The organism is Pseudomonas sp. NFACC56-3, assembly GCF_900100025.1.
Lineage (GTDB): Bacteria > Pseudomonadota > Gammaproteobacteria > Pseudomonadales > Pseudomonadaceae > Aquipseudomonas > Aquipseudomonas fluorescens_AA.
Genome location: NZ_FMTK01000031.1, coordinates 1 through 54,349, shown reverse-complemented (window position 1 = coordinate 54,349; position 54,349 = coordinate 1). Strand labels below are relative to the sequence as shown.

The window sequence follows — 54,349 nt, the reverse complement described above, 5'->3', positions numbered from 1 at the left end:
CGCTTTTCTGGGGCTAGACCTGCGTATATCGGACTCAGGGAAAAAGAAGGGACGCCGCTGCCTGTCTAAGCGAGGTGACCCAGAGGCCCGTCGATTGATGCATAACGCCGCGATGTCGGCGAGGCGCACAGCGGCATGGAAGGGTTTTTATGAGGCACTAAGGGCCCGGGGACTCAGCACAACCGAAGCATTAGTAGCACTGGCCCGCAAGCTTGCCCGAGTGGTATTCGCCCTGCTGAAGAATCAGAGCGAATATTTACCGAAAGGCATTTAGGGGGTAGCCCTGCACCATAGAATCTCCCACAGTTGACCGCGTTCGAAGTCATCAATGTGGGAGCGAGCCTGCTCGCGATAGCGGCGTCAGCTACACCGCAAAAATCAGAACCTGGACCCAGGCCTGTTCAAAAATTCAATTTCCTCAGCCGTGGACTCGCGCCCCAACACCGCGTTGCGATGGGGAAACCGTCCAAACCGCGCAATGATCTTCTGATGCCGCTCGGCATAATCCAGGTTGTCTTCAAACACCGCCCGTTCCGCCTCCGGTTGCTCTCGGACCAAGTCGATGAACCGCGACACGGCTTCGTTCTGCACCGCCAGGTTTTCGCAGTGTTCGAGTACCAGGTAGATGAAGACGCGCTGGATCGGCTTGAGCTGCCGGTCGAAACCCGCCGCCATGCCCTGGGCCACCAGCGCTTGGGCACGCAGGTCGCCGGAAAAAGCCTTGGGGGTGTCGCGAAAGATCATCCGCGGGAGTTGATCGAGCAGTAGCACCAGGGCCAGCCAACCTTCCGGGCGTTGCGCCCAGTCGGTCAACCCGCCGGCCAGTGCCTGCTCGACCCGATCGCCGAAGCGCTCTTGCGCCTGGCGATCATGGCCTTTGCCGAACCACAGCTTGCCCTTGTCGGCCGCTATTTCGTCCGGTGTCTGGGCTGCACCAAACCACCAATCGAGCAACGGCTGCCAGGGCTCGGCCATGATTTATTCCTTGTGGTAAGCCGTGGCGCGGGCCACTTCTTCCTTCGAACCAAGGAACACGGCCACGCGCTGGTGCAGACCTTCAGGCTTGATATCGAGGATGCGCTGGTGACCGTCGGTGGAAGCGCCGCCCGCCTGCTCCACCAGGAACGACATCGGGTTGGCTTCGTACATCAGGCGCAGCTTGCCCGGCTTGGACGGCTCGCGGCTGTCGCGCGGGTACATGAACAAGCCGCCACGGGTCAGGATCCGGTGCACATCGGCAACCATCGCGGCGACCCAGCGCATGTTGTAGTTCTTCTTCAGCGGGCCTTCTTCGCCTGCCAGCAGCTCTTCGACGTAGCGTTTTACCGGGGCTTCCCAGTGACGCTGGTTGGACATGTTGATGGCGAATTCCTGGGTGGATTCAGGAATGGTGATGTCTTCATGGGTCAGGACGAAGCTGCCCATCTCGCGGTCCAGGGTGAAACCCTTGACGCCGTCGCCCAGGGTCAGCACCAGCATGGTCTGGGGGCCGTAGATGGCATAACCGGCGGCGACCTGCTCGGTGCCCGGCTGCAGGAAGGCCTTTTCATTCAGGGCTTCGTTCTGGCTCAGGTATTCGTTCGGGCAGCGCAGTACCGAGAAGATGGTGCCGACCGGCGCGTTGATGTCGATGTTCGACGAACCGTCCAGTGGGTCGAACACCAGCAGGTAGGCACCCTTGGGGTATTTGCCCGGAATCTGGTAGGCATTGTCCATTTCCTCGGACGCCATGCCGGCCAGGTGACCGCCCCATTCGTTGGCTTCGAGCAGGATTTCGTTGGACAGCACGTCGAGCTTCTTCTGCACTTCACCCTGCACGTTTTCGGTGCCCATGCTGCCCAGGACACCACCCAACGCGCCTTTGGAGACGGCGTGGCTGATTTCCTTGCACGCACGCGCCACCACTTCGATCAAAAAGCGCAGATCGGCAGGGGTATTGTTGCTGCGGGTCTGCTCAATCAAATAGCGACTCAAGGTAACGCGGGACATGGACGGCTCCGAAGAATAGGGGGCGGAAAAACCAGCGCAGTTTAGCGCGAGTCGGGACTTAATTCCTCCTATGAGACGGGGAATGGAGGATTGAGTTCACGGGGTGGCGGCTCGCTTGTGGTTTTTTGGTTGCCGCAGGATCGCTTTCGCGAGCAAGCCCGCTCCCACACCGAACCGTGTCACCTTGCGAGCGCATTCAAATGTGGGAGCGGGCTTGCTCGCGAAACAGGCGACTCGGTTTGTCGGTGATCCTCTGCTTTCAGCTCTTGACCGGCGGCTTGCGAAGCAGGCTGAACGCCATCGCCGCGAGGAACAGCACGCTCAGCAGCAACACCGCCCACAGGCCGATTTTCTTCCAGTTGGTATCGACCGTCGCAGGCGCGCTTGCGGTTGCAGGGGTCGCCGCCGGCGTCGACGTGGCCGCGCCGTTCACGGTCGCCGTCCCCAGCGTCGCCAGGCGCGACGGTTTGTAATCAGGCACCAGCGTGCTCAATGGCAAGTTGGCCGCTTTGACTGTCGCGCTGCCCAACGCCAGGCTGTAGGGCCCTTCGCCCCGCGCCAGGAACACCACCTGGGTCGGGCGCACGGCAAAGCGCAGGGCCGGGGCTTCGGTTCCCAGGCCGCCGCCACGCTCGTCCACGGTCAGTTTCAATTGCTGCACGGTCTGGCCGGACAGTTGCAATTGGTTTTGCAGCACATCCTGGCCGTTCTGGGTCAGGCGATAGAGCAAGCCACTGCCCAGCGGCTGCCACGGATGGCTGCTTTCACGGCGACCGGCCAGGGTCACCGGCGCCAGGCTGTTGGCCTGGCTCAGTTCGACCTGCACTTGCTCGATGTTCAGCCCCATGGGCAGCTGCCAGGTGTACTCACCGGCCTTCGTCGTGCTGCCGGCCAACGGTTGCGACCAGACCAGCGGCAACGGCAGGCTTTCGCGGCTGGCGCTGTGCAGCTGGGCCGAGGTCAGCACCGGCGCGGAGGACGGCGAATCCCACAGCAACCGCAGATAGCGCGCCGGTTGCCCCGGCAGGTTCACTTCATGCTGCTCGACCCGCTCATCGGCAAAGGTCAAGCGCGCCACCTGGCCTTCACCCCAGGATTGCCAGTGCTGCAAGTCGTCACTGGCTTCGATGGTGAACCGCTGGAAGCCGTCGCGCTCGCTGGTCCAGTCGAGGATCAACTGCTGCAACGGTGCCTTGATCGCGCTGGCATCCAGCAACCAACCGCGCAGTTCCTCTTCCCCCGCTTCGAGCCGACTCGATGGCTGAACTTCCACCAGCGTGCCATTGGCGTTCGACTGCACACGTACGCTGGGCGCGCGCTCGTGGTCATCAGCGGCGTTGTACAGCGGGAACCACTTCACGTCGGTGAGGGTGCGGTTTTCCCGGCTCTGGGCCGACTCGCGCACCAAGGCGTAGGCCTGGGCCTGCCCGGCGGCGTTGAAGACCCGCAGGTCGCTCAGGTCGGTCTGCCGCGCCTGCAACTGCACGTCCAGTGGCAACGGCAGGCGATACCACGGCCCCTCGCCGCTCAAGGACAATGGCACCTGATGGGTGAAGTCCGCCGGTTGCTCCTGGGCCGTGGCCGACAACGCCACCCACAACCCGACCACTCCCAGCCCGATCCGACTCAACGTGCGACTCAAGATGACACTCCCTCACTGACAGGCATAGGCGGCTCATCCTGGGCGACCGTCTCCGGGCGCTTGGGCGGCAGCGGCGCGAAGTAGCCCACCACCAATAGCAATACACCCACGCCGATGAACGACACGATCCGCGCCAGACCGCCACGGTTACTCAATTCGACAAAGAACAGCTTGGCCACGACCACGGCGATCAACGCCGCACCGATCAGCCACACTTCACGGCGATGGCGCAGATGCCCACCGATCATCAGGCCCAGGGCGATCAAGGTCCAGACAATGGACAACCCGGCCTGCACGAACATCGACTCGAGCAGCGCGTCCAGCTCGTAGGGCACCCCCATCCACTGGTGGGCAGTGCGCATCACCAGGGCGGTGAAGAACGCGAACAGCGACACACCGGCGATCAACTGGGCGATGTGCCCGACGCGACTCCAGCCGTTCGTCGATTGCTCCACGGCGTTGCGAGCCCACACATAGATACCGAACAAGGCAAACAGCAGGCCCAGTTCCAAGGGATTGAGCAACGGCACATAAGGCAGGGGCTCTGAGTTGCCATCACTGAAGGTGTTGGTCAGCCAGAACCAACCGAGCATCAACAGCGCCATGGGCGCCGCCGCATAGACACGATATTCCCGGGGTTGTGCCGAAACCGGCCATGGCAAGGTACGCGGAGTGGCCATCAGCACCAGATAAAGCCCTGGCAGGATCGCCCAGGCCAGCCAGCGCCAAGCGTTGTACTGCTCGGACAGCAACAGCAGGCCGTAACGCAACTCCAGCATCAACACTGCCATCAGCAACCAGCAACCAAGTACGTGGGCCGTACTGCGCGCCCGGGCCGGCAGCATCGGCGCCAGGCGCTTGAGCGAGAGGAAATGCACGGCAAATACCGCCAGCCAGGCCAGCCAGCCGAAATTCGCGGCCGGGTGATAGTGACTGTGCCCCGTCGCCACCAGTACGCAGCCCGCCGCCGGGATCAACAGGGTGCACAGCAGCCCCAGCGCCGGCCATTTCAACCGCAGCGACAAAACGCTCCACACCGCCACGCTGATGGCCGCAACCAACAACAGCAAGCTGCCTTGCAGGTTCGCCGGAGCAAAACGCAGCACTTCGCTGACCCACGCCAGCGCCCACCAACCCGCGCCCCAGATCAGCAACAGCTCGGACAGGCGCTGCAAGCTCAAGGCGTCCAGCTCCTGCGCCGCGTGCGCCCGTTGCAGGCGCCACGCACCCACCAGCGCCGCCAGCCCCAGGACCAGCGGCGTCCAGAAGCCGCTATGGGCCAGGGGCCGCAGATCCTCGGTATTGAGCGGCCCCAGCAGCGCCGGCCCCGCCATCAGGAACGACGCGCCGCCCAGCAGTTGCAACAGCAGGCCGAAGACAAAGCTCACGCGTTGTTTCAGGTACAGGCTCAGCCAGATGATCAACAGGCCACTGGCCGCCCACACCCCGCTCGCCGTTTGCCAGGGCAGGACGAACAGCACCGCGAGATTGATCAGCACCAATCCCGCCAGCAGCACCACCGACAAGCCGCGCAGCAACCGGACATCGTTGCGCACCATGTCGTCGCGCGCAGCCAGCAACATGCCACCGATCAACGCCAGACCGATCAGAGAAGCACTGAGCAAACCGCTCCAGCCCGCGCTGAACACCGCCGCCGAATCGCCCTCGGCGCCTTGCAGGCGCAACAGGAACAGTGCGCCGCCGAGCAATTGCACCGCGAACGCCGTGAACAGGAAGCTGCGCGATTGCAGGCGCAGGCCGACCCACAACGTCGCCAATCCGGCCAGGGCCCAGGCGATGGCCGTGCCGTGGGTAAAGAAGAACAACGGTGCCAGCAGATAGAGGAAACCCAAGCCCAGCACCGCCAGCACCGGCAGGCCTTGGCGCTCCCAAGCCGCAGTGTGTTCAGGGGCTGCCTTGCGCAGTTGGTAGAACGTGAACAGTAAAGCGCCGCCGAGCATCAGCGCCCCCAACGGTGAGCCGTCGAGCAGGCTGCCTTCGCCAGATCGCAATTCGCTGAGGAAGGCCAGCGCCGAACCCAATTGCAGCAACAAAGCAAAGGCTCGTGCGAAAGGTCGTTGCTGGCGCAGGCCCAGCCAGAAGATCCCCGCGCCTTCCACGGCCCAGGCCGCCGCGGTCCAACGGGCGTCGAGCCCCAAGGGGATTGCCAGGCTGGCAAAAATCACCCCCAGGGCCAGACAGGTTTCCGCCAACAGCAGGGCGCGGCCGCCCATCAATAACCGCGCCAGACCCATGTAGATCATGCCCAGGGCCAGGGCGCTGAAGGCAGCGGCGAACTCCAGGTGCTGCACCAACGCGAACTGCAAGCCGAAGCCCACCAACGGCGGGCCGAACAGCATGCTGCCGTCGACGTAATCGCCCTTGCGCGCCGACCAGCGCAACAACGCGTCGCGGCTACCATCTTCAGGCACATCGCTCATTTCCAGCAGCTTGCGGCGGGTGAACAGCAAGCCAATCGCCAGGTAGATGAGGAAGAACAGGATCAGGAACGGCTCGGTGCTCCAGAGCAGCTCTGGCGTGTAGGAACGCAGGCCCCAGGCGAAACCGATGCCGAAGGTGCCGACAAAACCGATCAGGTTGAGCAGGCGCCAGGCCTTGAACCAGGCTATCGCGAGAATGCCGGCATTGAGCAGGATGAAATAGCTGAACAGCGCGACGTGGTTGCCGCTGCCGGTAGAGGTCAGGATCGGTGCGGCAAACCCGCCCAGTGCCGCCGCCGCGGCCAGGCCCAGGGCATTCTGGGTCACCGCCAGGATCGCCGAGAACACCGTCACCGCCACCAGCAAGCCCAGGGCCGCCTTGGAATCGAGCAACGGATGCAGGCGCATGGCGGCGAACACCGTCAGGTACAACACGGCGATCCCGGTGCCCTGGAGCATCAGTGCATAACTGTTGTTACGCTGGCGCAACCACCAACCCAGGCCCAACAGGCCCAGCGCACTGGCCGCGACGCCGGCGTAACGCAACTCGATCGGCACCACCATGCCTTCGGTGGCATAGCGCAGTAGGAACGCCAGGCCGAGGAACAACAGCACCACACCGACCCGCAGCACGGTATTGCCGCCGAACAGCCAGTTGCGCGCCCCGGTGAGGGCGCGGTCGAACAGATTCGGACCACGCGGGGCCGCCGGCTCCGCCACCATCGGCTCCAGGGGCAGAGGGGCAAAATCGCGCTCGGCACGCCGGCTGGACGGCTCTGGCGCGGGCTTCCAAATATCATCGGGCAACGGCTGGCTGGCCTGGGTGGCCATCGCGGGAGCGGGTTCGAGGTCTGGCGGCAATTCCCAGACGAGCTCCGGTTCGGTGCGCGTTGCGGGCTTCGCGGCCTGGGACACGACAACCTCGGGCGCGGGGGCCGGATCACTCGGTTCGGCCACCTTACCGCGTTCGAGTACCGCCAGGCGGGCCTCCAACGTGAGCAAGCTCTGCTGGGCCTCTTGCAACAAGATCTGTTGCTTGGCCGCCTGGACACCCAGGCGCCCCAATCGAAACGCCTGGGCGATGCCAAGCCCCACCAGTGCGCCTATCAGCGCATCGGCGAACGACTCGTCCACCACCCAGCCGAGTGCCAGGCCCAACAACGTCAAGATCCATTGCATGGTTGATATCCCTAAGCGGCCCGTTGCGGGCGTAACCAGGGTGATGCGATGCCTGGATCAGTCTAGTAGCCCCCCAAACCCTGTGGGAGCGAGCTTGCTCGCGATAGCGGCATGACAGACACCTTAAGGTTGACTGATACACCGCTATCGCGAGCAAGCTCGCTCCCACATTGGAATGTTGGCGCTGCCAATAACTGAGTCCGGCCGCACAGCCCGGCGAAACTGGCGCTTAGTATATCGACGAAGCCCAACCGCCGTTGGGCTTCGCTCACATTTCTTGCAGCAAATGCTACTCCAGGGCTTTCCAGATGTCGGTGGCGTATTCACGGATGGTCCGGTCCGAGGAGAACCAGCCCATGCGCGCGGTGTTGAGCACCGCCGAACGCCACCACTGCTTGTCGTCGTGCCAACGCTCTTCGACCTTGGCCTGGGCGTTCCAGTACGAGTCGAAGTCGGCACAGACCAGGAAGCGGTCATAGTCCACCAGCGAGTCGACAAGCCCGGCGTAGCGCATCGGATCATCCGGCGAGAACACCCCGCCCCGTATCGCCTGCAATACATCGTTCAGGCGATGGGAGGCGGCGATGTCCGGCGCAGCGCTGAACTCACCGTTTTGCTTGCGCGCTTCCACTTGTTCAGCCGTCAGGCCGAAAATGAACATGTGCTCGCCACCGACGCGCTCATGCATCTCCACGTTGGCGCCGTCCATGGTACCGATGGTCAGGGCGCCATTGAGGCCGAACTTCATGTTGCTGGTGCCCGACGCTTCGAAGCCGGCCGTGGAAATCTGCTCAGACAGGTCCGCCGCCGGAATGATGCTTTCGGCCAGGCTGACGTTGTAGTTGGGCAGGAACACCACTTTGAGCAGACCACGCACGGTCGGGTCGTTGTTCACCACTCGGGCGATGTCGTTGGTCAACTTGATGATCAGCTTGGCCTGGTGGTAACTGGCGGCGGCCTTGCCGGCAAAGATCTTCACCCGTGGCACCCAATCCACTTCCGGCTCGGCGCGAATCGCCTGGTACAGCGCCACGGTGTGCATCAGGTTGAGCAACTGGCGCTTGTATTCGTGGATCCGCTTGACCTGCACGTCGAACATCGCCGCCGGGTTCACGGCAATGCCCAGTCGTTCGTGGATCAGGTAAGCCAGGGCTTTCTTGCTGTGCAGGCGCTGCTCGGCGAACTGTTTGCGGAACGCCGGTTTATCGGCGAACGGCTCCAGCTCGATCAAGCGTTCCTCGGGGTTGTCGAGCACGCTCGGGCCGAGGGCGTCGACCATCATCGAGGTCAATTCGGCGTTGGCCTGGAACAACCAGCGGCGGAAGGTGATGCCGTTGGTCTTGTTGTTGATCCGATCTGGATAGAGTTTGTGCAACTCGGAGAACACCGTGCTGCGCATCAGTTGGGTGTGCAACCCAGACACACCGTTGACGCTGTGGGAACCGAGAAACGCCAGGTTACCCATGCGCACCCGGCGGCCGTTGTCCTCTTCGATCAGCGAAACCGAGCGCAGCACATCGAAATCGTGCACGCCTTTGGCCCGCAGCGAATCGATGTGCTGGGCGTTGATCAGGTAGATGATCTGCATGTGCCGGGGCAACATGCGCTCCATCAGCCCCACCGACCAGGTCTCCAGGGCTTCGGGCAGCAGCGTGTGGTTGGTGTAGGACAGCGTGTCCTGGGTGATCTGCCAGGCCGCATCCCAGGCCACGTCATAGACGTCCACCAATTGCCGCATCAGCTCGGCCACGGCGATGGATGGGTGCGTGTCGTTGAGCTGGATCGCCGCGTGATCGCCCAGGGTCAGCACCGAGGTGTGCATGTTGCGATGGCGGCGCAGCAAGTCCTGCAACGAGGCGGCGACAAAGAAATATTCCTGGCGCAGGCGCAGTTCCTGGCCGGCTTCGGTGCTGTCGGCCGGGTACAGCACGCGGGAAATACTTTCGGCCCGGGCCACTTCCGCCACCGCGCCCAAGTGGTCGCCGGCGTTGAAGCGTTCCAGGTGCAGGTCTTCCACCGCCCGGGCGCGCCACAGGCGCAGGGTGTTGACGCTGGCACCGCGCCAGCCCACCACCGGGGTGTCATAGGCAATGGCCCGCACAGTTTCGGCCGGGGACCAGACTTGCCGGGTCTTGCCGGTGTCGTCGGTGACGGTCTCGACGCTGCCGCCAAACCCGATCGGGTAGACCACCTCTGGCCGCTCGAACTCCCACGGGTTGCCGAAATCCAGCCAATGCTCGGTCTGCTCCTGCTGCCAGCCGTCGACGATGGCCTGGCGAAACAGGCCGTGCTCATAACGAATCCCGTAGCCATGGCCGGCGATGCCCAGGGTGGACATGCTTTCCATGAAACACGCCGCCAAGCGGCCAAGGCCACCGTTGCCCAGCGCCGCATCGGGTTCGAGCAGGCGGATGCGCTCCAGGTCCACGCCCAGTTCGGTCAGGGCCTCGCGCGCGGTGTCCAGCAGGCCGAGATTGCTCAGGCTGTCGTAGAGCAAGCGCCCGATGAGGAATTCCAAGGAGAGGTAATAGACGCGCTTCTGGCCCTTGCGGTAGATCTGCCGCGTGTGGTCCATCCAGTGTTCGACCATGTGGTCGCGGGCGGCCAGGGCAATGGCTTCGAACCAATCGTGATCAAACGCATGATCCGGGTCCTTGCCGACGGCGTAAGTGAGTTTGGTCAACACGGCATCGCGAAAAGCAGCGACTTCGGCTTCGCGAACAAGTGGTTCTTGAGTCATTGATGAGACCTCGAACGAGCATGGAATTGTCTGAGCCTAGTCGGTCTGACAGACGGCACAGGCTCTGGTTCGGTGGTTTTTCCCTGTGGCGGAGAATCGTCGTCAGAGAATTGCCGGATAAGCGAATGAATGCAGGGGCCGTGCCGATCCGGGCGGGTTTGGCCGGGATGAAAAAAAACTGGCGGATGGTCGTTCAAAATTTCACCAGTCCCGGTATGATCGCGCGCCCTGATGCATGCTGGTAAACCGTGATGATGAAGCCCAACCTGATCGCCGCCGCGGAGATCGACCGACTCGATACCTGGGCCAAGTACTCCGCCCCGATGTGCGGTTCCTGCGTATCGAGCTGCTGCACACTGCCGGTGGAAGCCAAGATCAAGGACCTGATCCGCATCGGCATCGTCGATGAGTTCGAACTGGGCGACCCGCCGAAGAACATCGCCAAGCGCCTGCAAAAGGAAGGGATCGTCGAGCGCTACAACCAGAAGTCGGAAATTTTCACGCTCCAGCGCATGAGCAACAACGATTGCCTTTATCTGGACCGCAAGAGCCGGTTGTGCACCATTTACGAGAAGCGCCCGGACACCTGCCGCAACCATCCGCGGATTGGGCCGCGACCCGGGTATTGTGCCTACAAGCCCAAGGAAGTGGAGCGCGAGCGCAATCCGCGGACGCTGGACAAATTCTGATCGGCTGCTAGTTTCTGCGGCGTTTGGCCGATCGCCTTCGCGAGCAAGCCCGCTCCCACAGTGGAACTATGTCGGACACAAAGTCTGTGTCCACTGAAAATCCATTGTGGGAGCGGGCTTGCTCGCGAAGGGGCCCTGACAAGCACCGCACAAATCCCAGGCATAAAAAAACGCCCCTGATCTCACAATCAGGGGCGTTTTTTCAGCTACTAACTAAGTCGAAACTCAGTTGCCGCTTTTCTTGGCAGCGCGGGTACGCTCGCTTTCGCCAAGGATTTTCTTACGCAGGCGAATCGACTTAGGCGTCACTTCACACAGTTCGTCTTCCTGCACGAACTCCAGCGCTTGCTCCAGGGTGAACTTGACCGGCGGAACCAGGGCGATGGTTTCGTCCTTGCCCGAAGCACGCATGTTGTCGAGCTTCTTGCCTTTGGTCGGGTTCACGCCCAGGTCGTTGTCGCGGCTGTTCAGGCCGACGATTTGACCTTCGTAGATATCCTGGCCGTGCTCGACGAACAGCTTGCCGCGCGCTTGCAGGGTTTCCAGCGAGTAGGTCAGGGCCTTGCCGGTCGCAACCGATACCAGCACGCCGTTCTGACGGCCGGACATGTCGCCGGACTTCATCACGTCGTAACGATCGAAGATCGAGGTCAGGATGCCGCCACCGGAGGTCAGGGTCAGGAACTCGTTACGGAAACCGATCAGGCCACGGGCCGGGATGTTGTACTCAAGGCGCACACGGCCCTTGCCATCCGGAACCATGTTGGTCAGGTCGCCTTTACGCAGGCCCATCTGCTCCATGATCGCGCCCTGGGATTCTTCCGGCAGGTCGATGGTCACGTTTTCGTACGGTTCGTGCTTGACGCCGTCAACCATGCGGATGATCACTTCAGGACGACCCACGCCCATTTCGAAGCCTTCGCGACGCATGGTTTCGATCAGTACCGAGAGGTGCAGCTCACCACGGCCGGACACCTTGAACTTGTCGGCCGAGTCGCCTTCTTCAACGCGCAGGGCAACGTTGTAGAGCAGCTCTTTGTCCAGGCGTTCCTTGATGTTACGGCTGGTCACGAACTTGCCTTCTTTACCGCAGAATGGCGAGTCGTTGACCTGGAAGGTCATGGAAACGGTTGGCTCGTCGACGGTCAACGGCTTCATCGCTTCGACGTTCAGTGGGTCGCACAGGGTGTCGGAGATGAACAGTTGCTCGAAGCCGCTGACGCAGACGATGTCGCCGGCCGCTGCTTCTTCAACGTCGATGCGGTGCAAGCCGTGGTGACCCATCAGCTTGAGGATACGACCGTTGCGCTTCTTGCCGTCGGCGTCGATGGCAACCACCGGGGTGTTCGGCTTGATGCGACCACGGGCGATACGGCCAACGCCGATCACACCCAGGAAGCTGTTGTAGTCCAGTGCCGAGATCTGCATCTGGAACGGACCGTCACGGTCGACTTTCGGCGCCGGTACGTCGTCGACGATCGACTGGTACAGCGGGGTCATGTCTTCAGCCATGGCGGTGTGGTCCAGACCGGCAATGCCGTTCAGGGCCGAGGCGTAGACGACTTTGAAGTCCAGCTGTTCTTCGGTAGCACCCAGGTTGTCGAACAGGTCGAAGATCTGGTCCAGAACCCAGTCCGGACGCGCGCCTGGACGGTCGACCTTGTTGATGACCACGATCGGACGCAGGCCGGCTTCGAACGCCTTCTTGGTCACGAAACGGGTTTGCGGCATAGGGCCGTCTTGAGCGTCAACCAGCAGCAGCACGGAGTCGACCATCGACATCACGCGCTCTACTTCACCACCGAAGTCGGCGTGGCCCGGGGTGTCCACGATGTTGATGTGGTAGCCGTTCCAGTTGATGGCGGTGTTTTTCGCCAGGATGGTAATACCGCGCTCTTTTTCCTGGTCGTTGGAGTCCATCACGCGCTCGTCGTTGAGCTCGTTGCGCTCCAGGGTGCCGGATTGACGCAAGAGTTTGTCTACCAGGGTGGTCTTACCATGGTCAACGTGAGCAATGATGGCGATGTTGCGTAGATTTTCGATCACTTGTGTATCTCGATCAGAGGATTCGGTGTGCTGACAGGTCGTGGCAGCGATTTACGTTGAGTCCGACAAAGCCGTTACAGCCTGTCGGCGGCGTCGGGGGGCCGGTGACGCAGGCCACAGGCAAACAGCCCCGGGCACTTAGCTCGGTCGATAAACGCGCACATTGGCATGCCCCTCACTGAGCAAATGGTGGGCATGCAGGCGACTCATCACGCCTTTGTCGCAATACAGCAGGTACTGGCGAGTAGGGTCCAGTTCCTTGAAACGCGCGTTCACGGCATAGAACGGCATCGTTTTTACCTCGATGCCGGCGACACTCAGCGGGTCGTCTTCAGCGTCATCCGGGTGGCGGATGTCGATGATGATCTGACCGGCCAGCGCTTCGCCGACTTCTTCAATCTTGATGTCCTGGCCCAATTCGTCGATGACGCGATCGATCGGCACCAGCCTGGCGTTTTCGAGCGCTCGCTCGAGCACCGCCATGTCGAATTCTTTCTCTTCGTGCTCCACCCGCCCGCGCTTGGCCGCCGTCTTCGGATTGACCGAGATGACGCCACAGTATTCCGGCATGTGCCGGGCAAACTCGGCGGTGCCGATTGCGTTGGCCTGGTCGATGATGTCCTGCTTGTGGCTGGCGATCAGTGGACGCAAGACCAGCTTCTCGGTCACGCAGTCGATCACCGACAGGTTCGGCAACGTCTGGCTCGACACCTGGGAGATCGCCTCGCCGGTCACCAGCGCATCGATTTGCAGGCGGTCGGCAATTCGTGAAGCGGCGCGCAACATCATACGCTTCAAAATGACGCCCATATGACTGTTATCGACTTTGCCGAGAATCTCGCCCAGGACTTCCTCGAACGGCACACTCACAAATAACACGCGTTGGGAGCTGCCGTACTTCTTCCAGATGAAGTGCGCCACTTCCATCACGCCCAGTTCATGGGCACGCCCGCCGAGGTTGAAGAAGCAGAAATGGCTCATCAACCCGCGACGCATGATCTGGTAGGCGGCCACCGTGGAGTCGAAGCCACCGGACATCAGCACCAGGGTCTGCTCCAGCGAACCCAGCGGATACCCGCCGATGCTGTTGTGCTGGCTGTGGATCACGAACAGCCGCTGGTCGCGAATTTCGATGCGCACTTCGATTTCCGGGTCTTTCAACGAAATACCGGCCGCGCCGCATTGCCGGCGCAACTGGCTGCCGACGAACTTCTCCACATCCATCGAGCTGAACGCGTGCTTGCCGGCGCGCTTGCAACGCACCGAAAAGATCTTGCCGGCCAGTGCATCACCATAATGAAGCATGCACTTGGCGAGGATGTCGTCGAAATCCCCCAGCGGGTATTCATCGACTTGCAAAAAATGCGCGATGCCCGGCATGCAACTCAGGCGCTCGGTCATTTCCTTCAGGAGCTTGGGTTCGCTGACACGGGTTTCCAGTTCGAGGTTGTCCCACACGCCATTCACCACCACGGCCGGATCCAGGTCTCGGAGCACGGCACGGATGTTCTTGGCCAACTGGCGGATGAAACGCATCCGTACCGGGCGGCTCTTGATGGTGATCTCGGGGAAGACTTTTACGATTAGTTTCATGAAAACAGCGCGCGAACGGCCAGCCGAAAAAGGGGGGCGCGGATTATAGCGGAAATTGCTCAAGGTTTAACCAGTTAATGTGCAGATGGTTTTGCACGCACCAAAACAGGTCATTATCGATTGGCGACGCCACATTGCAGTGCGTTATTGTCTGACAATCTTTGATTTACGCCTTTAAAAGCGTGGATTTGGTGCAAAAAACCCATGCTGGGGCACTGGCATGCAAATTGCTCCCTTGTGAGGCAGGTTGCCATGGCAGAGTATTCGCGCCGGCATCACCCATATCTAAGGGCACTCCACTACCCGCCCGAAGCCACCCGGAGGACATATGTCGAAGTCGGTTCAACTCATCAAAGATCATGACGTCAAGTGGATTGATCTGCGCTTCACTGACACCAAAGGTACTCAACATCACGTGACCATGCCGGCCCGTGATGCGATGGACGACGAATTCTTTGAAATCGGGAAAATGTTCGACGGCTCCTCCATTTCTGGCTGGAAAGGCATCGAAGCCTCCGACATGATCCTGATGCCGGACGACGAAACCGCCGTCCTGGACCCGTTCACCGAAGAGCCGACCCTGATCCTGGTCTGCGACATCATCGAACCTTCGACCATGCAAGGCTATGACCGCGACCCACGCGCCATCGCCCACCGCGCCGAGGAATACCTGAAGTCCACCGGTATCGGCGACACCGCTTTCTTCGGTCCTGAGCCTGAGTTCTTCATCTTCGACTCGGTCAAGTTCAAGTCCGACATCTCCGGTTCCATGTTCAAGATCTTCTCCGAGCAAGGCTCGTGGATGTCCGACCAGGACGTGGAAGGCGGCAACAAAGGCCACCGTCCAGGCATCAAAGGCGGCTACTTCCCGGTTCCACCGTTCGACCACGACCACGAAATCCGTACCTCCATGTGCAACGCACTGGAAGAGATGGGCCAGACCGTCGAAGTTCACCACCACGAAGTGGCGACTGCCGGCCAGAACGAAATCGGCGTGAAATTCAACACGCTGGTCAAGAAGGCTGACGAAGTCCAGACCCTGAAGTACTGCGTACACAACGTTGCTGACGCTTACGGCCGCACCGCGACCTTCATGCCGAAGCCTCTGTACGGCGACAACGGTTCGGGCATGCACGTTCACATGTCGATCTCCAAGGACGGCAAGAACACCTTCGCAGGCGAAGGCTATGCCGGTCTGTCGGACACCGCCCTGTACTTCATCGGCGGCATCATCAAGCACGGTAAGGCCCTGAACGGCTTCACCAACCCGTCGACCAACTCCTACAAGCGTCTGGTACCTGGCTTCGAAGCACCGGTCATGCTGGCCTACTCGGCTCGCAACCGTTCCGCCTCGATCCGTATTCCTTACGTGAACAGCCCTAAAGCCCGCCGTATCGAAGCACGCTTCCCGGATCCGGCTGCCAACCCGTACCTGGCCTTCGCCGCACTGATGATGGCCGGCCTGGACGGTATCCAGAACAAGATCCACCCTGGCGATGCCGCTGACAAAAACCTGTATGACCTGCCGCCTGAAGAGGCCAAGGAAATCCCACAGGTATGTGGCAGCCTGAAAGAAGCCCTGGAAGAGCTGGACAAAGGCCGTGCGTTCCTGACCAAAGGCGGCGTATTCAGCGATGACTTCATCGACGCTTACATCGCGCTGAAAAGCGAAGAAGAAATCAAGGTTCGCACCTTCGTACACCCACTGGAATATGAGCTGTACTACAGCTGCTGATCCGGTAGCGCCGTCACGTACGGCGTGAAACAAAGAGAGGCCTCCTTCGGGAGGCCTTTTTTATGGGCGCCGGTTACGTGCATGATGCCCCGTCCCTCCCCTAGAAGACGAGACTGCCCATGACTTTGCGCTTCAAGCTCTGCCTTGCCCTGTCTGCCGCGCTGCTGGCCTCCAACGCCGGAGCCGCCTCGACTCCCGCCCCCGAGGCCCTGACCCCGCTGCTTAACGCCATTGGCGAACGCCTGGCCATCGCCGATCAAGTGGCGCTGAGTAAATGGGACAGTGGCAAACCCGTAGAGGACCGTCAGCGCGAGCGTGAAGTCATCGCCGCCGCCGTCGCCCAGGCACCGGCCTACAAACTGAGCGGCGAAACCGTGGAAGCGTTTTTTGCCGCCCAGATAGAAGCCAACAAAATGGTGCAGTACATCAACTTGTCCGACTGGGCCCTGGACGGCAAGGCTCCGGACCTCCCGCGCCCGGACTTGGTGGGGCAGATCCGCCCGCAGCTCGACCGCCTGCAAAAACGCCTGCTGCAACAACTGGCCGACTTCGCCCCCTACCGCACCGATCCGCAGTGCCCGCAATGGCTGGCCCGTGCCACCCACCACAACAAGCAGCACCCGGTGCACCGGCTCGCCCTGATCCGCGCGACGGCAGAGCTGTGTATCTCCCCAAAAGCCTGAGGCAAACGACACCGCTCCAATGTGGGAGCGGGCTTGCTCGCGAAGAGGCCAGTACACCAACATCCAAGTGACTGACACACCGCTTTCGCGAGCAAGCCCGCTCCCACAGGCATTGCGCGCAACAACTTGGGCCAATGCCCCTCCCTGACCTATGCTGCAACTCAACACTTTCAGTTTTCGGTCGATTTTATGGGGCGCGGTTTTTCAATCATCCTGTTGTCGCTGCTGGCACTGCCCGCCGCCGCGCAGATCTACAAGTACACCGACGCCGAGGGCAATACCGCCTACAGCAACCAGCCGCCCCAAGGCGTCCCGGCCCAGACGGTGGATTTGCCACCGCTCAACAGCATCGAACGCCAGTCTCCGGCCAGCCCGGGCACACCGACGCCTCCTGCCAACAGCGAAAAGCCGCGCGATGCCTACGAAACCCTGGAACTGACCGACCTCCCCACCGACGAGGCCCTGCGCGCCAACAACGGCACCTTCACCGTTGGCGTGCACGCTCAACCGCGCCTGCGCAGCCCGCATCTGTTCCAGCTGCTGCTGGACGGCCAGCCCTACGGCCAGCCGAGCAACGTGCCGCGCCTGCAATTGGTGAATATCGACCGGGGCGAGCACAGCCTGGCGGTTCAAGTCATCGACGGCGACAACCTCGTGCAGCAGAGCGAAACCGTCACCTTCACCGTCCAACGGGTACACCAGCCATGATCCGCTGGCTGCTCGCGTTGGGCCTGGCGCTGACGGCGATGCCCGGCGTGGCGCAGATCTACACCTACATCGATGCCCAGGGCAATCGCGTGTTCACCGATCAGCCGCGCCCCGGCAACGCAAAGAAAGTCCCACTGCCGCCCGGCAACCGGATGCCGGCACCGCCCACGGGTACAGCCTCGACGCCCGCGACCCAAGCCCGGCCCGAACCGTTGTTTCATTACGAAATGCTCAGGCTGTTGATTCCCGAGCCGGACGCGACGATACGCAGCACCGCAGGCGAATTGATCGTCAGTGTCACCAGCGAACCGGGCCTGAAAAAAGGCCATCGCTACCGCCTGTTGCTCGACGGCAAACCAACGGGCGCGCCGGGGCCGAGCCCGGTGTTCGCCTTGAGCGACATCGATCGAGGCACTCATCATCTGGCGGTCGAAATCCTCGACGAGCAGGACCGTATCGTCGAACGCACCGCCAACCAGCCCTTCCACATGCAGCGCATGTCCCTGGCGCAGAAGCGCCGCATCAAGCCCTGTGCCACGGCCGATTACGGCCAACGCCCCGAGTGCCCTCTCGCCGAAAAGCCTGAAGAAGAAAAAAGCAGCATCTTGCCGTTCTTCTAACGCCGCCCAGGCTGTCGCACTATATTGGTGCAATAGCTTGCACGCTACCCAACCCCAACACCCATTTTGGTTCGAAAGTACCCGAAAAAGCTGGCAGAACGCCACGCAAGCGAGAGAAAAACACCCTTTTGAGGCTCTAAACGCTTCTTTTCGGAGCCTTGGTTTGGTTTTTGCATTTTCCTTGTGACAGCGCATTAATCGCGCGCGCAATTTGGGACCGGTCCCGAGTTGCTACGCTCCAAAAGAGGTCCTGATGACCATTAGCGACGCACTACACCGCTTGCTGCTCGACAACCTCACCACCGCGACCATCCTGCTGGACGCCGAACTGCGTCTGGAGTACATGAACCCGGCGGCGGAGATGCTCCTGGCCGTCAGCGGCCAGCGCAGCCACGGGCAGTTCATCAGCGAGTTGTTCACCGAATCCGCCGAAGCGCTCAATTCCCTGCGCCAAGCGGTGGAGCAGGCGCACCCGTTCACCAAGCGCGAGGCGATGCTCACCGCCCTGACCGGCCAGACCCTGACCGTGGATTATGCGGTCACGCCGATCCTGAACAACGGCGCCACCTTGCTGCTGCTGGAAGTCCACCCACGTGATCGCTTGCTGCGCATCACCAAGGAGGAGGCGCAGTTGTCCAAGCAGGAAACCAGCAAGATGCTAGTACGCGGCCTGGCCCACGAGATCAAGAACCCTCTCGGCGGAATACGTGGCGCGGCACAGTTGCTCGCCCGCGAACTGCCGGAAGAAAGCCTCAAGGACTACACCAACGTCATCATCGAGGAAGCCGACCGCCTGCGGAACCTGGTGGACCGCATGCTCGGCTCGAACAAGCTGCCATCCCTGGCGATGTGCAACGTCCATGAAGTGCTGGAGCGCGTCAGCAGCCTGGTGGAAGCGGAAAGCCAGGGTTGCATCACTTTGGTGCGCGACTATGACCCGAGCATTCCCGACGTCTTGATCGACCGCGAGCAGATGATCCAGGCGGTACTGAACATCGTACGCAACGCGATGCAGGCCATCAGCAGCCAGAACGAACTGCGCCTGGGTCGCATCAGCCTGCGTACCCGCGCCATGCGCCAGTTCACCATCGGCCACGTGCGCCATCGCCTGGTGACCAAAATCGAAATCATCGACAACGGCCCGGGCATCCCTGCCGAACTGCAGGAAACCATCTTTTTTCCCATGGTCAGCGGCCGCCCGGACGGTACCGGGCTGGGCCTGGCCATTACCCAGAACATCATCAGTCAGCACCAGGGCTTGATCGAATGTGAAAGCCACCCCGGCCACACCACTTTCTCGATCTTCCTGCCACTGGAACAAGGAGCCACATCGACATGAGCCGTAGTGAAACCGTGTGGATCGTCGATGACGACCGTTCTATCCGTTGGGTCTTGGAAAAAGCCTTGCAACAGGAAGGCATGACCACCCAGAGCTTCGACAGCGCCGATGGGGTGATGAGTCGCCTGGCGCGTCAGCAACCGGACGTCATCATCTCCGACATCCGCATGCCCGGCGCCAGCGGCCTGGACCTGTTGGCGCGGATTCGCGAACAGCACCCGCGGCTGCCGGTGATCATCATGACCGCCCATTCCGACCTGGACAGCGCCGTGGCGTCCTACCAGGGCGGCGCTTTTGAATACCTGCCCAAGCCATTTGACGTCGACGAAGCCGTATCGCTGGTCAAGCGCGCCAACCAGCACGCCCAGGAACAACAGGGTATGGAAGAGGTGCCGGCCCTGGCCCGCACCCCGGAAATCATCGGCGAAGCGCCGGCGATGCAGGAAGTGTTTCGCGCCATCGGGCGCTTGAGCCACTCCAACATCACTGTGCTGATCAACGGCGAGTCGGGCACCGGCAAGGAACTGGTGGCCCACGCCCTGCACCGCCACAGCCCACGGGCGGCGTCGCCGTTCATCGCGCTGAACATGGCGGCGATTCCCAAGGACTTGATGGAGTCCGAGCTGTTCGGCCACGAAAAAGGCGCCTTCACCGGCGCGGCCAACCTGCGGCGCGGGCGCTTTGAGCAAGCCGACGGCGGCACGTTGTTCCTCGATGAAATCGGCGACATGCCGGCCGACACCCAGACCCGCTTGCTGCGCGTGCTGGCCGATGGCGAGTTCTATCGGGTCGGCGGCCATACCCCGGTCAAGGTGGACGTGCGCATCATCGCCGCGACCCACCAGAACCTGGAAACCCTGGTTCACGCCGGCAAATTCCGTGAGGACTTGTTCCACCGCCTGAACGTCATCCGCATTCATATCCCGCGCCTGGCGGATCGTCGCGAAGACATCCCGACCCTGGCCCGGCACTTCCTCAGCCGCGCGGCCCAGGAACTGGCGGTCGAGCCCAAGTTGCTCAAGAGCGAAACCGAGGAATACCTCAAGAACCTGCCGTGGCCCGGCAACGTGCGCCAGTTGGAGAACACCTGCCGCTGGATCACGGTGATGGCTTCAGGTCGCGAAGTGCATATCAGCGACCTGCCGCCGGAACTGCTGAGCCTGCCGCAGGATTCGGCCCCCGTGACCAATTGGGAGCAAGCCCTGCGCCAGTGGGCCGACCAGGCCCTGGCTCGCGGTCAGTCGAGCCTGTTGGACAGCGCGGTACCGGCCTTCGAGCGGATCATGATCGAAACCGCCCTCAAGCACACCGCCGGCCGCCGCCGCGACGCCGCCGTGCTGCTGGGCTGGGGCCGCAATACCTTGACCCGCAAGATCAAGGAATTGGGGATGAAGGTCGATGGTGGGGATGATGATGACGGGGATGAGGGCTGATCGGTCTTTAGCCCTTCGCTGAATTTGAAGGCCCAATCGCGAGCAAGCTCGCTCCCACAAGGGAAATGCAATTCCTGGACTGCCCCCAAAAGTCAGATTGGTGTCCAACTTTTTTTGGGGGGGCGGTCCATCCTGTGGGAGCGAGCTTGCTCGCGATGCTTTTAAAGGCTTCATGCACCGCATCAATGCACTGCGAACCGCAATTGCACATGCACCACCCGCCAAAACCAATCGGCCCAGCTCGAAAAAACCACACAAACAAAAGCAAAAGCCCCGGAATACGGGGCTTTTGCGTTACAGAAAGCGTTTTTTGTGACAAATAATTTAAAACTGGCACGCCCCCTGCAATAGCTAGATCACTACCCAGTTTCGGGGACCTTGGTACAGGCAGGCCGGGGAATCCCCATTTTATACCGGGCTCAACGAGCCCACTGTTTTGGGGGCCTTGATACAGGCAGGTCAAGGTTTCCCTTCTTTACACCCAGGGCTATGCGCTTAGCACGAGCCCTCCCTTTTGGGGACCTTGGTACAGGCAGGCCGGGGATTCCCTCTTTTATTGCTCCCGGAGACGGACCTCCAGCCGCCAGCGATCATCCACCTCGCTGCCGGTCCACTCCCCTCGCAATGGACGCGCCGCCACCAGCGTCAGCAACAACCCCTCGTCACTCAAACGCACCCGCCAGTTCACATCCTTGCCGTTGAGCTTGAGCTGGCCCTTCTGCGGCCGGCCTTCTGCCTGGAACAGCAGCGCCACTGAGCCGTCGACAATTTCTCCATGGAGCTTGGGTTCGTTGTTGAACCAGGCTACCAGCGTTCCGTCTGTCACCTCGATCTGTTGCAAGGCGCTGGGGTCGGGCGTGGTCAGGCGTCCGATCATCAGCCCGACCATCATGCCGAAGATCGCCAAAGAGCCCATCACCCGAGGCATTAGCTTCGAACGTCGATCGGTTTGCGGCGTAGAATGCCGCTCATCTTTATCTGCGGAGCCGTGCATGTTTCACGTCATCCTTTTTCAACCGGAAATTCCGCCGAATACCGGCAACGTCATCAGGCTGTGCGCCAACAGTGGCTGCCACCTGCATTTGATCGAACCGCTGGGCTTCGACATGGACGACAAGCGCCTGCGCCGCGCCGGCCTCGACTACCACGAGTATGCCACCTTGCAGCGTCACGCCGACCTCGCCAGTTGTCTGGAAAGCCTCGGGCATCCGCGTCTGTTCGCCTTTACCACCAAGGGTTCGCGGCCGTTCCATGACGCCAGCTTCGTCGCCGGTGATGCGTTCCTGTTCGGCCCGGAAAGCCGTGGCCTGCCGGCCGACGTACTGGACGCCCTGCCCGCCGGGCAACGCCTGCGCCTGCCAATGCGCGAAGGCTGCCGCAGCCTGAACCTGTCCAATACCGTGGCGGTGGCGGTTTATGAGGCGTGGCGGCAGAACGGGTTCGCCTGAGCCTTTCCTGTCAGCCAGAAACACCTGTGGGAGCGAGCTTGCTCGCGATGGCGGTGGATCAGCCGACTTTAATGTTGACTGGTGCACTGCTATCGCGAGCAAGCTCGCTCCCACAGGTTTTGTGCCTGGCCGTCGAGCGCTATGCCTGGCAGTGGACGCTTACTGAACGGTCGCGCCGCCTTCTTGTTGCATGCGCTGCAGTTCTTGCGCATACAGGGCATCGAAGTTCACCGGCGCCAGCATCAGGGCCGGGAACGAGCCGCGGGTCACCAGGCTGTCCAGGGTTTCCCGGGCGTAAGGGAACAGGATGTTCGGGCAGAACGCGCCCAGGGTGTGGCTCATCGAAGGGGCATCCAGGTTCTTGATCAGGAAGATCCCGGCCTGTTGCACTTCGGCGATGAACGCCACTTCGTCACCGTTCTTGACGGTGACCGACAAGGTCAGCACCACTTCGTGGAAGTCATCTTCCAGGGCTTTCTGACGGGTGTTCAGGTCCAGGCCTACGCTCGGCTCCCACTGCTGGCGAAAGATCGCCGGGCTTTTCGGGGCTTCGAAGGACAGGTCACGTACATAAATGCGCTGCAAGGAGAATTGCGGTGCGGCTTCTTCTTCGCTGGCAGCTGTGTTCTGTTGGTCAGTCATCGCAGATCCTTCTTACTTTCAGGTTCTTTAGTGGGAAATTCAGGCCTTGAGCAGCGCGTCGAGCTTGCCAGCGCGCTCCAGGGCATACAGATCGTCGCAACCGCCCACATGGGTGCTGCCGATCCAGATCTGCGGCACGGACGAACGCCCGGCCTTCTGGGTCATTTCGGCGCGCAGTTGCGGCTTGCCGTCGACCTTGATCTCTTCGAAGGCCACGCCTTTGTTCTGGAGCAGGAACTTGGCTCTGGAGCAATAGGGGCAGTAATCGCTGGAATAGACAACAACGTGGGGCATTTTCACTTCACCAGGGGCAGATTGTCGGCTTTCCAGCTGGCAACGCCGCCGGACAGCTTGGCGGCGGTGAAACCGGCCTTCATCAGCTCACGGGCGTGGGTGCCGGCGTGCTGGCCTTGGGCGTCCACCAGGATCAGCGTCTTGGCCTTGTGTTTTTCCAGCTCGCCGATCCGCGCCATCAGTTTGTCCTGGGGAATGTTCACCGCCCCGACAATGTGACCGGCGGCGTAATCCTTGCTCGGGCGGATGTCCACCACCACGCCGGCATCCTTGTTGACCAGTGCGGTCAGCTCGCCAGTGCTCAGGCTGCGACCGCCGCCCTGCATCGTGTGGGCAACCAGCAACGCCAGCAGCACGACGAAGATACCGACGAGAATGTAGTGGTTAGTGGCAAATTGAATCAGGTGAGCAACCATCGAAGGAGGTTCCAGGGCGTTAAAATGTCGGCCAGTATACACAGCACGCAAGGCCGGCCAAACCCCGCCCGGCGGTGACGCCGCCGGAACTTACCTTTAAACTGCCCGTCCCTTTTCCATCGTCTTCTTTTAACCCGCCACGAGTGGATTCCATGACTACCACGCCTAAACCTTTGGTCCTGATGATTCTCGACGGCTTCGGTCACAGTGACAGCCACGAATCCAACGCCGTGTATTCGGCCAACAAGCCTGTTCTGGACCGCCTGTGGGCCACCGTGCCCAATGGCCTGATCTCCGGCAGCGGCATGGACGTCGGCCTGCCGGACGGGCAGATGGGCAACTCCGAAGTCGGCCACATGAACCTCGGCGCAGGCCGCGTGGTGTACCAGGACTTCACCCGCGTGACCAAATCGATCCGCGACGGCGATTTCTTCGAAAACCCGACCATCTGCGCCGCCGTGGATAAGGCCGTGGCCGCCGGCAAGGCCGTGCACTTCATGGGCCTGCTGTCCGACGGTGGCGTGCACAGTCACCAGGACCACCTGGTCGCCATGGCCGAACTGGCTGCCAAGCGCGGCGCCGAGAAGATCTACCTGCACGCGTTCCTCGATGGCCGCGACACCCCGCCAAAAAGCGCCACGTCGTCGATCGAGCTGCTGGACGCAACGTTCCAGGCCCTTGGCAAGGGGCGCATCGCCAGCCTCGTCGGCCGCTACTTCGCCATGGACCGTGACAACCGTTGGGATCGCGTGGCCCAGGCCTACAACCTGATCGTCGACGGCAAGGCCCAATTCAATGCCGCCACCGCCCAGGAAGGCCTGCAAGCCGCCTACGAGCGCGGCGAAAGCGATGAATTCGTCAAGGCCACCACCATTGGCGAACCGGTGAAAGTCGAAGACGGCGATGCCGTGGTGTTCATGAACTTTCGTGCCGACCGCGCCCGCGAGCTGACCCGCGTGTTCGTCGAAGACGATTTCAAGGAATTCGAGCGTGCCCGCCAGCCAAAACTGGCCGGCTTCGTGATGCTGACCCAATACGCCGCCAGCATTCCCGCGCCTTCGGCCTTCGCCGCCGGGAGCCTGGAAAACGTGCTGGGCGACTACCTGGCGAAAAACGGCAAGACCCAACTGCGCATCGCCGAGACCGAAAAGTACGCCCACGTGACGTTCTTTTTCTCCGGTGGCCGTGAAGAACCGTTCCCGGGCGAAGAACGTATCCTGATCCCCTCGCCGAAAGTCGCCACCTACGACCTGCAACCGGAGATGAGCGCACCGGAAGTGACCGACCGCATCGTCGACGCCATTGAAAACCAGCGTTACGACGTGATCGTGGTCAACTACGCCAACGGCGACATGGTGGGCCACAGCGGCATATTCGAGGCGGCGGTCAAGGCCGTGGAGTGCCTGGACACCTGCGTTGGCCGCATCGTCGAGGCCCTGGAAAAGGTCGGCGGCGAAGCACTGATCACGGCCGACCACGGCAACGTCGAGCAGATGTCCGACGAATCCACCGGCCAGGCCCACACCGCTCACACCACCGAGCCAGTGCCGTTCATCTATGTCGGCAAGCGGGACTTCAAAGTCCGTGAGGGTGGCGTGCTGGCTGACGTGGCGCCGACCATGCTGATGCTGCTGGGGATGGAGAAACCGGCGGAAATGACCGGGACTTCGATCCTGGTCTGATTCCGCAAACCCTGTGGGAGCGAGCTTGCTCGCGATAGCGCCGGATCAGCCAACCTTGATGTTGACTGATGCACCGCCATCGCGAGCAAGCTCGCTCCCACATGGGTTCTTGGTGTTTTTCGGGCCAGTTATCACACAGCCCCAAATGGGCGTTTTTTTTGCAGCGTGGGCCGGGCATACTAGGCCGTCCCTTTCCCTGGTGTCGCCCGCCTCTATGCTTCGCGTCCTGATAGCCCTCGTTCTGACCTGCTTGCTCCAACCGGCCTTTGCCGACGAGCGCGCGCAAACCCAACAGCAGTTGGAAGCCACGCGCCAGGACATTGCCGAGCTGAAAAAGCTGCTGGGCAAGTTGCAGGAAGAAAAATCCAGTGTGCAGAAAGACCTGCGCGGCACTGAAACCGAGATGGGCAAGCTGGAGAAGCAGGTCGACGCCCTGCAAAAGGAACTGAAGAAAAGCGAATCCGAGCTGCAGCGGCTCGATGGAGAGAAAAAAAAACTCCAGAGCGCGCGCACTGAACAGCAAAAGCTGATCGCCATCCAGGCCCGGGCCGCCTATCAGAACGGTCGCCAGGAATACCTCAAGCTGCTGCTCAACCAGCAGAACCCCGAGAAATTCGCCCGTACCCTCACGTATTACGATTACCTGAGCCAGGCACGCCTGGAACAACTCAAGAGTTTCAATGAAACCTTGCGCCAGCTGGCCAATGTCGAAAAAGACATCGAGCTGCAGCAGGCCCAGTTGCTGGTGCAGAAAAGCAGCCTCGACACCCAGCGCGAAGAACTCGAGAAGGTTCGCAAGGAACGCCAGGTGGCCCTGGCCAAGCTCAATGACGACATGAAGGCCCGCGACAGCAAGCTCAAGGCCCGCGAGCAGGACCAGGCCGAACTGGCCAATGTGTTGAAAACCATCGAAGAGACCCTGGCCCGCCAGGCCCGAGAGGCGGAAGAAGCGCGCCAGAAAGCGCTGATCGCCCAGCAGGAAGCCGAAAAAAAGCGTTTGCGTGAAGCCCAGGCCGACGCGGATCCCGGCGATGCACCGCGCAAACCGGCAAAATCCAGCCCCGGCGCACTGGTTTCCAGTGACGGCGAAACCTTTGGCGGCGCTTTTGCTTCAGCCCGAGGCAAACTTCCATGGCCAGTCAATGGTCGATTGCTTGCGCGCTTCGGTGAAACCCGCGGCGACGACACCCGCACCAAGTGGGACGGGGTAATGATCAGCGCCTCGGCCGGCAGCCAGGTACATGCCGTGCATGGCGGGCGCGTGGTATTCGCCGACTGGTTGCGCGGTGCCGGCCTGCTGGTGATCCTCGATCACGGCAACGGTTACTTGAGCCTGTACGGCCACAACCAGACGCTGCTCAAGTCGGCGGGCGATGTGGTCAAGGCCGGAGAGTCCATCTCCACGGTCGGTAACAGTGGCGGGCAGGATACGCCAGCACTGTATTTCGCTATTCGTCAGCAGGGTCGCCCCAGTGACCCGGCCCAATGGTGTCGTGCGCAAGGATAAGCGCGCCCATCCTATTAAGGAGTTCGTTCGACATGCTGCATTTGTCCCGCCTTACCTCGCTGGCCCTGACGATCGCCCTCGTGATCGGTGCCCCCCTGGCTTTCGCCGCCGAACCGGCCCCGTCAGCCCCCGCCGCAACCGCCGCAACCACCAAGGCGCCGCTGCCGCTGGACGAACTGCGCACCTTTGCCGAGGTCATGGACCGGATCAAGGCCGCCTACGTGGAACCGGTGGATGACAAGATGCTGCTGGAGAACGCCATCAAGGGCATGCTCAGCAACCTTGACCCGCACTCGGCATACCTGGGCCCGGAAGATTTCGCCGAGCTGCAGGAAAGCACCAGCGGCGAGTTTGGCGGCCTGGGCATCGAGGTCGGCAGCGAAGACGGCTTCGTCAAGGTGGTCTCGCCAATCGACGACACGCCTGCTTCCAAGGCCGGCATCCAGGCCGGTGACTTCATCGTCAAGATCAACGGCCAGCCGACCCGCGGCCAGAGCATGACCGAAGCCGTGGACAAGATGCGCGGCAAGATCGGCCAGAAGATCACCCTGACCCTGGTACGCGACGGTGGCACACCGTTCGACGTGACCCTCACGCGGGCGGTCATCCAGGTCAAGAGCGTGAAAAGCCAGTTGCTGGAGTCGGGCTACGGCTACATCCGCATCACCCAGTTCCAGGTCAAGACCGGCGAAGAAGTCGCCAAGGCCCTGGCCAAGATGCGCAAGGACAACGGCAAGAAACTCAACGGCCTGGTCCTGGACCTGCGCAACAACCCCGGCGGCGTGCTGCAATCAGCCGTGGAAGTGGTGGATCACTTCATCACCAAGGGCCTGATCGTCTACACCAAGGGCCGCATCGCCAATTCCGAGTTGCGCTTCTCGGCCACTGGCAACGACTTGAGCGAAGCCGTGCCACTGGTGGTGCTGATCAACGGCGGCAGCGCGTCGGCTTCGGAAATCGTCGCCGGCGCCCTGCAGGACCAGAAGCGCGGCGTGGTCATGGGCACCACCAGTTTCGGCAAGGGTTCGGTACAGACGGTGTTGCCACTGAACAACGACCGCGCCCTGAAGATCACCACCGCGCTGTACTTCACGCCCAACGGCCGCTCCATCCAGGCCCAGGGCATTGTCCCGGACATCGAAGTGCGCAAGGCCAAGATCACCAACGAGCAGGACAGCGAGTACTTCAAGGAAGCCGACCTGCAAGGTCACCTGGGCAATGGCAACGGCGGTGCCGACAAGCCGACCGGTTCCGGCGCCAAGGCCAAGCCAATGCCCCAGGATGACGACTATCAGTTGGCCCAGGCCTTGAGCTTGCTCAAAGGGTTGAACATCACGTCCGGCCGCTGAGATGGGCCTGCGTTTCACCTTCGTCCTGCTATGCCTGCTGGCGGGGGCCGTTAACGCGGCGCCCGCCACGCCCTCTTCGCCGCACAAGGCGTACCTGAGCCTGATCATCGACGACCTGGGGCAAAACCTGCCTCGGGACCGTCGGGTTCTGGCCCTCCCCGGGCCGGTCACCACCGCGATCATGCCCGACACACCCCACGCCGCCGAATTCGCCCGCGAAGCCCATCGCGCCGGCAAACTGGTCATGCTGCACATGCCCATGGACCCGGCCACCGGGCCGTTCGCCTGGCATCCGGACCTGTCCATCGAAGAACTGGGCAAGCGCCTCGACGCCGCGTTCGCCGCCGTGCCCTACACCAGCGGGATCAACAACCACATGGGCAGCCGCATGACCGCCCAGCCCGAGGCCATGGCGTGGCTGATGGCGAACTTGCAGCAACGCCACAAGTTTTTCGTCGACAGCCGCACCAGCGCCCAGACCGTCGCCGCCGCCGAAGCGCAAAAGATCGGCCTCGCCAGTGTGTCGCGGGATGTGTTCCTGGACGACGAGCGCACCGAAACCGCCATCGCCCAACAGCTGCACACCGCCATCGACCTGGCCCGTCGACAAGGCTCGGCCGTGATGATCGGCCATCCCTATCCGCAGACCCTGGCGGTACTCGAGCGCGAGCTACCCAAGCTCAAGGCCCAGGGCATCGAATGGATCGACATCAAGTCGATGATCAGCCTGCGCAGCAATCGGGCGATGGCTGGGCATGGGAAGGATGGGGTTTATCGGTAGCGGCGACCGCGTCGCCGCCATCGCGAGCAAGCTCGCTCCCACAACGGTTCTGCATCGGGCACAAGATTGACGCTCACAGCAGATCCCCTGTGGGAGCGGGCTTGCTCGCGATGACGGCGACACATCCAACATCTCTGCAAGCTGACCCACCGCTTTCGCGAGCAAGCTCGCTCCCCCAGGTTTGTTCCAGGGGTCAGAGATACCGCGCCATGATCGCGTCCACCGCCCCTTCCTTGCGGAGTTCATCCAAGGCAGCCTGAAGCCGGGCGACCACGTCATCGGGCACGTTCTTGTTCAAGGCCAGGTACAGCTCGGCACTGTTGAAGCGCAGCACGGTCTTGAGATCGTTCACCCCTTCCTGGCGCGCCAGGTAACGTCCGGCCGGGTCCCCGGTGGCCCACAGGTCGATCTGGCCGTTGACCAGTTTCCTGGCGTTGTCCTGATCGCGCAACACGACAATCGGCTTGAGCCCCTGCTTGGCCAACGTCTCGGCGATTGCATCGCCCTTGTAGGCACCGATCTTGTATTGACGCGCCTGCTCCAGCGAGTCGAGCGCGATCTTGCTGTCGGCCTTGGCGAGCATGATCCAGTCGTCCGGACCGATGGGGCCGACCCATTTGAAAAGCTTCTCACGCTCCGGCAACCGCGCCATGACAAACACACCGTAACCCGGATTTTCCAGGGCGAGTTTGTAGATGCGCTCCCAGGGGAAACGTAGCGTCAGACTGTAGGAGATATCGGCGCGCTTGAATATTTCGCGGACGATGTCCACGGCAATGCCATGGATGTTCTCGTCCTGGGCGAAGTTCTTGCCGTTCTTGGCCATGTTGTACGGGGGGAAGTTTTCCGTCAGCAACACCAGCGATGTATCAGCGGCACGGACAGTGCCTGCGAGCAGCAACGTGGCACCGGCAAAGGCAAGAACGAGGCGTTTGAGCATGTCGGGCTACCGCAATCCATGGTGTACCCAAGAGTGCCTTGGGCCTGCAAACATGTCCACCGCCCGTTACTTTCGTGACGCTTCGACTCCTCAGAATAGAAGTTCGTGAGGTTGCAACTGAGGTAACTAATTACCGCCATCCGCACGCCTGCGACTGATTAATTGAAAACCCCGGCCGTTGCCGGTTCCGTTCAATTAATCAGAGACATTATCCGATGAGAACACTCTCTTTCCTGCTGGCTGGCGCGCTTTATTCGCTGGTTCCAAACGCTATCGCACAACCCTTGGATTACGGCGAAAACGTGCAGAACTTCACGGCCTCGAAGGTCCTTGAAAATGCCGATGGATCACACGACCACTGGCGAGGTATCGGGCGCCTGTACATCAAAGGTTTTTGTACCGCTACACTTCTCGACACCCGTGAACCTTCATTGACCGGGCCAACCCCTGCCTATGTACTCACCTCAGGGCACTGTATCGAAACAGGCAATGGCAACATCGTGACGGATAAGCCTGTGAGCGGAATCATGCAGTTCGATTACTTTGCCGACACGGCTCAATTCAAAACCTATTCGCTGAAAAAAGTCGCGTGGCGCAGCATGCAAGGTGTTGATCTGGCCATCGTCGAGTTGGCCACCAGCCTTCAGGAACTCATCAGCGAAGGGATACAGCCATTGGAACTGGCCCGGCAAAAACCGGCCTACGACACTGATGTCTTGGTTGTGAGCGCCCCGCTCGGTTTCGAGAATGCCACGTTGCGCATGGCCGCCTGCACCTTGCAACCCGCCCAGGAAATCATTGAAGGCCCATGGGTATGGCGAAGTAACTTGATGACTCGCTGCCAGGACATAGCGGGAGGCAGTTCAGGAGGGCCCATTCTCGATCGCTATTCAAACGAGATCATCGGCGTGATAGGCACCGGCAACCTGACTGCCGGCCTGGTTCCATGCGACGAAGATGCGCCCTGCACGCGAATAGGCGATAGCTACAAGGCGATTTCGGAAAATATATACGGGAACCCCACGGTTTTTCTCAATGGCTGCTTCATACGAGGCCATCTGGCCAGCGACGCGTCTGCATCTTGCTCGCTCTATCCGGCCTTTACCGTGAGCGCTGACTCGGACGCTCCGGCAAGGTACAGGAAGTTGAAGAAAAGAGACGACGGCACGGTGCACATTCCAACGTGGAATTACCGCTTTTCCATCAGCACGGCGTTTTATCGCTATAAAACCGTCCGCACCGCAAAGGACTGCGAAAGCGGCCACCACTACAGTGATGCGATCAGTGCCGACGACAGTTTCATAAATTCCGAGATCGGTAACCGGCCCGGTTTCTATTTCCTATGCATCCTCGGTGTCGATTCCGCCGCTCAAGGCGCTGAATTCGGACTCATCAAGAACAGCCTGTCTCTTCCAGTGGAAATCCTGGATGACATTCCAACGGCGCAACCCGATTTATCGATCACCACCGGCGTCACCGTTGAGTTGGCCCGCACCGAAAAACATGAGAGCTACGCCGTCAAGTTCGGTCCGGTAGAGAGCACGGATTGCTCGAAGGACGCCGAATACGCAACCCACACCTACCTGGAGCTCTGGTTTGACGATGCAAAACTGCCGGTGAAACTCTGCACGATCGCCTACGACAAATCAGGACAGGCATCCGAGCCGAGGATCGACATCTTGAAGCCCACGACAGGCTCGCGAGATGCCGCTCCGGCGGCTTCCTGATTCAAGGCACCGGCTTTGTCGGCGCCGGCTCAGCGAATGACAATCCCGCGCTGGGCCATGTAGGCCTTGGCTTCCGGCACGGTGTACTCGCCGAAGTGGAAGATGCTCGCCGCCAGGACCGCGCTGGCGTGCCCCTCGATGATACCGTCGGCCAGGTGCTGCAAGTTGCCGACACCGCCGGACGCGATCACCGGAATGCCCAGGGCATCGCTGATGGCACGGGTGACGCCCAGGTCGAAGCCGTTTTTCATGCCGTCCTGGTCCATGCTGGTCAGCAGGATTTCACCGGCGCCCAGGCCTTCCATCTTCTTCGCCCATTCGACGGCGTCCAGGCCCGTGGGCTTGCGACCGCCGTGGGTGAAGATTTCCCAACGCGGGGTTTCGCCCGGGCCGGAGACTTTCTTGGCATCGATGGCCACGACAATGCACTGCGAGCCGAAGTGCTGGGCCGCTTCGCCGACGAATTCCGGGTTGAACACTGCCGCGGTGTTGATGGACACCTTGTCCGCACCGGCATTGAGCAGGTTGCGGATGTCCTGCACGGTGCGCACGCCACCGCCCACGGTCAGCGGGATGAACACCTGGCTGGCCATGCGCTCGACGGTGTGCAGGGTGGTATCGCGGCCGTCGACGCTGGCCGTGATGTCGAGGAAGGTGATCTCGTCCGCACCCTGTTCGTCGTAGCGACGGGCGATTTCCACCGGGTCGCCGGCGTCACGGATGTTCTCGAACTTCACACCCTTGACCACCCGGCCGTTGTCCACGTCCAGGCAAGGGATGATGCGTTTGGCCAGCGCCATGGTGAGTCCTCAGCCTTTGTAGGAGTCGCAGAAGGCCTGGGCCTCGGCGACGTCCAGGGTGCCTTCGTAGATCGCGCGACCGGTGATCGCACCGATGATGCCCGGCGCCTTGGCGTCGAGCAGTGCCTTGATGTCACCCAGGTTGTGGATGCCACCGGAGGCGATCACCGGAATCTTGGTGGCGGCAGCCAGGGCGGCGGTGAACGGGACATTGCAGCCCTGCATCATGCCGTCTTTGGCGATGTCGGTGTAGACGATGGCAGACACGCCGTCGGCTTCGAAACGCTTGGCCAGGTCGATCACCTGCACGGTGCTGACTTCGGCCCAACCGTCGGTGGCGACAAAACCGTCCTTGGCGTCGAGGCCAACGATGACCTTGCCCGGGAACGCGCGGCACGCTTCGGCAACGAACTCAGGCTCCTTCACCGCCTTGGTGCCGATGATCACGTAGCTCACGCCGGCCTTGACGTAGTGCTCGATGGTTTCCAGCGAGCGAATGCCGCCGCCGATCTGGATCGGCAGGTTCGGGTAGCGCTTGGCAATGGCCGTGACCACCTCGCCATTGACCGGCTGCCCTTCGAAGGCGCCATTGAGGTCGACCAGATGCAGGCGACGGCAGCCGCCCTCCACCCACTTGGCGGCCATGCTCACCGGGTCATCGGAAAACACCGTGGAGTCTTCCATGCGGCCCTGACGCAGACGTACGCAAGCGCCGTCCTTGAGATCGATAGCGGGGATAATCAGCATCTGGCAAACCTTCAAATACGAATATTCAGCTTGGCTCGAAAATCAATTTTTCTCGAGCGCCCACAAGTCGCTTTCAATGCTGTCGAACCTTTCTTTAAGGTGCGTCTGCACATCGAAAATCGCCCTGTTGTAATAGTGCGGCGCAATTTCGCGGGTAAACAGGTCAAGAATTTCCGCCGCTTCGAACGAACCCAGGTCCAGTTCGAAACGCTCCTCCATGAACCGCTGGATCTTGCGGTTGGCCTCACTCTCCTGCTCGGGCGTGAGGGTGAGGATCGGCGGTTTCTTGCGGGCCATTACCAGCGTCCGTCCCACGCCGCGAAGTTCTGCAACAGTTGCAGGCCATGGGTATGGCTCTTCTCCGGGTGGAACTGCACGGCGAAGCGCGAACCATCGGCCAGGGCCGCGGCGAAATCGACGCCATAGTGACCGCTGCCCACCACCTGCCGTGCATTGCCGGCGGCGATGTAATAGCTGTGCACGAAATAGAAACGTGCCAGGTCCGGAATGTTGTGCCACAGCGGGTGATCCACCGTCTGCTTCACTTCGTTCCAGCCCATGTGCGGGACCTTCAAGTGCTCGCCGTCTTCATGCAGGTCCTTGCCAAAGAACTTCACCTGGCCCGGGAACAGCGAGATGCAATCGACACCGTCGTTCTCTTCGCTGCGGTCGAGCAAGGCCTGCATGCCCACGCAGATGCCGAGGAACGGACGGTCCTGGCTGACTTCGTGCACCAGTTTGTCGAAGCCCAGGCGACGAATCTCGGCCATGCAATCACGAATCGCGCCGACGCCGGGGAACACCACCCGGTCGGCTTCGCGAATCACGTCGGCATCACTGGTGATCAGCACCTTGCCGGCACCCACGTGCTCAAGGGCCTTGGCCACCGAGTGCAGGTTGCCCATGCCGTAGTCGATAACCGCGACCGTCTGCATTACAGGACGCCCTTGGTGGAAGGCATCTGGCCGGCCATGCGGTCATCGAGCTCCACGGCCATGCGCAGCGCGCGGCCGAAAGCCTTGAACACGGTTTCGATCTGGTGGTGGGTGTTGTGCCCGCGCAGGTTGTCGATGTGCAGGGTCACGTTGGCGTGGTTGACGAAGCCCTGGAAGAATTCCTGGAACAGGTCGACGTCGAAGCCGCCGACGGTGGCACGGGTATACGGCACGTGCATCTGCAGGCCCGGGCGGCCGGAGAAGTCGATGACCACCCGCGACAGCGCTTCATCGAGCGGCACGTAGGCATGGCCGTAGCGACGGATGCCCTTCTTGTCGCCGATGGCTTTGGTAAAGGCCTGGCCCAAGGTGATACCCACGTCTTCCACCGTATGGTGGTCGTCGATATGCAGGTCGCCCTTGCTGACGATGTCCAGGTCGATCAGCCCGTGACGGGCGATCTGGTCCAGCATGTGCTCAAGAAAAGGCACGCCGATATCAAACCGGGCCTTTCCGGTGCCATCCAGGTTGATCGAGGCTTTGATCTGGGTTTCCAGAGTGTCGCGCTCGACAGACGCCTTACGTTCGGCCATCACCAGCTCCGCAAAATCATTGGGCGAAAAAGGCAGCCATTATAGGGGCGCGAGCGGCAAACAGAAACACAAGAGGTGACATCACTGACGGGCTGAACCCCGGGCTGTCGGTGATAGACATGTCCATACAAGCCTTTGCCATCACCCAAAAACGACTGTGGGAGCGAGCTTGCTCGCGATAGCGGTGGGTCAGCCGACCATGATGTCGACTGACATACCCTCATCGCGAGCAAGCTCGCTCCCACACAAGCCCGCTCCCACAAGGGTTGCCCTGGCCGATGGGTCAGGGCAACGGTCTTAGCGGAACAGCACCGCCGTCTTCTGCAGGGTCACCCACACACCCCACGCCAACGGAATGCCCACCACCAGCCAGGCGGCGATCGCCATGAGCTTGGTGCCCGGCGCGGCTTTCCACTCCAGCGACGTGGTGCTGTCGGCCCCCTTGTCGTGGCCCAGCGCCTGTTCGGCGGCCAGTTCGGCGTCGGTCATGAAGTACTTGTCGGCGACCGGACGGACCATCAGGTTGCACAGGAAGCCCAGCACCAGCAGGCCAGCGAGGATGTACAAGGTGATGTCATAGGCCGCGGCGCGTTCAACGCCGATGCTCAGTTGATATTCACGCAGGTAGTTCACCAGCACCGGACCCAGCACGCCCGCCGCAGCCCAGGCGGTCAGCAGGCGACCGTGGATCGCACCGACCATTTGCGTACCGAACAGGTCCGCCAGGTAGGCCGGCACGGTGGCGAAACCGCCGCCGTACATCGACAGGATGATGCAGAACGCCGCCACGAACAGCGCGACGCTGCCCAGGTGACCCAGGTTCGGGATCAGCGCGTACAGGGCGAAGCCCAGGGCGAAGAACACGAAATAGGTGTTTTTACGACCCAGGTAATCCGAGAAGGACGCCCAGAAGAACCGACCGCCGATGTTGAACAAGCTCAACAGACCGGTGAAGCCGGCCGCGATGGCCGCGATCTGGCCCAGTTGCGTAGCGTCCAGCTGGCCGAACGGCAGGTCGTTGCCGAGCAACTTGCCACCGAACACTTCCTGCAACAGAGGCGAAGCCATGCCCAGGATGCCGATACCGGCCGATACGTTCAGGCACAGCACCAGCCAGACCAGACGGAATTGCGGGGTTTTCCAGGCCACGTTCACGTGGACATGGCGATGGGTGATCATCGCGTTCGCGGCTTTCTTCGGCGCCGGGGTCCAGCCTTCAGGCTTCCAGCCGGTCGGCGGGACGCGGTACGACAAAGCGCCACCGATCATGAACACGAAGTAGATCGCGGCCATGACCAGGAAGCTCTGCCATACGCCCACGCCTGTCGGCGAAGCGAAATGGTTCATCAGCGCCGCGGCCAGCGGAGCACCGACCATCGCACCACCGCCGAAGCCCATGATCGCCATGCCGGTCGCCATGCCGCGCTTGTCCGGGAACCACTTGATCAGGGTCGACACCGGGGAGATATAGCCCAGGCCCAGGCCGATACCACCGATCACCCCGGAACCGACCCACATCAGCCAGATCTGATGGGTATAGATACCCAGCGCGGAAATCAGCAGGCCACCGCACCAGCACAGGGCCGATACAACGCCGGCCTTGCGCGGCCCGGCGTGTTCCAGCCAGCCACCCCAGATGGCTGCCGAGCAACCCAGGAAGATGAAGAACAGGGTGTAGATCCAGCCGAGCATCGAGATCGGCCAGTCACATTGGGACGAAAAGACTTGCGAGATGAAACTCATATCCGGTGCACAAGCCACAGGCTTGGTGATACCCAAGGCCTTGGACAGTGGCAGCCAGAACACCGAGAAGCCGTAGGCCATGCCGATGCACAGGTGAATGGCCAGTGCGGCCGGTGGAACCAACCACCGGTTGAAACCGGGCTTGGCGATGATGCGTTCCTTGGAGAGGAACGCAGGCTGGTCGGCGACGCCGCCCGCCGTGATGCTCGTGCTCATTGTGTATCCCCCAGTTATTGGAATGGTCCGTCAGCCACAGCGTCACCCTCAGCCTTCATTGCACGCCGGCATGGCTGTATTTTCCGGTGAAGCTCCATAGTGTGCGACATCAAGTCGCAGAAGGGCGGACGAACGGACAAAGATTATCATTTGATCGCGAACAGAAGAATCAAAGTGACATCACCTTTTTCGTGTCATCTGTCTTATCGCACTATTGTTCGCTTTCTGTAGGGGGCGAACGGTTTATTTTTCAGCCATGCCTGCAAACTGGCCCCGGCGTGCACCTGCAAGCCAGAGCACCGGGACAGCAGTGGCCTGGCGGGCGGCGAAGGATCGAAAAGCGATCGCCCAACGCACCGGCAATCCACAGCGTTATACTCCCAGGCTAAATTTTGAACTCAACCTACAAGGATTCGCCCATGAAAGCGTTCGGCAAAATCCTGGGTCTGGTACTTCTCGGGCTGTTGCTGATCATCGTGGCCCTGGGCTTTGCCCTGACCCACCTGTTCGATCCCAACGACTATAAGGAAGAGATCCGCCAGATAGCCCGCGACAAGGCCCACATCGAGCTGACCCTCAATGGCGATATCGGCTGGAGCCTGTTTCCATGGCTGGGTCTGGAACTGCACGATGCCAGCGTCGCGACCCTGGCCAATCCGACCCAACCTTTCGCCGACCTGCAGATGCTCGGTCTTTCGGTCCGGGTGCTCCCACTGCTGCGCCGGGAAGTGCAGATGAGCGATGTGCGTGTCGAAGGCCTGAACCTGCGGCTCAACCGTGACAAGAACGGCCACGGTAACTGGGAAGACATCGGCAAGGTGCCGGCCTCGGCGACGACGGCGAACGCGCCAGCGACGACGGAACAGCCCGCTCCCACCACCAGTGCCCCGGCGGAAAAACCGGCCCAGCCGACCCGCCTGGACATCGACAGCCTGACGGTGAACAACGCCCGGGTCGAATACACCGACGAGCGGACCGGCAAGCTGTTCACCGCCGAAAGCATCCAGCTGAGCACCGGCCCGGTCCATGATTCCACCAACATCCCGGTTACCCTGACCGCGTTCCTGTCCAGCAACCAGCCGGCCGTGCGCGTGCGCACCGAGATCACCGGCGAACTGCGCTACGAACGCGCCTTGCAGCGCTACAAGTTCGAAGACCTGAAACTGTCCGGCGAAGCCACGGGCGACCCCTTGCAGGGCAAGTCACTGAACTTCGCGGCCCAAGGCCAGCTGTTCCTGGACAAGGCAGCCAACGTCGCCGAATGGACCGGCATCAAGCTATCCCTCAACCAACTGCGCGCGTTGGGCGAACTGAAGGTCAACGACCTCGACAAGACCCCACAATTGAATGGCGGCCTGTCGATTGCCCAGTTCGACCTGGCGAACTTCGTCGACAGCATCGGCCAGACGCTGCCGGCCATGGCCGAAGGCAGCCTGAGCAAGGTCGAGCTGGCCAGCCGCATTGCCGGCACGCCGACCAGCGTCGAATTCAACGACATCAACCTGAAGCTCGACGACAGCAACTTCAGCGGTCGTATCGCCGTGGAAGACTTTGCCAAGCAGGCCCTGCGCGTGCAGCTCAAGGCCGACACGTTCAACGTCGACCGCTACCTGCCGCCAAAATCCGCCGAAGCCGACAGCTCCAAGGCGGCTCGCGAGGCCGAAGTCAGCAATACCGAAGCCAGCGCCATGGCTGGTGCAGGCAGCACACCGTTGCCGAGTGCTCCGACCCAGGGTGCCTGGAGCAACGATCGACTGTTTCCGGTGGAGCGCCTGAGCAAGCTGGACCTCGATGCCGACCTGACTTTCGGGCAACTGACCCTGGATAAACTGCCGATCCAGAACGCCGCGCTCAAGGCCACCGGCCTGGGCGGCCTGCTGACCCTGGAGAACCTGCGGGGTGATCTGTACAGCGGCAACTTCGAAACCAAGGGCACCCTGGACGTGCGCCAACCCACCCCGCTGTTGAGCCTGCAAACCCGCATCAACCGGGTCCCTGCCGAGAAGATCATCGAAAGCCAGGGCAAGAATCCACCGGTCAAAGGCCTGGTCACCGTCAACAGTGCGATCACCGCCACCGGTAATAGCCAGAAGGCCCTGATCGACAGCCTCAACGGCAACGCCGGGTTCGTCATCAACGATGGCGTGCTGCTCAATGCCAACCTCGAACAGCAATTGTGCAAAGGCATCGCCACCCTCAACCGCAAGTCCCTCAGCGGCGAACCCCGGGGCAAGGACACGCCGTTCCAGCAACTCAACGGCAATCTCACCTTCACCAACGGCGTCGCCCACAACCCGGACCTGAAGGTCCGCGTCCCCGGCATGACCGTCAATGGCAACGGCGATATCGACCTGCGGGTGCTGGGCATGGATTACCGCGTCGGCGTCATCGTCGAAGGCGACAAGAGCGACATGCCCGACCCGGCCTGTCAGGTCAACGAACGCTACGTCGACGTCGAATGGCCATTGCGCTGCCGCGGTCCCCTGGAGCTGGGGGCGAAGGCTTGCCGCCTGGACAACGACGGGCTGGGCAAGGTCGCGGCGAAACTGGCCGGCGACCGCCTCGGCGACAAGATCGAGGAGAAGCTCGGCGACAAGGTCAGTCCCGAGCTGAAAGACGCGCTCAAGGGGCTGTTCAAGCGATGAGAGCCGAGCAATTTTCCACCGCGGTACTGGACTGGTTCGACCGCCACGGGCGCCACGACTTGCCTTGGCAGCAAGACATCACCCCTTATCGGGTGTGGGTCTCGGAAATCATGCTGCAACAGACCCAGGTCAGTACCGTGCTCAACTACTTCGACCGGTTCATGGCCTCGCTGCCCACTGTTCAAGCCCTGGCCGCCGCGCCGGAGGACGAAGTGCTGCACCTGTGGACCGGGCTGGGTTATTACACCCGCGCGCGCAACTTGCAGAAAACCGCGAAAATCGTCGTCGAGCAGTACGGCGGCGAATTCCCCCGGGACGTGGAAAAACTCACCGAGCTGCCGGGGATCGGCCTGTCCACCGCCGGCGCCATCGCCAGCATCAGCATGGGCCTGCGGGCGCCGATCCTCGATGGTAACGTCAAGCGGGTGCTGGCGCGCTTCACCGCCCAGGAAGGCTACCCGGGCGAACCCAAGGTGGCGAAACAGCTGTGGGCCACCGCCGAGCGCTTCACGCCGCAAGACCGGGTCAACGCCTACACCCAGGCGATGATGGACCTGGGCGCCACACTCTGCACCCGCAGCAAGCCCAGTTGCCTGCTCTGCCCACTGAAACAGGGCTGCGAGGCCCACATGCTGGGCCTGGAAACCCGCTACCCGATTCCCAAGCCTCGTAAAGAGGTGCCCAAAAAGCGCACCTTGATGCCGATGCTGGCCAACCACGAAGGCGCGATCCTGCTTTACCGTCGCCCTTCCACCGGGCTATGGGGCGGGCTGTGGAGCCTGCCGGAACTCGACGACCTCGACGACCTGCAACACCTGGCCCTGCAACACTCGCTGGAACTGGGCAGCCAACACGAGATGCCAGGCCTGGTGCATACCTTCAGTCACTTCCAGTTGGCGATCGAACCCTGGCTGGTCCGGGTCCGGGAAACCGGCCATCACGTGGCCGAGGCCGACTGGCTCTGGTATAACCTCGCCACCCCGCCGCGCCTGGGCCTTGCCGCCCCGGTCAAAACCTTGCTCGAACGCGCGGCCGCCGTAATGAACGCAGGAGAGTTGCAATGACCCGCACCATCATGTGCCGCAAGTACAAAGAAGAACTGGAAGGCCTGGAACGTGCACCGTTCCCGGGGGCCAAGGGCCAGGACATCTACGACAATGTTTCGGCCAAGGCCTGGGCCGACTGGCAGAAACACCAGACCCTGCTGATCAATGAAAAACGCCTGAACATGATGAACGCCGAAGATCGCAAATACCTTCAGGGCGAGATGGACAAGTACTTTTCCGGCGAAGATTACGCCAAGGCCGAAGGCTACGTACCGCCATCCGAATGAGCTGTTCAGCGCGGGGGCGAATCGTAAGCGACGGTAATAGTTAAATATTTTTTGAAAACTTGCTTGACGCCCCCCTGAAAAACCCGTTTAATGCGCCCCGTTGCCCAGATAGCTCAGTCGGTAGAGCAGGGGATTGAAAATCCCCGTGTCGGCGGTTCGATTCCGTCTCTGGGCACCAAATACCGAAAACCCCGATCAAGCAATTGATCGGGGTTTTTTATTGCCCGGCATTTCCTTCCTCCACTTCATCGGGAGCCACGCTCTTCATAGTGGATTGAGATTCGAAGCGTCGGCGTTGAGGCTGTAGGATAGATGGCCTTATCCATCAGGAATCCGACCATGTCATCGGCGAACAAACAGCACAAGCGCAGCCAGCGCGCCAAGGCGAAAGCCAAGCAGAACCGCACTCGGCGTGCTGCTGCGCCGAACGATTTCCTGGACCCGAACGACGAGCGCATCGATCTGGAAACCGTGGACCTGACGGAGCTGTTCCGAATCATGAGTGCCGCCGAAAAGGTCAGCCAGAAGGCGCTGTGCGAAGCGTTCCTGGGCCACCCCCTGCTGGCGCTGGTGCTGGAACAGGAAGGTGAGGAAGAAGCGACCGACTTCATCATTACCGCATTGATCGAATACCGCCGCCTGACCACGGGCGTGGATGAGCAGACCGCGCTGGATTGGGTGGAAAGCAAGCAATTCCAGGCCGATTATGTGGCTGCGTCCCAGGCACTGGCCCAAGGCTCGATCTGACCGTCATCCCGCCAAGCGCTTTTGTGATGAAGGCGCTTGCGGTGGACGACAACCCTCAGGGATAGCTCCTACAAGCCTGAGTCAATCGCCATAGGGCGGCGTCAAATCCGTCCTGCATGAATCAGCTTTTTTTCCTCCGGGCCAATCAGCCCGGTCCTGCATCATCAAAACTTCCTCTGGAGCATGCTTTGGGTCCGCCCCCTCTCAATGGCTGGACACATCGATGACTTCAATTTCACCTCAAGACGACCCGCAGCTCGCCCCACTGATCAGTGAACTCGGCCAATTGATCCAGCAGGCACGCCAGAAGGTCTTGCGCGCCGTCGATACTCTGCAGGTGCAAACATGCTGGCAGATCGGGCGACATATCATTGAGTTCGAACAAGGAGGCGCCGAACGGGCGGCTTATGGAAAACGTCTGCTGCCGTCACTGGCGAACGTGCTGACGGCGCGGTTTGGGAAGGGGTTTGATGCGTCTAATCTGCGCTATATGCGACTTTTTTATCAGGCATTTCCAATGTGTGACGCACTGCGTCACGAATTGAGTTGGACCCACTATCGCCTGCTACTCCGTGTTGAAAATGACAATGCACGTCATTGGTATATGAACGAAGCCGCAACGCAAAACTGGTCCACCCGCGCCCTGGAACGCCAGATCGGTACCTTCTATTACGAACGCCTGCTGGCCAGCCGCGACAGGCCGGCGGTGGAGCAGGAGGCCCTCGTCAATCTCAAGGAACTGAACCTCGGCCCCAGGGATATCGTCAGGGATCCGGTGGTGCTGGAGTTTCTCGGGCTGCCCAATGCCGGCACTCTTCTGGAAACAGAACTGGAACAGGCCCTGATTGACCAATTACAGGGATTCCTGCTTGAGTTGGGCAAGGGCTTCGCCTTCATCGCACGCCAGCAACGCATCAGTACCGAAAGCAAAGACTTCTACCTCGATCTGGTCTTCTACAACTATCTGCTCAAGTGTTTTGTAATCGTCGACCTGAAGCGTGGCGAGCTGAGCCATCAGGACATCGGGCAGATGGACATGTATGTGCGCCTCTACGACGACCTCAAGCGCGGCCCCGATGACAAACCCACCGTCGGCATCATTCTGTGCGCCCAGAAAGACGAATCGGTGGTGCGTTACTCCGTATTGCAGGGCAATGAACAATTGTTCGCCAGCCAATACAAGCTGGTGCTCCCCTCGGAAGAAGAGCTGTGCAATGAGCTGGATCGCGAACGCGCGCGACTTGAGGAGCAGCGACTTGAGGATATGAGGGCCGACACCCGATGACTGCATACCCAAAAACCCATGTAAGATTTATGCGTTTTTTTCAGCAACGCTCCAGTCAAAGAACTCTATCCTGCATGTCATCGGCCGCTCCCTACCCTTCTCTGATCCAGGCATTGCGGACCGAAACCGCTGAACTGCACATCGCCTTGGAAAAACGCCTGCCGTTTTTCTCCGAACAGCTGGACTTCGATCTGTATCGGCGACTGATGGCGGCCTACTACGGTTTCTATCAACCGTTGGAACAACGTCTTCATGTACTTGCACTGACGCCGACCGGGCTGGACCAATCCCTACGGATCAAACTTCCGGTGCTGCGGGCGGATCTCACGGCACTGGGCCTGGAAGAGGCCGCCATCGACGCGCTGCCCACCTGCCAGGCGTTACCGCTGATCGACTCCCGTGCCGCCGCACTCGGCGTGTCCTATGTGCTGGAAGGTGCAACGCTCGGGGGGCAGATCCTGCGGCGCAGGGTGGCCGAGAAGCTCGGGCTTGACGCCTCCAGCGGAGCAGCCTTCCTCAACGTGTATGGCGAACTCACTGGCCGACGCTGGAAGGATTTCCTCCAATACCTGGACGACAGGAACCTTGGCGAGGCCCAGGTGTTCGAAGTCACACGTGCCGCCAAGGCGACGTTCTCTCATTTTGAACACTGGCTGGACAGCCAAAAGGTATTGTTATGAACACGGAAAACCAGGAAGCCTTCGAAGAACTGCTGGCCAATTGCGCAGACGAACCGATTCGCTTTCCCGGGACCATCCAGCCTCATGGCGTGTTGCTGATGCTGTCCGAGCCCGATTTCGTGATCCGTCAGGTCAGCGCCAACGTGTTGCAATTGATGGCGCAGGATCCCCACAGGCTGTTGGGCCAGACACTCGACGCCCTGTTGGGACTGGAACAGGCCGAGGCGATCCTCATCGCCTGTCGCGCCGCCCCGGAAAGCGACAACGTGCCCGTGGCCATTGTCGTGAACCAGCAACGCTTCGACGCCCTGGTGCATCGCCATCAGGGCGCCCTGATAATCGAATTGGAACAGCACCTGAGTGACTATCGCCCCGAAGGGGTCAGCGGCGAGGCCAACATGGGCCGCATGTTGCAACGCCTGCAAAGTGCGAAAACCCTCCAGGCCCTGTACGAAATCAGTGTGCGGGAAATCCAGGCCATGACCGGTTACGACCGGGTGCTGATCTATCGCTTCGAGGAAGAAGGCCACGGCCAAGTGATTGCCGAGGCCAGTGCGCCGTCGATGGAGCTCTACAAAGGCCTGTTTTTCCCGGCGTCGGATATTCCCGAACAGGCTCGCGAGCTGTATCGCATCAACTGGCTGCGGATCATCCCCAACGCCGACTACGCGCCGGTGCCGCTGATTCCGGAATTGCGGCCCGATACCCAGGCGCCCCTGGACCTGAGTTTTGCCACACTGCGCAGCGTCTCGCCGATCCACCGCCAGTACATGAAAAACATGGGCGTGCTGTCGTCCATGAGCATCTCGTTGATGGAAGGCGAACGCTTGTGGGGGCTGATCAGTTGCGGCAATCGCCAACCGCTGCTGGTGCCCCATGAAATGCGCATGGCCTGCCAGACCATCGGCCAGGTGCTGTCATTGCAGATCAGCGCCATGCAAGCCCTGGAACTGACTCGGCAACGGGACGCCAAGCTGGAAGACCTCAAGGTCCTCGCCGCGATGATGGCCGAGTCCAGCGACAACGTCTTCGATGGCCTGTCCCACGAGCCGCAACGCCTCATGGAGCTGACCGGCGCCAGTGGCGTCGCGATTCTCGAGGACAACAAACTGCACCGTCACGGCCAGTGCCCGGAACCGGAGCAGATCCGCGAGCTGCACAAATGGATCCTGGAAACCGGCAAGCCGGTGTTCTCTCACCACAACCTGAGCAGCGTGTTCCCTGCGGCCCAGGCGTACCAGGACGTGGCGAGCGGCGTACTGGCGATCCACTTGCCCAAGCCTGTGGAAAACGGCGTGCTGTGGTTCCGCCCCGAGGTCAAGCAAACCCTCCAATGGAGCGGTGACCCACAGAAACCCCTGGACCTGGAAAGCCACGAGACCGGGCTGCGCCTGCGGCCCCGGACGTCTTTCGAGATCTGGAAAGTCGAAATGGCCGGCATCAGTACCAAATGGACCCATGGCGATCTGTTCGCCGCCAACGACTTGCGGCGCTCGGCCTTGGAAAACGACCTCGCCCGCCAGGTGCACAAGGAGCGCCTGGCCGTGCAGGCCCGCGATGAACTGGTGGCCGTGGTGTCTCATGACCTGCGCAGCCCGATGACGGTCATTTCCATGCTGTGCGGCATGATGCAAAAAGCCTTCAGCTCCGACGGTTCCCACAGCTCCAAGCGGATCGCCTCAGCCATCGACACCATGCAACAGGCTACCAGCCGCATGAATGCCCTGTTGGAGGACCTGCTCGACACCTCACGCATCGACGCCGGGCGCTACACCATCAATCCCCAGCCGATGGACGTCAGCCAGATCTTCGAAGACGCCTGCTCGCTGCTGACGCCGCTGGCCGCTGCCAAGGCCATCGACATCTCCTTCCAGGCCGAACCGAACCTGAGGATCAACGCCGACCCCGAGCGGCTGTTCCAGGTGCTGTCCAACCTGATCGGCAACGCCATCAAGTTCACCCCGCAGCAGGGCTCCGTGGGCATCAGTGCGATGTCCGTCGGGAACGAGATCGTGTTCAGCGTCCGCGACACCGGTGAAGGGATTGCGCCAGAGCAGTTGCCTCATGTTTTCGAGCGCTACTGGACGACCAAGGAGGGCAACCCGAACGGCACCGGGCTGGGGTTGTACATTTCCAAGGGGATTGTCCAGGCCCATGGCGGTAAACTGCATGCCGAAAGCCAGCCAGGCCAGGGCAGCGAATTCCGCTTTACCGTGCCGAAAATCGACTGAGCCGGGCACCGCCCCCTAACGAATTGGAAACCGAAGCCCAATGGCCTCACTGAACAAACAGCAAAAACGCGCCAAGCGCGCCAAAGACAAAGCCAAGCAAATCCGCATGAGCGGGCGCAAATCGATCCCGATGTATGGCGATCCGGCCCACGCCACCGCCCAGCCACCGGTCTACGTGCTGGAACTGTTCGCCAAGCTGCGCGAAGCCGAGGCCGTCAGCCGCAGTGAAATGCTCGATACGCTGCTTACGTCCCTGAGCGAGATGATCATCGAACGCCCAGGCCTGCTCGACTTGAAAAATGCTGAAAACGAAAGCATGGCGGCGACCAACCTGGCCGCCGACATGCTGGTGGACTACCGGATGTGGGTCGATGACATGGACCGCGAGACGGCGCAGCGCTGGCTCAGTACTCCGGAGTTCATCAAGGACTTCAGCGAAGCGCTGGACCGCTATCGCCAGTCGATGGAAGCACCCGCCAGCGAATAAGCGGGTCGCTATTCGTCACTGTTCCAATGGAACACCAGGTTGCGCGCGGCCCCGCTGCCTACCTCAGCAGTGTCGCGTCGCGCCTCCCCGTTGCGCGTCGCCACCACGTTGTACTTGCCCGGCGGCAGTTGCACATAAACCAGCGGCCCCACATCGCTGAGCGTCAGCAATGTTTGTCCCGATGCGTTCTGCACGGTGACGTCCACATCCGGGACGTATTTGTTTTCCGGACCTATCGCGAAGGTCATGTGCAGGTTATAGCCATGGGCCTGCCCGATGGCCCGGGCTTCGTCCTCGCCGATACCGCCGGACAGATAAGCGATGCCGTTCTGTTGCTGTGGCTGGACCTGCACGCCGGCACTGTCTACCGGGGCCAGGTTCGTGGCGTTGAGCATGATCGGGAACAACAGCGCGCTGAACAGAAGGAAGGGCAGCAGAAAGTAATGGTTATGCTTCATGGCGAGGACTCCAAGTACTGGAAACAGCTCATGAGTTCTCTTTTGATTTTGATTACGCGGCAAGGTTTAGATCTATTAGCGATGAATGGCATCGGAAACCATTCATCGCAGCACCGTATATCCCATTGACATATCCCTGCATGATTCTATGCTTCAGTTTGAATTTCCTAGAGGGAACTGCGCATGGAACAAACCACCCTTTTCATGAGCAATCGCAGCCAGGCCGTCCGGCTACCCAAAGCAGTTGCGATGCCAAACGATGTAAAGCGTGTAGACGTGATTGCCATAGGAAGAGCACGCATCATCACACCAGCCGGCGAAGCGTGGGATAGCTGGTTCGATGGAGACTCCGTAACAGCAGATTTTATGGCTGAGCGTGAACAGCCTGCCGATCAGGAGCGCGAGCCCTTCTAATGATCAAGTTCATGCTAGATACCAACATTTGTATATTTACTATCAAGAACAAACCGCAGACAGTCAGAGAAGCTTTCAACCTTCATCACGGCCAGCTTTCTATTAGCGCCGTGACGCTGATGGAGCTTATTGATGGCGCGGAAAAATCCTCTGCCCCTGAGAAGAATCTTGCGGTCATAGAAGGGTTCTGTGCCCGGCTTGAAGTTTTACCTTTTGATTATGAAGGCGCAGCGCATACCGGAATGATCCGAGCCGAGTTGGCAAAAATTGGCAAGCCGATCGGTCCTTACGACCAAATGATCGCAGGCCATGCCCGTTCTCGCGGGCTGATCGTAGTGACCAACAATCGAAGGGAATTTGAAAGAGTCCCGGGCCTGCGCATCGAGGACTGGACCACAGCGACGACGCCAGGGTTATAACTTCGGGGCTTGAAGTTAAAAAACCGCTCCATCGAGGCTCCTGTGGAAGTAGCGCGCGATGAGGCCATCCCCCCTCATCTTTGTAGGCTTCTCTACCGCCATCGCGAGCAAGCTCGCTCCCACAGATTTCACGACTATTTTTTCAACAAAATGACGGACCCACACCCATGGCCTCCGCGAACAAGCAACAAAAACGCGCCAAGCGTGCAAAAACGAAAGCCAAGCAACTACGCGCCAGTCGTACAAAGCCTGCTGCCGTCGCGTTTGATCTTCCCGAGTACGAAGATCCGTACTCCCTGGATGCCCTGCAGGACGAATTCGTAGAGCGCCCAAGAGACTTCTTGTCGCTATTCTATGAGATGCACGACGCCGAAGAAGAGTCGGGGCGTATTGATATGATGGTCAGGATGCTCGGATTAATCCTTGTGATGACGAATGAACAGCCCGAGCTTCTGAATCGTGAAAATGCCGAAAACGAAGCCACGGCAGCCCAAAATCTGGTCGAAAATACCCTGATTGCTTATAGAAGGTGGGCTGACGATATCGATCAGGAAGCAGCGGAGCGTTGGCTTCACAGCCCTGAAGTACAGGCGGATTTCGAAATTGCACGAGCCAGCTTCAAAGAGGTTCTCAAAATACTGTGGGATCTCGAGGATGCTCCCGAGTAATCCAACAGACTTTTGATCGCGGCAACGCTCATCCGGTTAACCCTTCCAACCCCCGCCCAAAGCTGGCACCATCGCGCCTTTTTTCACGCGACTCCCCGGGCTTTTCACCGGTAAACAGGGTTCAAACGGCCGTTCGGTTGTTGATGGCGCGACAGACTACTGTGCCGATGCGACAACCTGTCACACATCCCCGGTTTACCAGCCAAAGCGCTGTTGGCTGTCATTCGGACGCATGCTAGCTTGGCCGCCTCGCCAAGGAAGGCAGCCAACAGCAAGGGAGCACACACCATGAGGACCGCACATGGCCCAGGCCACGCCCGCGCTTGAAATCCGCAACCTGCACAAACGCTACGGACAGCTGGAGGTGCTCAAAGGCGTCTCGCTGACCGCCCGCGACGGCGATGTGATCTCGATCCTCGGATCCTCCGGGTCCGGCAAGTCCACGTTCCTGCGCTGCATCAACCTGCTGGAAAATCCCAACCAGGGCCAGATCCTGGTGGCCGGCGAAGAGCTCAAGCTCAAGGCCGCGAAAAACGGTGAACTGGTGGCCGCCGACGGCAAACAGATCAACCGCCTGCGCAGCGAGATCGGTTTTGTGTTTCAGAACTTCAACCTTTGGCCGCACATGAGCGTGCTCGATAACATCATCGAAGCCCCGCGCCGGGTGCTCGGCCAAAGCAAAGCCGAAGCCGTCGAAGTGGCCGAAGCGCTGCTGGCCAAGGTCGGCATCGCCGACAAGCGCCACGCCTACCCGGCCGAACTGTCGGGCGGCCAGCAGCAGCGCGCGGCCATCGCCCGCACCCTGGCGATGCAGCCCAAGGTGATTCTGTTCGACGAACCCACCTCCGCTCTTGACCCGGAAATGGTCCAGGAAGTACTTAGTGTGATCCGCGCCCTGGCCGAAGAAGGACGCACCATGCTGCTGGTCACCCATGAAATGGGCTTCGCCCGTCAGGTTTCCAGCGAAGTCGTGTTCCTTCATCAAGGCCTGGTCGAGGAGCAAGGATCGCCACAGCAGGTCTTCGAGAACCCGCTTTCGGCGCGCTGCAAACAATTCATGTCCAGCAACCGTTAACGGAGCAGTACACATGCAGACTTACAAAAAATTCCTCCTGGCCGCAGCGGCCAGCCTGGCCTTCTCGGCCAGCGCCATGGCGGCCGAAAAGCTGAAGATGGGCATTGAAGCGGCCTACCCGCCATTCAATAACAAGGATGCCAGCGGCCAGGTCGTGGGGTTCGATAAAGACATCGGCGATGCCCTGTGCGCCAAGATGAAAGTCGAGTGCGAAGTGGTCACCTCCGATTGGGACGGCATCATCCCGGCCCTGAACGCCAAGAAATTCGACTTCCTGATTTCCTCGCTGTCGATCACCGAGGAACGCAAGCAGGCGGTGGACTTCACCGACCCGTACTACTCCAACAAACTGCAGTTCATCGCGCCGAAAAACGCCGAGTTCAAGACCGATAAGGACTCGCTCAAAGGCAAGGTCATCGGCGCACAACGGGCGACCCTGGCCGGCACCTGGCTGGAAGACGAACTGGGTAGCGACATCACCACCAAGCTCTACGACACGCAGGAAAACGCTTATCTGGACCTGACCTCCGGCCGCGTCGATGCGATCCTGGCGGACAAATACGTCAACTATGACTGGCTGAAAACCGAGGCCGGCCGCGCCTACGAATTCAAGGGCGATCCGGTGGTGGAAAGCGACAAGATCGGCATCGCCGTGCGCAAGGGCGACAACGAGTTGCGCAACAAACTGAACGCCGCGCTCAAGGAAATCGTCGCCGACGGCACCTACAAGAAAATCAACGACAAGTACTTTCCGTTCAACATCTATTGATGCTGACGTACCCGGCCGACGCTGCCACACCGCAGCGCCGGCTCTTAGCAAAGCCTGCCGCGATATGAACACACACCCATGATGATCGATCTCCACGGATTCGGCCCGGCGCTCGCCGCTGGCGCACTGATGACCGTCAAACTGGCACTCTCGGCCCTGTGCCTGGGGCTGGTGCTCGGCCTGCTCGGCGCCTTGGCCAAGACCTCGCCGTACAAGCCATTGCAATGGCTTGGCGGCACTTACTCGACACTGGTTCGTGGCATTCCGGAATTGCTCTGGGTGCTGTTGATCTACTTCGGTACCGTCAACCTGATGCGTGCGCTGGGCGAGTACCTGGGCATGCCTGACCTTGCCCTCAACGCCTTCGCCGCCGGTGTCATTGCCCTGGGCCTGTGCTTTGGCGCCTACGCCACGGAAGTGTTTCGCGGCGCGATCCTGGCAATTCCCAAGGGCCACCGTGAGGCCGGCGTCGCCCTGGGCCTGTCGAAGTGGCGGATCTTCACCCGACTGATCATGCCGCAGATGTGGCGCATCGCCCTGCCGGGCCTGGGTAACCTGTTCATGATCCTGATGAAGGACACCGCGCTGGTCTCGGTGATCGGCCTGGAAGAAATCATGCGCCACGCACAGATTGGCGTGACCGTGTCCAAGCAACCGTTCACCTTCTATATGGTCGCAGCGTTCATGTACCTGGGGCTGACGGTGCTCGCCATGATCGGCATGCACCTGCTGGAACGACGCGCCGCCCGTGGATTTGCCAGGAGCACCCAATGAACTGGGACGTCATCATCAAGTGGCTGCCGAAGCTGGCCCAGGGCGCGACACTGACCCTGGAGCTGGTGGCCATCGCCGTGATCGCCGGGCTGCTGCTGGCGATTCCGCTGGGCATCGCCCGCTCTTCGCGCCTGTGGCAGGTGCGGGCATTGCCCTACGCCTACATCTTCTTTTTCCGTGGCACACCGCTGTTGGTCCAGCTGTTTTTGGTCTACTACGGCCTGGCTCAGTTCGAGGCCGTGCGCAGCAGCGCGCTATGGCCGTACCTGCGGGACCCGTTCTGGTGCGCCACGGTCACCATGACCTTGCACACCGCCGCCTACATCGCCGAGATCCTGCGCGGCGCGATCCAGGCCATCCCAAAGGGCGAGGTCGAAGCCGCACGGGCCCTGGGCATGTCGCGGCCCAAGGCATTGTTCTACATCATGCTGCCCCGCGCGGCGCGCATCGGCCTGCCGGCCTACAGCAACGAAGTGATCCTGATGCTCAAGGCCAGCGCCCTGGCGAGCACCGTGACCCTGCTGGAACTCACCGGCATGGCCCGGACCATCATTGCCCGGACCTACCTGCCGGTGGAGATCTTCTTCGCCGCCGGCATGTTCTACCTGCTGATGTCCTTCCTGTTGGTGCAAGGCTTCAAGCAGTTGGAGCGCTGGTTGCGCGTCGATGCCTGCCAAGGGCGCTGACAGCGGCGTGTTGACGGGCGAGGCATTGCTCGCCCGCTTCACGGCGCTGGACGTTTTTCTCACAGCACACCAGGCGCTGTGGAAACCACGTCCGTTCACCCACCTACAGTTGCCTTGGGAAACGTCCCACCCGCAATTGGCCAGATGGCTACGCCAGCGTTCGCTGGAAGCGGCGGAAAATGATCATCATCAGCCGTGGTTGATGGAAGACGCACCCGCGCCGTTCCCGGAATTGGCCGCTATCTCCCGCACATTGAGCACTGTCGCAGAACTGCCCGCCAGCACACTCGAAGCGCCAAGCCATCGCCTGAACGTCGACGTACCCGGGCGCAAATGGCAGCAGATAGAAGCCTTCGCCAGCCGCCTGCACTTCACCGCCCAACCGACCCACTGGCTGGATTGGTGTGCCGGCAAGGGTCACCTCGGTCGACGTCTGTTGCACGGTGAACAGCAACTGACCTGCCTGGAGTACGACCCCGCACTGGTCGCCAGCGGCCAACGGCTGAGCCAGCGCCATCGCCTGCCCGCCACGCACCTGCAACAAGACGTGCTAGCGGCGGACGCCGCCCAAGCACTCCACCCCGAACACACTCCCGTAGCCCTGCACGCCTGTGGCGATCTGCATGTGCGCTTGATGCAGCTGGCCAGCGCCGCTGACTGTGCACAACTGGCTATCGCACCGTGCTGTTACAACCGCATCAACACCGAACGCTATCAAGCGCTGTCCGACGCCGCCAAGGGCTCCGCCCTACAGCTGTCGCTCGACGATCTCAGCCTGCCACTGACTGAAACCGTCACCGCTGGCGCACGCGTCAGAAGACAACGGGACCACTCCATGGCCTGGCGCCTGGGCTTCGACTTGCTGCAACGGCAAATCAGAGGGCGCAACGACTACTTGCCCACGCCGTCACTCCCCAGCGCATGGCTGGAAAAATCCTTCGCCCAGTACTGCACCGATCTGGCAGCCCTGAAAGACTTATCCACAGTCGGCACGCCTGATTGGGTCGCCCTGGAGGCAGCGGGCCATCAGCGCCTGGCCGAGGTGCGCAACCTGGAGTTGCTGCGAGGTCTTTTCCGACGACCGCTGGAGCTTTGGCTGGTGCTGGACCGGGCGCTTTTCCTCACACAAAAAGGCTACGACGTTCGCCTCGGCACCTTCTGCGAAACTCCACTGACTCCGCGCAACCTGCTGTTGCTGGCAGAGCGTTACTGAGGCGGAACAGCCTGTGGATAACTCTGTTGATGAAATAAACCCGAATCCAAGAAATCCGTGATTTCCTGACCCAATCAGCATTGGTCATTTTTTGTTCATATGGATAAAAAACCATGAAAACAGGCATTTGCGACGAAACGCGAAAGCGGTCACAAAATTGCAAGATGCCTTGCGCCTCATCGCGCCCGTTGTGCATAAGCGTCCAAGCAAAACGACATAACCGCCGAATTCAGTACCGCCCCGCACCCACAATTGCGCCCGCCGCGTCCGTGCTATACAACAGCCCCACGTATCGTGATTGACACAATGCCGACACACTCAAGGACTGGCCGTGACGTTCATTTCCTACGCACAAAACTTCGAAGACATACGCCTGTGGCGCGCCCTTCAATCGGTGGAAAACGGCTTTTACCTCGACGTCGGCGCCAACCATCCGACAGATGACTCGGTCACCCGAGCGTTTTACGACCGCGGCTGGCGTGGCATCAACATCGAACCGGTGCCGGCCTACTACAACGCCCTCTGTCAGCAACGCCCCCACGACACCAACCTGCAATGCGTGGCCGGTGAAAACGCCGAAAGCCTGACCTTCTACACCATCGCCGACACGGGCCTGTCCACGGTGGAAGCCAGCATCGCCCAACAGCACCGCGACGCCGGCATGGACGTGCGCAACCAGACCGTCCAGTCCCACACCCTGGCCTCTATCTGCGAGCAATACGCCCAGGCCCGCCCCATCCACTTCCTGAAAATCGACGTCGAAGGCCACGAAGAAACCGTGCTGCGCGGCATGGACTTCAGCCGCTGGCGCCCCTGGATCATCCTCATCGAAACCCCTTGGGCCCGCGACCAGACCTGGGAGCACCTGATCACCGACGCCGGCTACCAGTCCATCCTGTTCGACGGCATCAACACCTACTACCTCGCCGAAGAACACCTGGCCCTCAAGCCCGCCTTCGACATCCCACCGTGCAACCTCGACGGCTTCCAACTCTGCAAAGGCCACAAATTCAGCCACCCCATCGACGACACCGACCAACAACTCAGCGCCGCCCTGCAACGCGCCGAACAGGCCGAAGCCCAACTCCACGCCATCCAAAACAGCCGCACCTGGCGAGCCCTGAACAAACTGCGCAACCTGCTGCACCGCGCCTAAGCCGGACCTGCGCAAAAATAGTCAGAATTCAGGGGTTTACAGAACGCACCCAATCGCTATAATCGTCGCCCACACGCCGGTATAGCTCAGTTGGTAGAGCAACTGACTTGTAATCAGTAGGTCCCGGGTTCGACTCCTGGTGCCGGCACCATACAAAACAAAGCCCTCGCAGAAATGCGAGGGCTTTGTTGTTTCTGGGTGTTCACTTTTCCTCCACACTCTGAAAAACCTGTGGGGCGAGCTTGCTCGCGATGAGGCCATCAAACCCACCGACGATCTTTCAGCCAAGACAACAGGCAGCCTTCCCTGGACCGGTTCAACCAAACAGCATCTTTTGCCAGTGATCCTCACCCACAATGGCAATCGAAGCCCCCGCCTCCCGCAGTTCCACTGCCTTCATGATCTTCGTTCCGTAGGTGCTGTGGCGCCACTGCTCATTACCCACGCTGCCAACCACCAGGTAATGCACCTTCTTACTCACCCCGCCCCCAATCAAACCGCCACGCTCCTCGACCAATGCCTGACAATCTTTGCGTGGCCCAAAGGCCATGACGCCTGTAAATACAAACATTCGGCCATCCCACACCAAGTCAGGGGCCGGGGAATTGAAGGGAAGGTCCGTTGGAGTAATGGCAACAGCTTCGCCGATCTT

General features: G+C 60.9%; 51 protein-coding genes and 2 tRNA genes. 33 read left to right on the top strand and 20 right to left on the bottom strand.

The genetic code is table 11. The features are described 5' to 3' along the window. On the top strand, positions 1 to 274 hold a 274-nt coding region (locus BLO80_RS27470), incomplete at its 5' end, for a transposase (protein ID WP_139197131.1). Between the two features lie 104 nt (positions 275 to 378). Here BLO80_RS27470 and BLO80_RS27465 read toward each other — a convergent pair. The 5 genes from BLO80_RS27465 to BLO80_RS27445 all read right to left on the bottom strand — a co-directional run bounded on the left by BLO80_RS27465 (position 379) and on the right by BLO80_RS27445 (position 9,991). Beyond that, complete coding sequence (locus BLO80_RS27465) at positions 379 to 975, bottom strand: DUF924 family protein (protein WP_092333630.1); 597 nt, start codon at positions 973 to 975, stop codon at positions 379 to 381. Positions 976 to 978: 3 nt separating this feature from the next. Further along, positions 979 to 1,989 carry a class 1 fructose-bisphosphatase gene (locus BLO80_RS27460; protein WP_092173410.1) on the bottom strand — a complete coding sequence of 337 codons (1,011 nt, stop codon included), beginning with the start codon at positions 1,987 to 1,989 and terminating at the stop codon, positions 979 to 981. Positions 1,990 to 2,248: 259 nt separating this feature from the next. Then, the gene (locus tag BLO80_RS27455) at positions 2,249 to 3,631 is read right to left on the bottom strand and encodes a DUF3999 domain-containing protein (protein WP_092333628.1); all 1,383 of its coding nucleotides are present in this window, start codon (positions 3,629 to 3,631) and stop codon (positions 2,249 to 2,251) included. Beyond that, positions 3,628 to 7,251, bottom strand: coding sequence for a DUF2339 domain-containing protein (locus BLO80_RS27450; protein WP_092333626.1), 3,624 nt, complete (start codon positions 7,249 to 7,251; stop codon positions 3,628 to 3,630). The genes BLO80_RS27455 and BLO80_RS27450 overlap by 4 nt, the downstream gene beginning before the upstream one ends. Before the next feature lie 289 nt (positions 7,252 to 7,540). Then, positions 7,541 to 9,991, bottom strand: a complete 2,451-nt coding sequence (locus BLO80_RS27445) for a glycogen/starch/alpha-glucan phosphorylase (protein WP_092333624.1) — start codon at positions 9,989 to 9,991, stop codon at positions 7,541 to 7,543. Between the two features lie 251 nt (positions 9,992 to 10,242). Between BLO80_RS27445 and BLO80_RS27440 the strand changes: the two genes are divergently transcribed. Next, a complete protein-coding gene (locus tag BLO80_RS27440) occupies positions 10,243 to 10,680 on the top strand; it encodes a YkgJ family cysteine cluster protein (RefSeq protein ID WP_025211360.1) in 438 nt (145 codons plus the stop codon). Positions 10,681 to 10,905: 225 nt separating this feature from the next. Here BLO80_RS27440 and typA read toward each other — a convergent pair whose 3' ends face one another. After that, complete coding sequence (gene typA, locus BLO80_RS27435; protein ID WP_072407441.1) at positions 10,906 to 12,726, bottom strand: translational GTPase TypA; 1,821 nt, start codon at positions 12,724 to 12,726, stop codon at positions 10,906 to 10,908. A 138-nt stretch (positions 12,727 to 12,864) separates the two neighbouring features. Beyond that, positions 12,865 to 14,319: a tRNA uracil 4-sulfurtransferase ThiI gene (thiI, locus tag BLO80_RS27430; protein WP_092333622.1), complete on the bottom strand. Its 1,455-nt coding sequence runs from the start codon at positions 14,317 to 14,319 to the stop codon at positions 12,865 to 12,867. A gap of 328 nt (positions 14,320 to 14,647) precedes the next feature. Between thiI and glnA the strand changes: the two genes are divergently transcribed. The 6 genes from glnA (at position 14,648) to ntrC (ending at position 20,837) form a co-directional block, all read left to right on the top strand. Then, a complete protein-coding gene (gene glnA / locus BLO80_RS27420; protein ID WP_092253219.1) occupies positions 14,648 to 16,054 on the top strand; it encodes a type I glutamate--ammonia ligase in 1,407 nt (468 codons plus the stop codon). 119 nt (positions 16,055 to 16,173) lie between these two features. Further along, positions 16,174 to 16,737: a chorismate mutase gene (locus BLO80_RS27415; protein WP_092333620.1), complete on the top strand. Its 564-nt coding sequence runs from the start codon at positions 16,174 to 16,176 to the stop codon at positions 16,735 to 16,737. A 189-nt stretch (positions 16,738 to 16,926) separates the two neighbouring features. Beyond that, the gene (locus tag BLO80_RS27410; RefSeq protein ID WP_092333618.1) at positions 16,927 to 17,445 is read left to right on the top strand and encodes a DUF4124 domain-containing protein; all 519 of its coding nucleotides are present in this window, start codon (positions 16,927 to 16,929) and stop codon (positions 17,443 to 17,445) included. Beyond that, complete coding sequence (locus tag BLO80_RS27405; RefSeq protein ID WP_092333616.1) at positions 17,442 to 18,065, top strand: DUF4124 domain-containing protein; 624 nt, start codon at positions 17,442 to 17,444, stop codon at positions 18,063 to 18,065. Before BLO80_RS27410 ends, BLO80_RS27405 begins: the two co-directional genes overlap by 4 nt. A gap of 253 nt (positions 18,066 to 18,318) precedes the next feature. After that, positions 18,319 to 19,404 carry a nitrogen regulation protein NR(II) gene (glnL, locus tag BLO80_RS27400; RefSeq protein ID WP_053117539.1) on the top strand — a complete coding sequence of 362 codons (1,086 nt, stop codon included), beginning with the start codon at positions 18,319 to 18,321 and terminating at the stop codon, positions 19,402 to 19,404. Next, positions 19,401 to 20,837 (top strand): nitrogen regulation protein NR(I), encoded by a 1,437-nt coding sequence (ntrC, locus tag BLO80_RS27395; protein ID WP_060739603.1) that lies wholly within the window; start codon positions 19,401 to 19,403, stop codon positions 20,835 to 20,837. The genes glnL and ntrC overlap by 4 nt, the downstream gene beginning before the upstream one ends. Positions 20,838 to 21,390: 553 nt before the next feature. Here the strand turns inward: ntrC and BLO80_RS27390 are convergent. Continuing rightward, positions 21,391 to 21,831: a hypothetical protein gene (locus tag BLO80_RS27390; RefSeq protein ID WP_092333614.1), complete on the bottom strand. Its 441-nt coding sequence runs from the start codon at positions 21,829 to 21,831 to the stop codon at positions 21,391 to 21,393. Here BLO80_RS27390 and BLO80_RS27385 point away from each other — a divergent pair. Further along, positions 21,830 to 22,285 carry a tRNA (cytidine(34)-2'-O)-methyltransferase gene (locus BLO80_RS27385; RefSeq protein WP_092333612.1) on the top strand — a complete coding sequence of 152 codons (456 nt, stop codon included), beginning with the start codon at positions 21,830 to 21,832 and terminating at the stop codon, positions 22,283 to 22,285. The two genes, BLO80_RS27390 and BLO80_RS27385, sit on opposite strands and share 2 nt — an antisense overlap. 159 nt (positions 22,286 to 22,444) lie before the next feature. Here BLO80_RS27385 and secB read toward each other — a convergent pair whose 3' ends face one another. The 3 genes from secB to BLO80_RS27365 are packed head-to-tail and all read right to left on the bottom strand — an operon-like array spanning position 22,445 to position 23,637. Beyond that, positions 22,445 to 22,927 carry a protein-export chaperone SecB gene (gene secB / locus BLO80_RS27375; protein ID WP_060739605.1) on the bottom strand — a complete coding sequence of 161 codons (483 nt, stop codon included), beginning with the start codon at positions 22,925 to 22,927 and terminating at the stop codon, positions 22,445 to 22,447. 39 nt (positions 22,928 to 22,966) lie between these two features. Next, entirely contained in the window at positions 22,967 to 23,221 is a 255-nt protein-coding gene (grxC, locus tag BLO80_RS27370) for a glutaredoxin 3 (protein WP_092333608.1), read from the bottom strand. A gap of 2 nt (positions 23,222 to 23,223) precedes the next feature. Continuing rightward, positions 23,224 to 23,637 (bottom strand): rhodanese-like domain-containing protein, encoded by a 414-nt coding sequence (locus BLO80_RS27365; RefSeq protein ID WP_092333606.1) that lies wholly within the window; start codon positions 23,635 to 23,637, stop codon positions 23,224 to 23,226. A gap of 152 nt (positions 23,638 to 23,789) precedes the next feature. Between BLO80_RS27365 and gpmI the strand changes: the two genes are divergently transcribed. The 4 genes from gpmI to BLO80_RS27345 all read left to right on the top strand — a co-directional run bounded on the left by gpmI (position 23,790) and on the right by BLO80_RS27345 (position 28,956). Next, the gene (gene gpmI / locus BLO80_RS27360; RefSeq protein WP_092201163.1) at positions 23,790 to 25,319 is read left to right on the top strand and encodes a 2,3-bisphosphoglycerate-independent phosphoglycerate mutase; all 1,530 of its coding nucleotides are present in this window, start codon (positions 23,790 to 23,792) and stop codon (positions 25,317 to 25,319) included. 214 nt (positions 25,320 to 25,533) lie between these two features. Further along, positions 25,534 to 26,826: a murein hydrolase activator EnvC family protein gene (locus BLO80_RS27355; RefSeq protein WP_092333604.1), complete on the top strand. Its 1,293-nt coding sequence runs from the start codon at positions 25,534 to 25,536 to the stop codon at positions 26,824 to 26,826. 32 nt (positions 26,827 to 26,858) lie between these two features. Further along, positions 26,859 to 28,175 carry a S41 family peptidase gene (locus BLO80_RS27350; protein WP_060739610.1) on the top strand — a complete coding sequence of 439 codons (1,317 nt, stop codon included), beginning with the start codon at positions 26,859 to 26,861 and terminating at the stop codon, positions 28,173 to 28,175. Between the two features lies 1 nt (position 28,176). After that, entirely contained in the window at positions 28,177 to 28,956 is a 780-nt protein-coding gene (locus BLO80_RS27345) for a divergent polysaccharide deacetylase family protein (protein ID WP_092333602.1), read from the top strand. A 193-nt stretch (positions 28,957 to 29,149) separates the two neighbouring features. Here BLO80_RS27345 and BLO80_RS27340 read toward each other — a convergent pair whose 3' ends face one another. Continuing rightward, entirely contained in the window at positions 29,150 to 29,896 is a 747-nt protein-coding gene (locus BLO80_RS27340; protein WP_092333600.1) for a substrate-binding periplasmic protein, read from the bottom strand. A 215-nt stretch (positions 29,897 to 30,111) separates the two neighbouring features. Between BLO80_RS27340 and BLO80_RS27335 the strand changes: the two genes are divergently transcribed. Then, positions 30,112 to 31,623 carry a trypsin-like serine peptidase gene (locus tag BLO80_RS27335; RefSeq protein ID WP_092333598.1) on the top strand — a complete coding sequence of 504 codons (1,512 nt, stop codon included), beginning with the start codon at positions 30,112 to 30,114 and terminating at the stop codon, positions 31,621 to 31,623. A gap of 29 nt (positions 31,624 to 31,652) precedes the next feature. On the opposite strand, the gene hisF is transcribed toward BLO80_RS27335, so the two are convergent. The 6 genes from hisF to BLO80_RS27305 all read right to left on the bottom strand — a co-directional run bounded on the left by hisF (position 31,653) and on the right by BLO80_RS27305 (position 36,657). Then, positions 31,653 to 32,423, bottom strand: a complete 771-nt coding sequence (hisF, locus tag BLO80_RS27330) for an imidazole glycerol phosphate synthase subunit HisF (protein WP_092333596.1) — start codon at positions 32,421 to 32,423, stop codon at positions 31,653 to 31,655. A 9-nt stretch (positions 32,424 to 32,432) separates the two neighbouring features. Beyond that, a complete protein-coding gene (hisA, locus tag BLO80_RS27325; RefSeq protein ID WP_060739613.1) occupies positions 32,433 to 33,170 on the bottom strand; it encodes a 1-(5-phosphoribosyl)-5-[(5-phosphoribosylamino)methylideneamino]imidazole-4-carboxamide isomerase in 738 nt (245 codons plus the stop codon). A gap of 42 nt (positions 33,171 to 33,212) precedes the next feature. Continuing rightward, complete coding sequence (locus BLO80_RS27320) at positions 33,213 to 33,467, bottom strand: DUF2164 domain-containing protein (protein WP_092201172.1); 255 nt, start codon at positions 33,465 to 33,467, stop codon at positions 33,213 to 33,215. Next, complete coding sequence (gene hisH, locus BLO80_RS27315; RefSeq protein WP_092253232.1) at positions 33,467 to 34,105, bottom strand: imidazole glycerol phosphate synthase subunit HisH; 639 nt, start codon at positions 34,103 to 34,105, stop codon at positions 33,467 to 33,469. Before hisH ends, BLO80_RS27320 begins: the two co-directional genes overlap by 1 nt. Beyond that, positions 34,105 to 34,698, bottom strand: a complete 594-nt coding sequence (hisB, locus tag BLO80_RS27310; protein WP_003186751.1) for an imidazoleglycerol-phosphate dehydratase HisB — start codon at positions 34,696 to 34,698, stop codon at positions 34,105 to 34,107. The genes hisH and hisB overlap by 1 nt, the downstream gene beginning before the upstream one ends. Before the next feature lie 297 nt (positions 34,699 to 34,995). Beyond that, a complete protein-coding gene (locus BLO80_RS27305) occupies positions 34,996 to 36,657 on the bottom strand; it encodes an OFA family MFS transporter (protein ID WP_092333594.1) in 1,662 nt (553 codons plus the stop codon). 419 nt (positions 36,658 to 37,076) lie between these two features. On the opposite strand from BLO80_RS27305, the gene BLO80_RS27300 reads away from it, so the two are divergent. The 9 genes from BLO80_RS27300 (at position 37,077) to BLO80_RS27260 (ending at position 46,065) form a co-directional block, all read left to right on the top strand. Further along, positions 37,077 to 39,302, top strand: coding sequence for an AsmA family protein (locus tag BLO80_RS27300; RefSeq protein WP_092333592.1), 2,226 nt, complete (start codon positions 37,077 to 37,079; stop codon positions 39,300 to 39,302). Next, on the top strand, positions 39,299 to 40,366 hold the full coding sequence (mutY, locus tag BLO80_RS27295; RefSeq protein ID WP_072409095.1) for an A/G-specific adenine glycosylase: 1,068 nt from the start codon (positions 39,299 to 39,301) through the stop codon (positions 40,364 to 40,366). The genes BLO80_RS27300 and mutY overlap by 4 nt, the downstream gene beginning before the upstream one ends. Beyond that, positions 40,363 to 40,635, top strand: a complete 273-nt coding sequence (locus BLO80_RS27290) for an oxidative damage protection protein (RefSeq protein ID WP_092201180.1) — start codon at positions 40,363 to 40,365, stop codon at positions 40,633 to 40,635. Before mutY ends, BLO80_RS27290 begins: the two co-directional genes overlap by 4 nt. Before the next feature lie 102 nt (positions 40,636 to 40,737). After that, positions 40,738 to 40,813: transfer RNA gene (locus tag BLO80_RS27285), tRNA-Phe, on the top strand. Between the two features lie 161 nt (positions 40,814 to 40,974). Then, positions 40,975 to 41,382, top strand: coding sequence for a hypothetical protein (locus BLO80_RS27280; protein WP_092333590.1), 408 nt, complete (start codon positions 40,975 to 40,977; stop codon positions 41,380 to 41,382). A 223-nt stretch (positions 41,383 to 41,605) separates the two neighbouring features. Beyond that, complete coding sequence (locus BLO80_RS27275; RefSeq protein ID WP_092333588.1) at positions 41,606 to 42,667, top strand: PDDEXK nuclease domain-containing protein; 1,062 nt, start codon at positions 41,606 to 41,608, stop codon at positions 42,665 to 42,667. Between the two features lie 74 nt (positions 42,668 to 42,741). Beyond that, a complete protein-coding gene (locus tag BLO80_RS27270; protein ID WP_092333586.1) occupies positions 42,742 to 43,347 on the top strand; it encodes a biliverdin-producing heme oxygenase in 606 nt (201 codons plus the stop codon). Next, on the top strand, positions 43,344 to 45,578 hold the full coding sequence (locus BLO80_RS27265) for an ATP-binding protein (protein ID WP_092333584.1): 2,235 nt from the start codon (positions 43,344 to 43,346) through the stop codon (positions 45,576 to 45,578). The genes BLO80_RS27270 and BLO80_RS27265 overlap by 4 nt, the downstream gene beginning before the upstream one ends. A 40-nt stretch (positions 45,579 to 45,618) precedes the next feature. After that, on the top strand, positions 45,619 to 46,065 hold the full coding sequence (locus tag BLO80_RS27260; protein ID WP_092333582.1) for a hypothetical protein: 447 nt from the start codon (positions 45,619 to 45,621) through the stop codon (positions 46,063 to 46,065). Between the two features lie 8 nt (positions 46,066 to 46,073). Here BLO80_RS27260 and BLO80_RS27255 read toward each other — a convergent pair whose 3' ends face one another. Next, entirely contained in the window at positions 46,074 to 46,523 is a 450-nt protein-coding gene (locus tag BLO80_RS27255; RefSeq protein ID WP_092333580.1) for a hypothetical protein, read from the bottom strand. 183 nt (positions 46,524 to 46,706) lie between these two features. Between BLO80_RS27255 and vapB the strand changes: the two genes are divergently transcribed. From vapB to BLO80_RS27205, 10 genes are all read left to right on the top strand, one after another. Continuing rightward, complete coding sequence (gene vapB / locus BLO80_RS27250; protein WP_092333578.1) at positions 46,707 to 46,937, top strand: type II toxin-antitoxin system VapB family antitoxin; 231 nt, start codon at positions 46,707 to 46,709, stop codon at positions 46,935 to 46,937. Then, positions 46,937 to 47,356 (top strand): type II toxin-antitoxin system tRNA(fMet)-specific endonuclease VapC, encoded by a 420-nt coding sequence (gene vapC / locus BLO80_RS27245; protein WP_092333576.1) that lies wholly within the window; start codon positions 46,937 to 46,939, stop codon positions 47,354 to 47,356. Before vapB ends, vapC begins: the two co-directional genes overlap by 1 nt. Positions 47,357 to 47,523: 167 nt before the next feature. Continuing rightward, a complete protein-coding gene (locus BLO80_RS27240; protein WP_092333574.1) occupies positions 47,524 to 48,024 on the top strand; it encodes a hypothetical protein in 501 nt (166 codons plus the stop codon). A gap of 301 nt (positions 48,025 to 48,325) precedes the next feature. After that, complete coding sequence (locus BLO80_RS27235; protein WP_014336086.1) at positions 48,326 to 49,099, top strand: ABC transporter ATP-binding protein; 774 nt, start codon at positions 48,326 to 48,328, stop codon at positions 49,097 to 49,099. Between the two features lie 13 nt (positions 49,100 to 49,112). Beyond that, the gene (locus BLO80_RS27230) at positions 49,113 to 49,868 is read left to right on the top strand and encodes an ABC transporter substrate-binding protein (RefSeq protein ID WP_092333572.1); all 756 of its coding nucleotides are present in this window, start codon (positions 49,113 to 49,115) and stop codon (positions 49,866 to 49,868) included. A gap of 78 nt (positions 49,869 to 49,946) precedes the next feature. After that, a complete protein-coding gene (locus BLO80_RS27225) occupies positions 49,947 to 50,642 on the top strand; it encodes an ABC transporter permease (RefSeq protein ID WP_072409113.1) in 696 nt (231 codons plus the stop codon). Beyond that, entirely contained in the window at positions 50,639 to 51,328 is a 690-nt protein-coding gene (locus BLO80_RS27220; RefSeq protein WP_092333570.1) for an ABC transporter permease, read from the top strand. Before BLO80_RS27225 ends, BLO80_RS27220 begins: the two co-directional genes overlap by 4 nt. Next, entirely contained in the window at positions 51,309 to 52,541 is a 1,233-nt protein-coding gene (locus tag BLO80_RS27215) for a methyltransferase (RefSeq protein WP_092333568.1), read from the top strand. The genes BLO80_RS27220 and BLO80_RS27215 overlap by 20 nt, the downstream gene beginning before the upstream one ends. A 331-nt stretch (positions 52,542 to 52,872) precedes the next feature. Then, positions 52,873 to 53,697: an FkbM family methyltransferase gene (locus BLO80_RS27210; protein ID WP_092333566.1), complete on the top strand. Its 825-nt coding sequence runs from the start codon at positions 52,873 to 52,875 to the stop codon at positions 53,695 to 53,697. A gap of 75 nt (positions 53,698 to 53,772) precedes the next feature. Then, positions 53,773 to 53,848, top strand: a tRNA-Thr gene (locus BLO80_RS27205). A 165-nt stretch (positions 53,849 to 54,013) separates the two neighbouring features. Here BLO80_RS27205 and BLO80_RS27200 read toward each other — a convergent pair. After that, positions 54,014 to 54,349: BRCT domain-containing protein (locus BLO80_RS27200; RefSeq protein WP_218189390.1), on the bottom strand; the 336-nt coding region annotated here is incomplete at its 5' end.

Coding starts and splice junctions, on each gene's coding strand:
- BLO80_RS27465 (WP_092333630.1), bottom strand. CDS start 975: ATGGCCGAGCCCTGGCAGCCGTTGCTCGATTGGTGGTTTGGTGCAGCC.
- BLO80_RS27460 (WP_092173410.1), bottom strand. CDS start 1,989: ATGTCCCGCGTTACCTTGAGTCGCTATTTGATTGAGCAGACCCGCAGC.
- BLO80_RS27450 (WP_092333626.1), bottom strand. CDS start 7,251: ATGCAATGGATCTTGACGTTGTTGGGCCTGGCACTCGGCTGGGTGGTG.
- BLO80_RS27445 (WP_092333624.1), bottom strand. CDS start 9,991: ATGACTCAAGAACCACTTGTTCGCGAAGCCGAAGTCGCTGCTTTTCGC.
- BLO80_RS27440 (WP_025211360.1), top strand. CDS start 10,243: ATGATGAAGCCCAACCTGATCGCCGCCGCGGAGATCGACCGACTCGAT.
- thiI (WP_092333622.1), bottom strand. CDS start 14,319: ATGAAACTAATCGTAAAAGTCTTCCCCGAGATCACCATCAAGAGCCGC.
- glnA (WP_092253219.1), top strand. CDS start 14,648: ATGTCGAAGTCGGTTCAACTCATCAAAGATCATGACGTCAAGTGGATT.
- BLO80_RS27415 (WP_092333620.1), top strand. CDS start 16,174: ATGACTTTGCGCTTCAAGCTCTGCCTTGCCCTGTCTGCCGCGCTGCTG.
- BLO80_RS27410 (WP_092333618.1), top strand. CDS start 16,927: ATGGGGCGCGGTTTTTCAATCATCCTGTTGTCGCTGCTGGCACTGCCC.
- BLO80_RS27405 (WP_092333616.1), top strand. CDS start 17,442: ATGATCCGCTGGCTGCTCGCGTTGGGCCTGGCGCTGACGGCGATGCCC.
- glnL (WP_053117539.1), top strand. CDS start 18,319: ATGACCATTAGCGACGCACTACACCGCTTGCTGCTCGACAACCTCACC.
- ntrC (WP_060739603.1), top strand. CDS start 19,401: ATGAGCCGTAGTGAAACCGTGTGGATCGTCGATGACGACCGTTCTATC.
- BLO80_RS27385 (WP_092333612.1), top strand. CDS start 21,830: ATGTTTCACGTCATCCTTTTTCAACCGGAAATTCCGCCGAATACCGGC.
- BLO80_RS27390 (WP_092333614.1), bottom strand. CDS start 21,831: ATGCACGGCTCCGCAGATAAAGATGAGCGGCATTCTACGCCGCAAACC.
- secB (WP_060739605.1), bottom strand. CDS start 22,927: ATGACTGACCAACAGAACACAGCTGCCAGCGAAGAAGAAGCCGCACCG.
- grxC (WP_092333608.1), bottom strand. CDS start 23,221: ATGCCCCACGTTGTTGTCTATTCCAGCGATTACTGCCCCTATTGCTCC.
- BLO80_RS27365 (WP_092333606.1), bottom strand. CDS start 23,637: ATGGTTGCTCACCTGATTCAATTTGCCACTAACCACTACATTCTCGTC.
- gpmI (WP_092201163.1), top strand. CDS start 23,790: ATGACTACCACGCCTAAACCTTTGGTCCTGATGATTCTCGACGGCTTC.
- BLO80_RS27355 (WP_092333604.1), top strand. CDS start 25,534: ATGCTTCGCGTCCTGATAGCCCTCGTTCTGACCTGCTTGCTCCAACCG.
- BLO80_RS27350 (WP_060739610.1), top strand. CDS start 26,859: ATGCTGCATTTGTCCCGCCTTACCTCGCTGGCCCTGACGATCGCCCTC.
- BLO80_RS27345 (WP_092333602.1), top strand. CDS start 28,177: ATGGGCCTGCGTTTCACCTTCGTCCTGCTATGCCTGCTGGCGGGGGCC.
- BLO80_RS27340 (WP_092333600.1), bottom strand. CDS start 29,896: ATGCTCAAACGCCTCGTTCTTGCCTTTGCCGGTGCCACGTTGCTGCTC.
- BLO80_RS27335 (WP_092333598.1), top strand. CDS start 30,112: ATGAGAACACTCTCTTTCCTGCTGGCTGGCGCGCTTTATTCGCTGGTT.
- hisF (WP_092333596.1), bottom strand. CDS start 32,423: ATGGCGCTGGCCAAACGCATCATCCCTTGCCTGGACGTGGACAACGGC.
- hisA (WP_060739613.1), bottom strand. CDS start 33,170: ATGCTGATTATCCCCGCTATCGATCTCAAGGACGGCGCTTGCGTACGT.
- BLO80_RS27320 (WP_092201172.1), bottom strand. CDS start 33,467: ATGGCCCGCAAGAAACCGCCGATCCTCACCCTCACGCCCGAGCAGGAG.
- hisH (WP_092253232.1), bottom strand. CDS start 34,105: ATGCAGACGGTCGCGGTTATCGACTACGGCATGGGCAACCTGCACTCG.
- hisB (WP_003186751.1), bottom strand. CDS start 34,698: ATGGCCGAACGTAAGGCGTCTGTCGAGCGCGACACTCTGGAAACCCAG.
- BLO80_RS27305 (WP_092333594.1), bottom strand. CDS start 36,657: ATGAGCACGAGCATCACGGCGGGCGGCGTCGCCGACCAGCCTGCGTTC.
- BLO80_RS27300 (WP_092333592.1), top strand. CDS start 37,077: ATGAAAGCGTTCGGCAAAATCCTGGGTCTGGTACTTCTCGGGCTGTTG.
- mutY (WP_072409095.1), top strand. CDS start 39,299: ATGAGAGCCGAGCAATTTTCCACCGCGGTACTGGACTGGTTCGACCGC.
- BLO80_RS27290 (WP_092201180.1), top strand. CDS start 40,363: ATGACCCGCACCATCATGTGCCGCAAGTACAAAGAAGAACTGGAAGGC.
- BLO80_RS27280 (WP_092333590.1), top strand. CDS start 40,975: ATGTCATCGGCGAACAAACAGCACAAGCGCAGCCAGCGCGCCAAGGCG.
- BLO80_RS27275 (WP_092333588.1), top strand. CDS start 41,606: ATGACTTCAATTTCACCTCAAGACGACCCGCAGCTCGCCCCACTGATC.
- BLO80_RS27270 (WP_092333586.1), top strand. CDS start 42,742: ATGTCATCGGCCGCTCCCTACCCTTCTCTGATCCAGGCATTGCGGACC.
- BLO80_RS27265 (WP_092333584.1), top strand. CDS start 43,344: ATGAACACGGAAAACCAGGAAGCCTTCGAAGAACTGCTGGCCAATTGC.
- BLO80_RS27260 (WP_092333582.1), top strand. CDS start 45,619: ATGGCCTCACTGAACAAACAGCAAAAACGCGCCAAGCGCGCCAAAGAC.
- BLO80_RS27255 (WP_092333580.1), bottom strand. CDS start 46,523: ATGAAGCATAACCATTACTTTCTGCTGCCCTTCCTTCTGTTCAGCGCG.
- vapB (WP_092333578.1), top strand. CDS start 46,707: ATGGAACAAACCACCCTTTTCATGAGCAATCGCAGCCAGGCCGTCCGG.
- vapC (WP_092333576.1), top strand. CDS start 46,937: ATGATCAAGTTCATGCTAGATACCAACATTTGTATATTTACTATCAAG.
- BLO80_RS27240 (WP_092333574.1), top strand. CDS start 47,524: ATGGCCTCCGCGAACAAGCAACAAAAACGCGCCAAGCGTGCAAAAACG.
- BLO80_RS27235 (WP_014336086.1), top strand. CDS start 48,326: ATGGCCCAGGCCACGCCCGCGCTTGAAATCCGCAACCTGCACAAACGC.
- BLO80_RS27230 (WP_092333572.1), top strand. CDS start 49,113: ATGCAGACTTACAAAAAATTCCTCCTGGCCGCAGCGGCCAGCCTGGCC.
- BLO80_RS27225 (WP_072409113.1), top strand. CDS start 49,947: ATGATGATCGATCTCCACGGATTCGGCCCGGCGCTCGCCGCTGGCGCA.
- BLO80_RS27220 (WP_092333570.1), top strand. CDS start 50,639: ATGAACTGGGACGTCATCATCAAGTGGCTGCCGAAGCTGGCCCAGGGC.
- BLO80_RS27215 (WP_092333568.1), top strand. CDS start 51,309: ATGCCTGCCAAGGGCGCTGACAGCGGCGTGTTGACGGGCGAGGCATTG.